Here is a 57,671-nt window from a genome sequence, read left to right as displayed (position 1 = left end):
CGGGCCGTCGGTCGGGCTGGTCAGCGCCTGAATCATGATCTTCAGGCCGCCGTCCAGCTCGACGACCTCCTCGTTGCGGGTCTTCAGGAACTTCGTGAAGCCCAGCGCGCGGAACTCGTCCTCCATCTCCGAGGTGGGGAACTCGGGCAGCAGCACGGTCGCGGACTTCGACACGTACCGCTTCAGGTGGGCCGCGTCGAAGTGGTCCCGGTGCAGGTGGGAGACGTACAGGTAGTCGACGTCGCCGAGGCTCTCCCAGTCGAGCTGGGAATTGTCCGGGAACGGGAACCAGGAGGCGAAGTAGGCCGGATTGACCCACGGGTCGCACAGGATGCTGCCCGCAGCAGTGTCGATCCGCATGCTCGCGTGCCCGGTACCGGTCACTCGCACCGCAGTTCCCCCTCAAGAAGACAAATCACGACGTACGCAAGAACGCTACCGGAGGCAGTGTGCTCACCGTCCCGCGACGCCGGTAGTCCCGTCCGGCCCGGCGAAGACAGGCCAGACGGCCCGGGTCCTCGGCCCTCGACCGGGCGACCAGCCGACCCGACGTGCCGGTGTCCCGCGTCTCGGGCCCGCTCTTCGGCGGGACACGATCGTCGCCGCCGGACATCGGTCGTCCTTTATCGGTCGGGCCCTGCGCCAGGGCCGACGCGGGGCGTGCCAGACTAACCGGAGATCCGATCGCGAGGGAAGGACCGACCAGTGGCAGGAAGCGAGCCGGTAACGTCGCCAGACCAGCACAAGCCTGGGCACCGCAAGGCCGGGCGGATCGGCGCGGTCGTCACCGCGTTCGCGCTGCTGGCGATGCTCTGCGGCAACCACGAGGGCAGGGTCGAGGACATCTGGCTGATCGGCCTGGCCGCGCTTCTGCTGCTCATCGTCCTCGGTGACGTGGTGCTGCGCCGCAACGGTCTGCGTTCCTGACCCAGCCGCCACGGCGCCAACCGCTCGCGTAGCAAGCGGTGTGGCGAACCCGGTCGTGTGGTACGGCGACAGGGGGACGTGCGAGCCCGTCCCGGCAACACGAGTGGGGCCCGCCTCCGGCATCGGAGGCGGGCCCCACTCGTCGGCGCCGGTCAGCGACCGAAAAGAATGTCCTGCACGTTCTTCAGCGCGGCGTCGACCTCGGCCTCGAAGTAGCCGCCCTGCACCAGCCCGAAGCGCAGCGTGTCCAGGTCCTTCGGATTCACCGGCATCTGGTTGCGCCCGGCCATCCCGCCGAGCAGGCTCTCGAAGAAGCGGTCCACCTGGTCGGGGTCGTATCCACTGCCGAAGCGGCGCACCTGGAAACTGCGCCGAATCTGATCCACCCGGTAGAGATCGCTGCCGGGCGGTCCGGCCATCGGCGGCCCGCCCATCGAGGGCCCGGCCATCGCCGGTGGCCCCGCCATCGGCGGGCCACCGAGTGCCTGCTGCGGCACGGCGGGCGGGCCGGCGGGGCCGCGACGCGGGTCACGATCCGGCATCCGGATCTCCGCAGTCATGTCGGTACGGGCGCGTCGACCCGCCTCGAAGCCGTCAAACCGCTGCTCCTCGGGGGGGCCGTAGCCACCCGGGCCGTCGGGGGGACCATAGCCGCCCGGCCCGTCCGGAGGACCGTAACCACCGGGCCCGTCCGGAGGGCCGTAGCCACCCGGGCCGTCCGGAGGACCGTAACCACCCGGCCCATCCGGGGGGCCATAGCCACCCGGGCCGTCCGGAGGACCGTAACCGCCCGGCCCGGCGGGCAGACCGCGCGGCGGGGCGCCATGACCCATCGGGCCGCCGGGGGGACCCATCGGACCACCCGGACCCATCGGACCACGCGGTGCCTCGTATCCGCTGCGGGGAGCGTCGTACCCGCCGGCGAAGGCACCGGTCGGCTCGTCGTAGCGGCCGTACGGCGGGCCTGCCTGCGCCGGCATCGGTCGGGGCGGCATCGGCGGCTGCGGCATCGGGGTCATCCCCCGCTCCTCGCGCATCGGCGGGCCCATCCGGTCCGGCGGGCCCATCCGGCCCTCGCCACCGGCCCGGCCAGCGCCACGCTCCTCCAACTCGGCCAGCTGCCGTTCGACCCGGTCGAGGTGCAGGTCGACCTGCCACTCGTCGTAGCCGTTGAAGCGAACCCGGAAGACGACGTCGTGGACTTCCTGCGAGGCCACCGGAGCACCTACCGGCTGGCCGGCGAGGGTCGCCTCGACCCGGTCCAGGAAGGCGTCCACCTCGTCAACCTTGTATCCCCGGCGGAGCGCCTTACGCCGGAAACGCTGACCCTGACTCGCCACTATGTCTCCTGGTCTCGTTCGCCACGCCCGGTCACGCCGACAAGTTCCCGGCCGGGTCGGTGCCCCTGTCCTCAGCGGCGGCCAGCTGCCCACACGCCCCGTCGATCTCGCGACCCCGGGTGTCCCGCACCGTGGTGGACACCCCGGCGTCGCGCAACCGCCGGACGAACTCCCGCTCCACCGGCTTCGGGCTCGCGTCCCAGCGACTGCCCGGAGTCGGATTGAGCGGAATCAAGTTCACATGGGCCAGCTTGCCGGCCAGCAGCCGCCCGAGCAGATCGGCTCGCCACGGCTGGTCGTTCACGTCCTTGATCATCGCGTACTCGATCGACACACGACGCCCCGTGCGAGCCGCGTAGGCCCAGGCGGCGTCCAGCACCTCGGACACCTTCCAGCGCTGGTTGACCGGCACGAGTTCGTCGCGCAGCTCATCATCGGGGGCGTGCAGCGACAACGCAAGGGTCACCGAGAGGTCTTCGCTGGCCAGTCGGTGGATGGCAGGCACCAGGCCGACCGTGGAAACGGTGATGTGCCGCTGGGACAGGCCGAGGCCCTCCGGCGCCGGCGTGACCAGCCGACGGATCGCGGCCACCACCCGGTTGTAGTTCGCCAGCGGCTCGCCCATGCCCATGAAGACGACGTGCGACAACCTCGGCGGCGACCCCGCCACCGCCCCGGAGGCGGCCACCCCGGCCAGGTAGACCGCCTGGTCGACGATCTCGGCGGTGGAGAGGTTGCGGGTCAGGCCCGCCTGCCCGGTGGCGCAGAACGGACACGCCATCCCGCACCCGGCCTGGCTGGAGATGCAGACGGTGACCCGGTCCGGGTAGCCCATCAGCACGCTCTCCACCAGCGAGCCGTCGTGCAGGCGCCAGAGCGCCTTGCGGGTCGCCCCGTCGTCACACGCCATCTCGCGGACCGGGTTGAGCAGCCGGGGCAGCAGCTGGTCGGCCAGCCGGTCACGGGAAGCCGCCGGCAGGTCGGTCATCTGCGCCGGGTCACGTACCAGCCGACCGAAGTAGTGGGTGGAGATCTGCCGGGCCCGGAAGGCCGGCTCACCCAGCCCGGTGACCAGGGCCTTGCGGCCCGCGAGGTCGAGGTCGGCGAGATGTTGCGGTGGCATCGACGCCCGGCGCGCACCGGGCGCGTCCGGGTCCGCCGGAATCAGGGGCAGGCTCGTCATGGCCCGTCCAGTCTGGCACGCCCGGATCGGAACGCACCCGTCCGGAGGGCGCGGATCGCCTCCGGCCACCCGTACGACCGGGCTGTGCCGGCGTGATCCATGCCTCAGTTCACCGCCGGAACAAGAACCACGAGCAGCAGGTACGCGGTCGGCACCGCGAACAGCACCGAGTCCAGCCGGTCCATCAGGCCACCGTGCCCGGGCAGCAGGTTGCTCATGTCCTTCACGCCGAGATCCCGCTTGATCATGGATTCGGCGAGGTCACCAAGGACGGCGGCGCCCGACACCGCCACCCCGAACACGGCACCCCACCACGGGGCCACGTCGAACAGCAGCCAGAGCAGCAGGGCACTGCCCAGCGCGGCCGCCCCGACCGACCCGGCGAAACCCTCCCAGGACTTCTTGGGGCTGATCGTCGGCGCCATCGGATGTTTACCGAAGTTGGCGCCAGCGGCGTACCCGCCGGTGTCGGAGAGCACCACGGCGACCAGGGTCACCAGCACCCGCAGCGCCCCGTCGTCGGGGGACGACGCGAGCAGGGCGGCGAAGCCGCCGAGGAAGGGCACGTACACCGCGATCAGGATGGCCGCGGTCATGTCCCGCCGGAAGTTGGCCGTACCGTCGCCGAGCCGCCAGACGAGCGTGCCCGCGATCGTGACCAGCAGCCCCAGCAGCAGCGCGTCCAACCCGCCGAACCAGCCGATGGTGACCGTCAGCACCCCACCGACGATCAGTGGGACCAGCGGCACCTGGGCACGGGCACGCCGTACCGCGCGGGACATCTCCCAGATGCCCACACCGAACGCGGCGGCGAGCACCAGCAGGAAGGAAGGCGTGTAGAGGAAGAGCGGAAGCAGGACCGCAGCACCCAGGCAGACGCCCACCGAGATCGCCGCCGGCAGGTTCCGGCCGGCCCGACTCGGCGCCGGCTGCGGGCCTGCGTTCGACCCCGACTGCGGGCCGGCTGGCCGAGCGGCACCGGCGCGGCGCCGGCCCCGGTGGCGCTTGCCCGCCGGCGGCTCGTCGGGGTCCGGGTCGTCGCTGGCGGGCACCGGGGCGAACTGGGCGGTCGGCGCGTCGTCATGATCGAGGCCCGGGCCGCCGCGTACCGGCTCGATCTGGGCGGTGGGGGCGTCCTCGTGGCCGAGGTCGAGGCGCCGGCCGACGCCGTTCGGGGCCGGGTCACGCCGGTCGCGCTCGCCGTCGTACCGGTCACCGCCATAGGGGTCACCGTCGTACCGGTCACCGTGGCCGCCGAAGCCGGCGCCGGGTGCGGCGCCCCGGTCGGCGGGGGGAGCACCGAACGGGTCGCCGGGCAGGCCGCCGAGGTCGTCAGGCTGCCGGGCGTACGGACGATCGGCAGCCGGACGGGACCGGGTACGCGGCTCCGCGTACAGTTCGGCGGCGGCGGCGGCGTGCGGGTCGCGGGCCCAGGGGCCGGGATCGACGTCCGGGTCGGGCCAGGGTAGCTGGGCGGGCCGATCCTGCCGTTCCCAGCCACGGGCCTCGGCGCCACCGTAGGGGTCGAGGTGGGACATCACGCACCGGACGAGGGCGCCGCGAAATCCACCACTTGACGCACAGCCACTACCATCCCCTACCCGCGCGAGGCGCTCCGTCTGATTTTGCCGGCCGGTCGGCTGACCGATTCCCACCCTTCACCACCGGGTCACCGGGAATCGTGCCGAGCCTACTGCACCTGTCCGCCCCACAGCCCGCACCAGTATCCACCCGTACCCTCGACCCCCACCGCGTCGATCACGAAGTTGTCGCCGCGACGCACCGCTGGCGACGACAACTTCCCGATCGATGTGGCGGGGCTGGGGTGGGCGGCAGGCGGGCGGGTCAGACCTCCAGGAGCTCGGCTTCCTTGTGCTTGACCAGCTCGTCGACGTGCGCGACGTAGCGCTGGGTGAGGTCGTCCAGTTCCTTCTCCGCGCGACGGCCGTCGTCCTCGCCGACCTCGCCGTCCTTGACGAGCCGGTCCAGCTCTTCCTTGCCCTTACGGCGGATGTTACGGATGGCGACCTTGGCTTCCTCGCCCTTGTGCCGGGCGACCTTGATCATGTCGCGGCGGCGCTCCTCGGTCATCTGCGGGAGCAGGATGCGCAGCTGGTTGCCCTCGTTGTTCGGGTTGACCCCGAGGTCCGAGTCGCGGATCGCCTTCTCCATGGCGTTGATCTGCGAGTTGTCGTACGGCTTGATGATGGCCATCCGCGGCTCGGGGATGCCCACCGACGCCATCTGGGTCAGCGGAGTCGGGCTGCCGTAGTAGTCAATGATGATCTTGGAGAACATGGCCGGAGTGGCGCGACCGGTGCGGATGGCACCGAACTCCTCCTTGGCGTGCTCGACCGCACGCTCCATCTTCTCCTCGGCCTCGAGGAGGGTGTCGTCGATCACCGCTCTCCTCGCCTCCTTCTTGTGCTCGTCATGGGGCTTGTCGGGTCACCGGGACCGTCAGGGTCGGATCGACGGTCGGTTCAGGTGGTGATCAGCGTGCCGATCTTCTCGCCGCCCACCGCCCGGACGATGGTGTCGTCGCCCTGTGCGCCGAAGACCAGCATCGGCAGGCCGTTCTCCATGCACAGGCTGAAGGCGGCGGCGTCGGCGACCCGCAGGTTGCGGCGCAGCACCTCGGAGAAGGTGATCGAGTCGAACTTGCTGGCGGTCGGGTCGATCCGCGGATCGGCGGTGTAGACCCCGTCGACGCCGTTCTTGCTCATCAGCACCACGTCCGCGTGGATCTCCAACGCCCGCTGGGCGGCCACCGTGTCCGTGGAGAAGTACGGCATGCCCGCCCCGGCGCCGAAGATGACGACCCGGCCCTTCTCCAGGTGCCGGATCGCGCGCAGCGGAATGTACGGCTCGGCGACCTGGGCCATCGTGATGGCACTCTGCACCCGGGTCTCGATGCCTTCCTTCTCCAGGAAGTCCTGCAACGCGAGGCAGTTCATCACGGTGCCGAGCATGCCCATGTAGTCCGCCCGGGCCCGGTCCATGCCCCGCTTCTGCAACTCCGCGCCACGGAAGAAGTTGCCGCCACCGACCACCACGGAAACCTGCACCCCGCGACGCACCACCGTGGCGATCTGCCGGGCGATGGCCTGCACCACATCCGGGTCGACGCCGATCGCGCCGCCGCCGAACACCTCGCCGGAGAGCTTCAACACGACCCGCCGGGACCGGCCGGGCGGCGGTGCCGTCGGGTCGTCCGCCGCCAGCGGTCGGTCACTCACAACCTGCGTCATCCGCCCGTCCTTCCCCCACCGGTGCACCGGGTGCGTACCTGCCCTTGCCGACCTTATGGGACGAGGAGGCCGCGGTGTGCATCGCGTACACCGGCGGCCTCCTCGTCATGTCGTTGCTCAGCCCACGGGCGCGCCGCGCCCGGCGGCGGCTCAGGCCTGGCCGACCTCGAACCGCACGAAGCGGGTGACCTCGATGCCGGCCTCGGCCAGCACCTGCTTCACCGACTTCTTGTTGTCGGTGACCGACGACTGCTCCAGCAGGACGAAGTCCTTGAAGAAGGCGTTGACCCGACCCTCGACGATCTTCGGCAGCGCCGCCTCGGGCTTGTTCTCCTCGCGGGCGGTCTGCTCGGCGATGCGCCGCTCGGACTCGACGACCTCGGCCGGCACCTCGTCCCGGGTGAGGTACTGCGGACGCATCGCGGCGATCTGCATGGCCGCACCACGGGCGTCGGCATCGCCGGCCTCGTCGGTCTTGCCGGCGTACTGCACCAGCACGCCGACCGCCGGGGGCAGGTCCTGGGCCTTGCGGTGCAGGTAGACCGCGACCGTGCCGTCGAGCTTGGCGAAGCGGTTCAGCACCAGCTTCTCGCCGATCTTGGCGGACTGCTCCTGGACCAGGTCGGCGACCGTACGGCCGTCGATCTCGCTGGCCAGCAACTCCTCGGCGTTGCTCACGCCGGAGCGCTCGCCGTGCTCCACCAACTGCTGGGCCAGCGCGATGAAGGCGTCGTTCTTGGCGACGAAGTCGGTCTCACAGTTGAGCTCGAGCAGGGCCTGGCCGGCGTGGGCGATGAGGCCGTTCGCGGCGGTCCGACCGGCCCGCTTGCCGACGTCCTTCGCGCCCTTGACGCGCAGGATCTCGACGGCCTTGTCGAAGTCGCCCTCGGCCTCGGTCAGGGCCTTCTTGCTGTCCATCATGCCGGCGCCGGTCAGGTCGCGGAGCTTCTTGACGTCCGCGGCGGTGATCTGGGACATGGCTCTCTCTTCGGTGTTGAGATTGCGATGGGATGGTCTGAGGTGCCGGTTACCCGGATCCGGGAGGTTCCTGCCGGCCTGGTCGCCGCCGGTCACCGTCAGCGCAGCCGACGGTGACCAGACGGCGGCGCGGTCACTGCCCGGAAACGGCCGCCGGCTGCTCGGCCGGCTGCTGCTCGGCTGCCGGCTGCTCGGCTGCCGGCTGCTCAGCTGCCGGCTGCTCGTCGGCCTTCTTGGGCTCCTCGAGCAGCTCGCGCTCCCACTCGGCCAGCGGCTCGTCGGTGGCGACACCCGCCTCCGGCTTCTCGTCGCCACCACGGCGACGGCCGGAACGGGCGATCAGACCGTCGGCGACGGCGGCCGCGACGACCCTGGTCAGCAGCTCGGCCGAACGGATCGCGTCGTCGTTACCCGGGATCGGGAAGTCGACCTCGTCCGGGTCGCAGTTGGTGTCGAGCACGGCGATCACCGGGATGCCCAGCTTGCGGGCCTCGTCGACGGCGATGTGCTCCTTCTTGGTGTCGACGATCCAGACCGCCGCCGGCAGCTTCTGCATGTCCCGCAGACCACCGAGGGTCTTGGTGAGCTTGATCTTCTCGCGGGAGAGCTGCAGGGTCTCCTTCTTGGTGTAGCCGGCGGCGGTGCCGCTGAGGTCACCGAGGGCCTCCAGCTCCTTCATCCGCTGCAGCCGCTTGTACACCGTCTGGAAGTTGGTCAGCATGCCACCGAGCCAGCGGTGGTTGACGTACGGCTGGCCGACCCGGGTCGCCTGCTCGGCGATCGCCTCCTGGGCCTGCTTCTTGGTGCCGACGAACAGGATGCTGCCGCCCTCGGCCACCGTGTTGCGCACGAACTCGTACGCCTTCTCGATGTAGTCGAGGGTCTGGCGCAGGTCGATGATGTAGATGCCGTTGCGCTCGGTGAAGATGAAGCGCTTCATCTTCGGGTTCCAGCGCCGGGTCTGGTGCCCGAAGTGAACACCGCTCTCCAGCAACTGACGCATGGTCACGACGGCCATGGTTTGCACTCCTTGCGATCCCTGGTTGTCCCGCCCGGCCGGCGGCCGGGCGTCCTGGTGCCCAGTGGTCGGCCATGATGGGCCCGACAGGGTCGGGACCAGGGAGGCCGCCGCCACACGACGATTCGTGAGGAGGGCACGCGAGGTCGACCGCGCGAGGCGGTCGCCAGTCGACCAGTGTACGCCCCTCCCCCACCGCCCCACCCCCGGGTGCAAGGAAGGGCACCCTATTAACGCCTCGTGTCGAGGAAGGGCCCCCTGTTAACAGCTGCCGAGCGCCGTCGAGGGCGGGCGCCCGCCCTCGACGGCCGACAGCTCAGCCGACAGCTCAGCCGACAGCTCAGCCGGCGGCGAGGGCCGCAGCGAAGAAGAGCGCGAGCCCGACGGTCAGGTACGCCGTCGGCGGCCGCAGCCAACCGCGCGCCCCGTCGGTCAGCGAGAACCCGGTGGTCCGCAGCCCGTACAGGCCGGCCGCGAAGATCGGCAGGCCGACCACCAGGAAGGTGCCCACCAGCACGTCGGCGGCGGAGACGGGATCCCCGATCGCCCCGTGCAGCAACACCCTCAGCGCCGGCACCTCGAAGATCACCACCAGCGCGGCGAACAGCACGGCGAGCACCGGCCGCCGGGTCCGGTAGACGCCGTCGCCCGGCAACCCCGACGGTACGCCCGGCGCCTGGAAGCCGGCCTCCCCAGCGGTCTGCTGGAAGCCGGGCTCCCCCGCCGGCAGGTCACCCCGCGGCGCCACCGGCGGCATCGGCCCGGTCGGCTGCTCCAGCGGGTTCACCGCCTCCGCCCCCCGCTTCGCCTCGACGATCGGGTATCCGGCCAGCGACGCGGACCGGGCCGGGTCGCTCACCAGCGGTGCGGCCCGCGTCGGGTCACTGCGCAGCGGATCCCCGGCGGCCTGCGGGCTCGCCTCCCGGGCGGCGCGGCGGCCCGCACGCTCGGTGGGCAACTCGCCGGAGATCTCCGGATCGGCCGATTCGGCCCGCCGGGCGCGCGAGGCCCGGTACCGCTCGGTCTCGGCCGGGGCGTCGGCGAGCGGATCCGCGCCGCCGAAGCGCCGCGCCGAGATGTTGTACGAGTCCTCGTCGTCGGCCCGCTGCTCGGGAGTCGCCCGCGGCTCGTCGTCCCGGTACCGCGCCTCCGCTGCGCCACGCCAATCCGGGTCGCTGTAACCACGGTCGCGTTCACCCGGGTACCAGCGCGACTCCTGATCATCGGCAAAGCTACGTCGTCCGTCCACGCCGGCACCGTATGCGACCGACCAGCCGGCCGCCATTCTGCCCCGCGCCTGGCCAGCGATGGGGTAGGGCAATTCGACCAGGTACGCAGAGTAAGGAGCTGATTCGTCACCCGCTGCCCCTAGCACACCGAGGGCATGATCGTCCGGCCGTCCACAACACCTCCGGTCGTCCACAGGCCGCACCGGCGGGGTCACCTCGACGCGCTCCCGGCGGGCAGGGTGCCGGCCATGACCAAGCGGAACCAGGCGGTCGGCGGGTACGGGGAACGATGCGCCGTCCGACACCTGATCGAGGCAGGGCTGCGCCCGGTGGCCCAGAACTGGCGCTGCCCCGCCGGAGAGATCGACATCATCGCCTGGGACGGGCCGGTGCTCGTCATCTGCGAGGTGAAGACGCGCCGCAACCAGGACTTCGGCACCCCTGCCGAGGCGGTGGTGGCAGAGAAGGCCCGTCGCCTGCGTCGACTCGCCGCCGCGTGGCTGGCGGCCACCGCCACCACCGCCGACGAGATCCGCTTCGACGTCATCTCGGTCCTGCTGCCGTACGCCGGTCGGGCGCAGGTCGAGCACCTCAAGGGGGCCTTCTGATGAGTTACGCCCGGGTGCTCTGCGTCGGGCTGGTCGGCGTCACCGGCCACCTGGTGGAGGTGGAGGCGGACCTGGCACCCGGCCTGCCCGGGCTGGTCATCTCCGGGCTACCGGACACCGCGCTGCACGAGGCGCGGGACCGGGTCCGGGCCGCAGTGGTCAACTCGGGCCAGCGCTGGCCGAACCGCCGGATCACCCTCAACCTGTTGCCGGCCACCCTGCCCAAGTTCGGCTCCGCGTTCGACGTGGCGATAGCGGTGGCCCTGCTCGGTGGCTCCGGCGAACTGCCACTGGCGCCGCTGGACGGCGTGGTGATCCTCGGCGAACTGGGCCTGGACGGCACGGTCCGGCCGGTGCGGGGCGTACTGCCGATGGTCGCCGCGGCGGCAAGGGCCGGCGTCCAGCGGGTGATCGTTCCGGTCGCCAACACCGCCGAGGCCGCGGTCGTGCCCGGGCTACGGGTACGCGGCGTGGACACCCTGCACCGGTTGGTCGCGTTCGTCCGCGACGGCGCGCCGCTGATCGAACCGCCCCGTCACGTCCCGCCGCCGGCCGCGTCCGGTCCCGACCTGGCCGAGGTGGCCGGGCAGGGGCTCGGCCGGCGGGCCCTGGAGGTGGCCGCCGCCGGCGGTCACCACCTGGCGCTGATCGGGCCACCGGGCGCCGGCAAGACCATGCTCGCCGAGCGCCTGCCGTCGATCCTGCCGGCGCTGGACGACGCCGCCGCGCTGGAGGTGACCGCGCTGCACTCGATCGCCGGGCTGCTGCCGGCCGACGGCGGGCTGCTCCGCCGCCCGCCGTTCCAGGCCCCACACCACACCGCGACCATTCCCTCGATCGTGGGCGGCGGGGCCGGTCTGGCCAGGCCCGGAGCGATCTCGCTCGCCCACCGTGGGGTCCTCTTTCTCGACGAGGCTCCGGAATTCAGCCGAGCCGCCCTGGAGGCGCTGCGCCAGCCACTGGAGCATGGCCGGGTGCTGTTGGCCCGCAGCCGGGGCGGCGCCGAATACCCCGCCCAGGCCCAGCTGGTGCTCGCGGCCAACCCGTGCCCGTGCGCCAACCCGGCCGGCGACGAGCGCTGCGAGTGTCCCCCGCAGGCCCGCCGCCGCTACCTCAGTCGGCTCTCCGGCCCGCTACTCGACCGGATCGACCTGCAGGTACGACTGCTGCCGATGCGCGCCGCCGAACTGATGGCGCCGGACGCGCACGAGTCCTCCGCGATGGTGGCGGCCCGGGTGGTCGCCGCCCGCGCGGCAGCGGCGAGCCGCTGGTCAGCGTTGGGCCGCCGGCTCAACGCCGAAGTACCCGGCACCTATCTGCGCCGACCGCCGTGGCAGTTGCCGGCTTCGGACACCGCCGACCTACGGGCCCGGCTCGACTCGGGGTCGCTGTCCGCCCGCGGCTTCGACCGGGTCATCCGGCTCGCCTGGACGATCGCCGATCTCGACGGGCGGGCCCGCCCGGATCGGCACGACGTCGGCGAGGCCATCCAGCTCAGGACGGGAGAAGGAACGTGAGCACGTACGACGAGAAGGTACTGGCCCGGGTGGCACTGACCTGGCTCGCCGAGCCGGGTACCCGCTCGGTGCACGGGCTGGTCGACGAACTCGGCCCGGTGGCCGCCCTGGAGCTGCTGCTGGACGGTGGGGCGCCGCAGGAAGGACTACGCGACAGCGTGGCGGCGCGCAGCCGGGCCGGGGACGCCCGGGCGATCGGCGCCGAGGCGCTCGACCGTGCCGACCGGCTCGGCGCCCGCGTCGTCGTACCCGGCGACGACGAGTGGCCCGAAACGGTCGAGCAGCTACGCGATCTTCGGCTGCCGGACGTCCGCCGCCGGGTCGACGTGGAGACCGCCCCACCGCTCTGCTTCTGGGTACGCGGGGCGTGGCCGCTGGCCGAGGCGCTGGACCGGTCCGTGGCAGTGGTGGGTGCGCGGGCCGCCACGCCGTACGGCCTCCACGTCGCCAGGGACCTGGGCTACGGTCTGGCGGACCGGGACTGGACGGTCGTCTCCGGCGGGGCGTTCGGCATCGACGCCGCCGCGCACCGGGGCGCGCTGAGCGCGGGTGGCCGGACCGTAGCGGTGCTCGCCTGCGGGGTGGACCGCCCCTATCCGATGGGCAACGCGGCGTTGTTCGACCGGATCGCCGACTCCGGGCTGTTGGTGAGCGAGTGGCCGCCGGGTGCCGAACCACTTCGCCCCCGCTTCCTGATCCGCAACCGGGTGATCGCGGCCGGCACCAAGGGCACCGTACTGGTGGAGGCGGCGGCGCGCAGCGGCGCGACCCAGACCACCAGACGGGCCCTCGCCCTGGACCGGCCGGCGATGGTGGTACCCGGTCCGGTCACCTCGGCGATGTCCGTCGGCGCCCACGAGATCCTGCGCGAGCAGCCGCAGGCCCGGCTGGTGACCGGTCTCGCCCAGGTGCTGGAGGAGGTGGGCCGGATCGGTGAGCTGGCCCCGGTGCCACGCGGCCCGGACCACCCCACCGACGTGCTCGACGACGACGCGCGGGCGATCGTGGAGGCGATGCCCCGACGCGGCACGGTCGGCGTGGACGACCTCGCCACGCGGGCCGGCCTGGCCGTACGCACGGTGCTACGCAAGCTGTCCCTGCTGGAGGAGTTGGCTCTGGTGGTACGCCGCGACGACGGCTACGCCCTGGCCGTGCCGGCACGGCCAGGGCCCCGCGATTCCCGGTGAGCCGCGGTCTTGAGCTGCTGGTTCGCGGACGGCGCCGCCCGGTCTTACGCTGGAGCCCGTGCGGGGTACGGAAAGCCGGGACGCCCGCGGCACCCAGGCCGTACACGCGGCGCTGCCGGAGCCGCTGCGGGACGCGGTGGACGAGTTCGCCCGTCACCTCGCCTCGGTCCGCAACCGCTCGCCGCACACCGTGCGGGCGTACGTCGCCGACCTCGTGTCCCTGTTGGACCACGCGCACCGAATGGGCTGCGCCGACCTGGCTGGACTGAGCCTCGACACGGTACGCAGCTGGCTGGCGAAGCAGCGGACGATGGGAGCGGCCCGGGCATCACTGGCCCGGCGCGCGGCGGCGGCGCGCACGTTCAGTGCCTGGGCCCACCGTGGCGGACTGCTGCCCAGCGACGTGGCCGCCACACTGGCCAGTCCCCGCCCGCAGCGCACGCTGCCCACCGTGCTCCGCGCCGACCAGGCCGTACTCCTCGTCGAGGCACCGACCCGCCCCGGAACCAAGGCAGCAAACCAAACCGAGGCAGCGGACCCGACCGGGGCACAGGTCCGAGCCGAGGCAGCGAACGGGACCGGGGCAGAGGCAAGGACCGAGACAACGAACAGGACCGAATCAGCGGCCGGGACCCAGGTAGCGGACAGGACCGAGGCAGCGGACCGGACCAGGGCTCAGGGCGGGACCGGGGCTGACGGCGGGACCAGGGCTGACGGCGGGATCGGGGCTGAGGGCGGGACCAGGGCTGAGGGCGGGATCGGGGCGGGCGACGGCGACGGGGTGGGTGGCAGCGCGACTGGTCGACGCCGGGTCGGCGATGGGCCGGCCGACCGGGTGGCCGAGGCGGTGTTGTTGCGGGATCGGGCGCTGCTGGAGTTGCTCTACGGCACCGGGGTACGGGTCAGCGAAGCGTGCGGCATCGACATCGCCGACGTCGATCATGGCCGGCGGGTGGTCCGGGTACGGGGCAAGGGTGGACGGGAACGGGCCGTGCCGTACGGCCTGCCGGCCCAACGGGCCCTCGACGAGTGGTTGCGGCAGGGACGGCCGGTGCTCGCGGTCCCGAGTTCCCGCGACGCGCTGCTGCTCGGCTCACGGGGCGGTCGGTTGAACCCGACGAGCGCCCGTCGGATCGTCGGTGGCTACGCGCAGGCCGCCGGCCTGCCCCGGATCAGCCCGCACGCGCTGCGCCACTCGGCCGCCACGCACCTGCTGGAGGGCGGCGCGGACCTGCGCGCGGTGCAGGAGTTGTTGGGACACTCCTCGCTGGCCAGTACGCAGGTCTACACCCACGTCTCCGTCGACCGGCTACGCAACGCATACCGTCAGGCCCACCCCCGCGCCTGACCCACCTCGCGCGCAATCTTGGTATGAAAGCGCCTCTGGAAGGGCGGCTTCGCACCAAGATCCATTGCGTGCGGGGGTATTGGGGGCGGGGGCGGCGTTACGATCATGTGGTGAGCGTTCCGCCGCCGCCTGAGCCGATCACGGGCGCCCGCCTGCTCTTCTCCCTCGATCCGGCGGTCAGCCACCTCAACCACGGCTCGTTCGGCGCGGTGCCCATCATCGCGCAGCGGGCCCAGCAGCGGTTGCGCGACGAGATGGAGGCCGATCCGCTGCGCTTCTTCACCCAGGGCCTGGCCGACCGGATCACGCACGCCCGCCGGCACCTGGCCGGGTTTCTCGGTGCCGACCCGGACGGCACCGCGCTGACCATGAACGCGACCACCGGCGTGGCGGTGGTGCTCCAGTCCCTTTGCCTGCGCCCCGGCGACGAGGTGCTCACCACCGACCACGGCTACGGTGCGGTCGACCTCTCGGTCTTCCGGGAATGTCGCCGCACCGGGGCGACACATCGGGTGCTGCGGGTGCCGCTGTCCGCCACCAACGAGGAGATCGTGCAGATCGTCCGGTCCGGGCTGCGCCCGGGCCGCACCCGACTGCTCGTGGTCGACCAGCTCACCTCGGCCACGGCACGGCTGTTCCCGGTCGCCGCCATCGTCGGGGTGGCCCGGGAACACGGAATCTCGGTGTTGGTCGACGCCGCGCACGCGCCCGGGATGTTGCCCGCGACGGTGCAGAGCATCGGCGCCGACTTCTGGGTCGGCAATCTGCACAAGTGGGGGTACGCGCCACGAGGCACGGCGGTGCTGACCGTCGCCCCGCAGTGGCAGGAGCGGATCGAGCCGCTGGTGGTCTCCTGGGAACAGGCGGCCGGCTTTCCGGGCCGGATGGAGTGGCAGGCGACGGCGGACTACACCGCCTGGCTGAGCGCCCCGGCGGGGCTCTACACGCTGCGTACGCTGGGCGTCGATCGGGTGCGTGCGCACAACGCGGCGCTGGCGGCGTACGGCCAGCGGGTGGTGGGGGACGCGCTCGGGGTGCCGCCGGCCGACCTGCCCGACCCCGGCGGACCAACGGTCGCCATGCGGATCATCCCGTTGCCGGCGGGGCTCGCCACCACCATCGAGGCCGCGCGGGCGCTGCGGGCCCGGATCGCCGAGCGGCTCGCCACCCAGGTCGCGGTCATGAGCTGGGACGGACGCGGCTGGCTGCGACTCTGCGGCCAGGTGTACAACTCGCCTGACGAGTACGACCGGCTGGCCGTCCGGCTGCCCACCCTGCTCGCCCAGGGGTGACGGGCTCCTCGGCGAGCGGCAGTAGCCGGGACCGGCCGAGGCCGAGCAGGGCCAACGGGTCGAGATAGTCGTTGCCCTGGCGCAGCCCCCAGTGCAGGCAGGCGGCCTCCGGACAACCCGGGTGTCCGGGCTCCAGGACGCCCAGGACGGTGCCCGCCGGTACCAGCGTGCCGACCGTGACCATCGGCTCCACCGGCTCGTAGGTGGTCCGCAGCCCGTCGGCGTGGTCCACCGAGATCACCGGGCGGCCGGCAACCATGCCGGCGTACCGGACCGTGCCGGCGCCGGCCGCACGGATCGTCGCACCGGCCGGAGCCAGCAGGTCGACGCCACGATGGCCGGGCAACCAGGGTCGGGGCGGCGGATCGAACCGGCGGGCTGGCCGCGGCTGGCCGTCGACCGGCCACCGATACCGCCCGCCGAACGAAGCCGCGGACGACGACGGCGAGGACAACGACGCGGACACGGACAACGCCGACGGAGCCGACGCGGACGCGGACAACGCCGACGCGGACGCAAAGGCCGACGACGGCGACGCACAGGCGGTCAACGCCGACGCCGCTGGCGGGTACGCGGCGAGCGGGACGAGGAGGAGAGCGGTGAGCGCACGGGAGCGGGTCGGCATGCCGGTGAGCCTGCCGGGCTCCGCGCAGGTTCGCCGACCGGCCGGGGTCGCCTGTGGACGACGAAGCACGCTGTGGACAGCCCACGCCGAAGGAGATGATCTGCTATGGCCGTCTAGCGGCCGATCCGCCAGTGTGGACCGTTCGCGGCGGGTGGGGGTCCGCCGGGATCCGACCGGGGTTCAGCCGCCGAAGCCGGAGTCGGCGGGGAGGGAGATGTCGGGCTTTTCCAGCTCCTCGACGTTGACGTCCTTGAACGTCATCACCCGGACGTTCTTGACGAACCGCGCGGGGCGGTACATGTCCCACACCCAGGCGTCGTGCATCTCGACCTCGAAGTAGACCTCGCCGTCGGAGTTGCGCACGTGCAGGTCGACCTGGTTGGCCAGGTAGAACCGCCGCTCGGTCTCCACCACGTAGGAGAACTGACGGACGATGTCGCGGTACTCCCGGTAGAGCTGTAGCTCCATCTCGGTCTCGTACTTTTCGAGATCTTCCGCGCTCATTCCACTCCGCCTTCCATGACCACATCTTCCCCCACCGGCGCCGGACGCTGAGGCTGCTCGCCCAACGCCACGCCGACGGTACCCCCTGCGGAGCCCGAGCGCTCCATCGGCTCGTCCCGGCTTGCGCCCAGCGGTCGACGCGAGCGGGGCGGACGGCCGTCGAGGCCGGAGACGGTGGCGACGTTGACGTACGAGAACCGATGCTCCCGGCACGGACCGTGCTCGCGCAGCGCCGCCGTGTGATCGGCGGTGATGTACCCCTTGTGCTCGGCGAAGCCGTAGCCGGGATGTGTCGCGTCCAACTCGACCATGATCCGGTCCCGGGTCACCTTGGCCAGTACGCTCGCCGCCGCCACGCAGGCCGCCACCCGATCGCCCTTCCACACGGCAAGCCCGGGCACGTCCAGGCCGTCGACGCCGAACCCGTCGGTCAGTACGTACTCGGGCCGCACGGTCAGCGAGGCCAGTGCCCGGCGCATCGCCGCCAGGTTGCACACGTGCAGCCCTCGGGCGTCGACCTCCTCGGCGGGGATGATCACCACGGCGTACGCCAGGGCACGCGCGACGACCTCGTCGTACACCCGCTCCCGGCTCGCCGGGGTGAGCAGCTTGGAGTCGGCCAACCCGTCGATCTCGCCGCGCCGCCCCTCGGGCAGTACCGCGGCGGCGGCCACCAGCGGCCCGGCGCAGGCGCCCCGGCCGGCCTCGTCGGCGCCGGCGACGTACCGGAACCCGCGCCGTTGCAACGCCCGCTCCAGCGCGTAGAGCCCGGCCTCCCGACGCACCACCGTGCGCGGCGGGGTCAGCATGCCGCACCGCCGGTCGCGGTCGTGACGCCGGTCAACGCACGGGTCAGGATCGCCGCCACGTCCACCGGGTAGCACCGCTCGGTGGTGCTGCTCAACTCCGGCACCGACCACCACCGGTAGCCGTCGACGCTGCCCCGCTCGACCTCGCTGAAGCCGGTCGTGTCGACCTCGTGTGCGGCCACCCGGACCAGGAAGAACCGCTGCTCCTGCCGATACCACACCCCGTCGAAGGAGAACTCGGTCAGGTCGGCGTGGACCGGCTCACCGAACTCCGCCACGGCCAGCCGCAACCCGGTCTCCTCCGCCAGTTCGCGGGCCGCGCCGTCGGCGTACGTCTCCCCTGGGTCGAGACCGCCGCCCGGGGTGAACCACCAACGTCCGCCCTCCGGACGGGCCGGATCGGAGCCGCGGAAGAGCAGCAGTCGATCAGCCCCGTCGACCAGGAGCACCCGGGCGGCGCGCCTCGGGGTGTAGTCCGTCACCGCACCAGACTGCCAGACGCCGCCGACAACGCCCACGTCCCCGTCCCACCTGCCGCACCCAGGCTCTGTCGGCGCACCGCGCCCGCGCCGTCAGGATCCGGGGATCGCCTCGAACTGCTCGGGCACCGTGAGCAGGGTGGCCCGGCTGAACGGCCAGAAGATGGTGAAGGCCCGGCCCACGACATCCTTCTCCGGGATGGTGGCCGAGGTGATGTTCTCCCCGGACTGCTGGTAGTGCTCCAGCGAGTCGCCGGAGGCGGAGCGGTGGTCGCCCATCACCCAGAGCCGACCCTCCGGCACGACCACGTCGAACTCCTGGTCCGCCGGCTTGTCCCGGTGACCGTCGAACGAGAAGATGTACGGCTCGTCCAGCGACACCCCGTTGAGCACCAGGCGGTCCTGGTCGTCGCAGCAGACCACCCGGTCACCGCCGACGCCGATCACCCGCTTGATGAAGTCCTCGCCAGCGGGGTTGCCGCTCCACTCGACGGGCGCCTTGAAGACGATCACCTCGCCGCGGTGCGGCGACCGGAAGTTGTACACCAGCTTGTTGACCAGCACCCGATCATCGATCTTGAGGGTGTTCTCCATGGACGGCGAGGGGATGAAGAAGGTCTGCAGTACGAAGGCCCGCACCAATACCGCGACCACGATCGCCACCCCGAGAAGGATGGGCAGTTCCTTCCAAAAGGAATGGCTCGACTTGTCGGTCTGCTCGTCAATCACGGAAGGAGCCTACGTTGCCCGGATCGGCGCCACCGCGCGGAACGCGCGAGAACGGATAGCGTGGCCGCGATCGGAAGGACCAGCACGACACCTCCGTCGGTCGTGGGCCGTACCGGTGGAGCGGCGCCTCCGGTTGCCGTCGATGGTGGGGCCACGGTGGCGAACGTCTCGGGCACCGGCAGGGAATGCCAGCGGCTGGACGGCCAGACCACCGCGAAGGCCCGTCCCACCACGTTGTCGATCGGCACCGTGCCCTGGCATCGGGCGTCCTGCGAGACGAGCCGGTGGTCGCCGAGCACGAACATCTGGCCCGGCGGCACCACGATCTCCTCGAACCGCCGCGACCGGCACTCCTGCGGGTTCGGGGGCAGATCCAGCGGCGAGTCACGCAGCACGTACGCCGACTCGTCCAGCGCGGTGCCGTTGACCAGCACCCGCCCCTGTTCGTCACAGCAGCTCACCCGGTCACCCGGCAGCCCGATGACGCGCTTGATGAAGTCCTTCTCCCCGGGGCGACCGACGCCGACCAGATCGCCGACGGTGCGGCCGAACCGGTCGGCGAAACCGTCCGGCGGCTCCACGTCGACCTGCGGCACCCACTGGTCGGTGCCCCGGAAGACCACCACCTCGCCGCGCTGCGGATCCCGAACGTTGTAGACGACCTTGTTGACCAGCACGCGGTCACCGACGAGCAGGGTGTCCTCCATCGACCCGGAGGGGATGAAGAACGCCTGGAGCAGGAACGTGCGGATCAGCACCGCGAGACAGAAGGCGACGACGAGCAGCAGCGGCAGCTCCTGCCAGAGCGGCATCTGCGGTTTGCTGCGTCGGGCACGTCGTCGCCACGGATCAACCGAGCCGCTGTCGTCAAGCGCCTGTACCACGCCCACTCCCCGGTCCGCAGAAACGACTACCGCCCGGGAGTCTCGTCGAGACTCCCCGGGCGGTAGTGGAGGTCACCCGCCGCGCAGGGCGGGTCGCCGCGCCGCTGCGCCCGTACCGACCAGGGTAGTGCGACCTGGCCCGTACGACATACGCGCAGCTTAGGCGGCGTGGCGCAGTGCGAGGTCAGCTCGGCTGCTTCTCGCGCAGCTCCTTGATCTTGGCCTTCTTGCCCCGCAGCTCCCGCAGGTAGTAGAGCTTGGCCCGACGCACGTCACCACGGGTCACGACCTCGATCCGGTCGATCGCCGGGCTGTTGATCGGGTAGGTCCGCTCGACACCGACGCCGAAGCTGAGCTTACGGACGGTGAAGGTCTCCCGCAGTCCGTCACCCTGGCGGCGGATGACGACGCCCTGGAAGATCTGAACCCGGGACCGGTTACCCTCGACCACCCGGGCGTGCACCTTGACAGTGTCACCGGCACGGAAGTCGGGAAGGTCGGTGCGCTTCGACGCGGCGTCAAGGGCGTCCAGGATGTTCATCGCGATGTCCTCGTGAGGCTCACGGCGCACCGTCACTCGGCGCGCGGATGGGTGATACTGATCCCCGGATGGTGGTCGGCGAGAACCGGCCCCGGTCGAGGACCCTCGCAGCCGTCCACGGCGCAGACGACTGCGGCAACCCCTCTACTTTGCCACATCCGGTCCGGGCACCTGAAATCCGGCCCGGTCGAGCGCCGCTGCGTCCCGTTTGTCCAGCTGCTGCGGGTCGAGCGCGGCGAGCATGTCCGGCCGGCGCCGGCCGGTACGGGCCAACGCCTCGTCCCGGCGCCACCGGGCGATCCGGCCGTGGTCGCCGGAACGGAGCACCTCCGGCACGTCCAGTCCCCGCCAGGTCGCCGGCTTGGTGTACATCGGCGCCTCCAGCAGCCCGTGCGCGTGGGACTCCTCGGTCAGCGAGCCGGCGTTGCCGAGCACCCCGGGCAGCAGCCGGGTCACCGCCTCCAGGATCACCAGCACCGCGACCTCACCGCCGAAGAGCACGTAGTCGCCGAGGCTGACCTCGGTGACCGGCATCCGGGTGGCCGCGTGGTCGAGTACCCGCTGGTCGATGCCCTCGTACCGGCCGCAGGCGAAGAGCAGGTGCGGCTCGGCGGCCAGCTCGTACGCCAGTGCCTGGGTGAACGGCACGCCGGCCGGGGAGGGCACCAGCAGCCGGGGTGGGGCCGACTCCGCGGGGGCCAGGGCGTCCAGCGCCGCGCCCCACGGCTCGGGCCGCATCACCATGCCGGGCCCGCCGCCGTACGGGGTGTCGTCGACCGTGCGGTGTACGTCGTGGGTCCAGTCCCGCAGATCGTGTACGGCCAGCCGCAGCGTGCCGTTGGCCCGCGCCCTGCCGATCAGCGACAGGTCCAGCGGGGCGAAGTACTCCGGGAAGATCGACACGATGTCGACGCGCATCAGGGGTGCTCCGCGGGGATCAGAGGTCGAGCAGGCCGCCGGGCGGGTCGACCACGACGCGACCACCGGCGAGATCGACCTCGGGGACGATCGCCTTGACGAACGGAATCAGCGCGGTACGCCCCTCGGGACGGCGCAGCACCAGCAGATCGGAGGCGGGAGCGTGGTCGATCCGGGCCACCTCGCCGAGATGCTCGCCGGTCGGGGTGACCACGGCCAGCCCCACCAACTGGTGGTCGAGGAACTCCTCCGGGTCCTCCGGCGCGGCCACGTCGGCGCTGTCGACGGTGAGCAGGGTACCCCGCAACGCCTCCGCGACGTCCCGGTCCAGCGACCCTTCGAAGGCGACCAGCAGCCGACCCTGGTGCCAGCGAGCAGCCTCTACGGTCAGCTCGTAGGGCACTCCGGGGCTGGCGGCCGGCTCCTGGCCGCCCCGGGTGACCGCCCCCGGCATGGTGCGCAACACCGTGCCGGGGGCGAACCGCGTCTCGGGCTCGTCAGTACGCACCTCCACGGTGACCTCACCGCGGATGCCGTGCGGCTTGCCGATCCTGCCGACGATGAGCAGCATCAGTACGAGTCGACGATGTCGACGCGTACGCCGCGCCCACCGATGGAGCCGATCACCTGGCGCAGTGCCTTGGCGGTCCGACCGGACCGCCCGATCACGGTGCCCAGGTCCTCGGGGTGCACGCGGACTTCGAGCCGCTTGCCCCGACGGGAGTCGACCATCCGGACGCGTACGTCATCGGGGTGATCGACGATGCCCTTGACCAGGTGCTCCAACGCCGGCCGCAGTGCCATGTCAGGCCTGCTCGCCGGAGTCCGCAGCGGCCGGCGCCTCGGCCTTCGGCGCCTCGGCCTCGGCGGCCTTGGCGGCCTTCTTGGCCGGCTTGGCCGGGGTGTCGGCCACGCCAGCGGCGGCCTTCGCCTCGGCCTCGTAGGCGGCCTTGCGGTCGGCCCGCTCGGCGGCGACCTTCAGCGGCGGCGGAGCCGGCAGGCCCTTGAACTTCTGCCAGTCACCAGTCAGCTCCAGCAGCCGCTGCACCGCCTCGCTCGGCTGGGCGCCGACGGACAGCCAGTACTGGACCCGCTCCGACTTGACCTCGATCACCGAAGGGTCTTCCTTCGGCTGGTAGATGCCGACGAACTCGATCGCCCGGCCGTCGCGCTTGGTGCGCGAGTCGGCGATGACGATGCGGTACTGCGGGTTGCGGATCTTGCCCATCCGCAGGAGCCGGATCTTTACGGCCACGGTTGTTTCGCTCCTGTTGCGATCTCACCGGCCCAGGGCGGGCGGTGTGCACGGGTGAGCGCCAACGGCACAGTGGGGTTGGGCCGGAGACCACTCGGGTGGACTGGCGACGTGCTCGGGTTAGAGGGCGCCGGGCACGCGCCGGATACCAGCCAGCCATTCTGCCAGATCCGCCCGGGATCCCTCACATCGGACCGGTGTGGGTCACCCAACCCGACCCAGATGTGACCGATGCCACACCCCTTTGCGGGGCAATGTCTGGCCGGCTCGGGCCTCAACACGCGGGTGGACGGTCCCAACCGGCGGGCAGCCGCTCGGGGACGGTCCACTCCGCCGGCGGGCTGAACTCGCACCAGGTGCCGTCGAAGGGGAACTCGCCGGCCTCCGCGAGGGCGATCACCCGCTTGCCCTCGGCCCGCACGGCCGCCTCGTCGCTCACCCAGTAGTGCTCGGGGAAGGCCAGCCGCTCGACGAACTCGTCCTCGTCCTTCCACTCCCAGGCCCGGTCCGGGCGGACCCACACGTCGAGATCCTGATCGATGATGTCGACCCCGGCCAGCTCACCGTCGTCCCACCGGACGCCGGTCTCCTCCAGGTTGACGTACCAGCCGGCGAAGCCACCCTGCGCGTCGCGGAACCACCAGACGGAGTGGGTCGCGCCGGTGGGCAGGAACTCCAGCAGCGGCGGGCCGGTCCAGCGGCCCTGCGCCACGCGGTAACTGCTCGCCACCCACTCGGCGAACGGCATCGCGCGCATGCCCAGCCCCGCCTCGGTCACCTCACCGGCCACCGGCGAGCCCTCGGCCAACCAGAGCAGCAGCCCTCGCTCGTCGTCGCTGACCACCCGGACCGGCCGGACCCACCCGATCCGCCCACGCCGCACGTTGCGGTGGACGATCAAACGACCTGGCTCGAACGTCACGCACCGCAGCCTATCGGTCGGCGACCACGGGCCTCGGTACGCGCGCCGGGGCCACCGGCCGGATCGCTGGCGATGATCGGGCCGCGCCGACGAAGGGTGCTGTTGCGATGTTCCGGGCAAGGTTCGCCCGTCCCGCCCAACGGCATCCGCCCGCCGCCGGAGTGTTAGGAAGGGGCCCCTCCTCTACCGGAGGCGTTAACAAGGGGCCCTTCCTTACACCTCAGTAGGCGCGGGCGAGGATGGCGGTGAGGTCCGGCTCGTCCTCGGAGTCGGGGACGGAACCGTCGGCGCGTACCAGGCAGCGGACGGTGACGCCCTGCCCGTTGGCCTTGGCCTCGCCCTCGACGCCGACCGCCGACCACGGCACCTGGGCCCAGCCGTTGGCCGCCGCCTCGATCGCCTCGTCCAGGGTCGCCACCGCGACGGTGCGCGACTGGCGGAAGGCCAGCGCCTGGTCGTGCAGCGCCTGCTGGTCGGCGTCCAGCGCGGCGAGCACCGCGCCGACCACGTCGGCCACCGGGGTGGGGGCCTTCGAGCCGTCGGTACGCCGGACCACCACCGCGTTGCCGGCGGCCAGGTCACGCGGGCCGACCTCGACGCGTACCGGGTAGCCGCGCAGCTCGGCGTCGACGGCCCGGCGGCCGAACGGGGTGTCGGTGCGGTCGTCGAGCGTCACCCGGACCCCGGCGTCGCGCAGCGCGTCGCGCAGCTTGGCCGCGGCCTCGCCGACGCCGTCGCCGTCCTTCACCACCATCACGTACGCCTGCACCGGCGCCAGCTTCGGCGGCACCCGCAGCCCGTTGTCGTCGCCGTGGCACATGATCAGGCCGCCGAGCATCCGGGTCGAGGTGCCCCAGGAGGTGGTCCAGGCGAGTTCCCGGCTGCCCTCGGCCGAGGAGTAGCTGATGTCGAACGCCTTGGCGAAGTTCTGCCCGAGCTCGTGGCTGGTGCCGAGCTGCAGCGCCTTGCCGTCACCCATCATGCCTTCGCAGGTGTACGTGGCGGTCGCCCCGGCGAAGCGCTCCCGGGTGGTCTTGAGCCCGACCACCACCGGGATGCCGAGCACGCTCACCATCAGGTCCTCGTACGCCTCGTGCAGGATCTTGCGGGCGTAGGCGCGGGCGTCCTCCCGCGTGGCGTGCGCGGTGTGCCCCTCCTGCCAGAGGAACTCGCTGGTGCGCAGGAAGATACGCGGGCGCAGCTCCCAGCGGACCACGTTGGCCCACTGGTTGAGCAGCAGCGGCAGGTCCCGGTACGAGTCGATCCACTTGGCCATGAACTCGCCGATGACCGTCTCGCTGGTCGGGCGGACCACGACCGGCTCGGCCAACTGCTTGCCACCACCGTGGGTGACCACCGCGAGTTCCGGCGAGAAGCCCTCGACGTGCTCGGCCTCGCGCTTGAGGTAGCTCTCCGGAATGAAGAGCGGGAAGTACGCGTTCTCCGCGCCGGCCGCCTTGATCCGGTCGTCCATCTCGGCCTGCATCCGCTCCCAGATGGCATAGCCGGCCGGTCGGATCACCATGGTCCCCCGCACCGGCCCGTTGTCGGCCAGCTTCGCCTTGGCGATGAGGTCCTGGTACCAGCGAGGAAAGTCCTCAGCCCGGGGAGTAAGCACGCGCGCCATGACCGCACATCCTATGCCCACCCCCACCCACCCCTCCCTCCCATCCCTCCCCTCCCCGCCCCCGCCCCCTCCCCCGCCTTCCCCCGCCTTCCCCCGCCTTCCTCGGTTGATCAAGGAGTTTGGGTCACCGATGAGGCCGGTTCCTGACCCAAACTTCTTGATCAACCGAGCGGGGGCGGCGGGCGGGGTGGTCAGGCAGGGGTTGCCGCAGGCGGGCGGGGAGGGGCGGGCGGGGTGGTCAGGGGAGGGGGGTGCCGCGGAGGATCAGGTGGGTGGGGGTGCGGAGGGCGTTGAGGTCCTGGCGGGGGTCTTCCGGGTAGATGGCCAGGTCGGCTGGGGCGCCCTCGACCAGGGCGGGGAGGCCGAGCCACTCCCGGGCGCGCCAGGAGGCGGCGGCGAGGACGTCCAGGGTGGACATGCCGGCCTGTTCGTGCAGCAGGAGCATCTCCTCGACGGCCAGGCCGTGGTCGATGCCACCGCCCGCGTCGGTGCCGACATAGATCGGCACCCCGGCCTCGTACGCGGCCCGCACCACCTGCGGAAAGCGGTCGCGCAGGGCGAGCATGTGGTCGGCGTACCCGGGGAACTTGGGCCGGGCCTGGTCGGCGATGTGACCGAAGGTACGGATGTTGATCATCGTGGGGACCAGCGCGGTGCCCTGCCGGGCCATCAGGTCGATCAGGTCCAGGCTCAACCCGGTGCCATGCTCGACGGAGTCCACCCCGGCCCGCACCATGATCTCCACGGCCGATTCGCTGAACGTGTGTACGGCGGCGCGTACCCCGGCGGCGTGTGCGGCGGCCACGGCGGCGGTCATCGTGTCGGCGTCCCAGGCCGGCGCCAGGTCACCGACCCCCCGATCGATCCAGTCACCGACCAGCTTGACCCAGCCGTTGCCGGCCGCGGCCTGCTCGGCCACGGTCGCCGCGACCTCGGCCGCACCGACCTCCACACCGATGTCACGCAGGTAGCGCTTCGGCGGCGCCACGTGCCGCCCGGCCCGGATCAGACGCGGCAGGTCGGGCTCGTCGTCCAGTTCGGGGTACGGAAAGGGCGAACCGGCGTCCCGAATCGCCAACACCCCGGCGTCCCGATCGGTACGCGCCAACGCACGCGCCTGGTCCAGCGAGGTGACCGGGGCGCCGCCCCGGGCGATGCCGATGTGACAGTGCGCGTCCACCAGCCCGGGCAGGATGAACCCCCGGTCGGCGATCGTCTCGGCGCCGGGCACCGGATCGAAGGTCACCCGGTCGCCCACCAGCCACAGATCCCGGACCTCGTCGTCGGGGAGAAGCACACCGCGCACATGCAGAGCCATGCGCACAGTCCTACCGGATCACTCTCCGTCGCGGACGAGGAGCCCCGCGCGTCGGACGGTCAGCGCCGGCAGATCGACCGACACCTTCCACGGCCGTTCGGTGACGAACAGGTCCTCGGTGTGGGCGGCCACCTCGTACTCACCGGAGGCACTCAGCACGTATTCGGTCAGGGTGATCTTGTCGTGCAGCGGATCGACCACCCAGTACGTGCGCACACCGGCACGGGCATAGACCCGGGCCTTGTCGTAGAGGTCGCGGAAGGTCGACGAGGGCGAGACGACCTCGACGGCCAACAGCGCGTCCTCGACCGGCACCGGCGAACGGTCGGCGTGCTCGCGGCGGATGGCGACCACGTCGGGCCGAGGCTCGTTGCGGCGGTCGACCCGCATCGACAGGTCGATGCTGACCAGGTATTCCACCGGGCAGTTGACTTCGAGAGCGAGCAGCAGCCGGACACAGAGATCTTGGTGCAGTGCGGTGGGGGACGGCACGATCAACCTTCCGTTGATCAGTTCGTACGGAAGGTCCTTCGGCAGGTCGCCGAGGTCGTCAACCGTCCACTCCGACCGCTCGGGCAGGATGGGCGCCACGGTCATGACTCCTCCTTCCAGGGGCGGCATCACCCTAAGCGCTGGCAACGCCACCCGCCGTCATCGACACGCTCAGCGGGGCGGCTTACCGCCCTTGCCGAGCTTGTTGAAGTCGATCTTCGGAAGCTTGAAGCCCGGCGGCAGACCCTGACCGGCGGCCAGGTCGTCCGGGCTCATGCCCGGCGGAAGCTGCGGCATGCCACCCGGGAAGCCACCCGGCATCCCGGCGCCGGTACGCGGCCGGCCGCCGCCCTTCGTACCCTTGCGCTTGTTCTTGGGGCTCTTGGTGGCCTTGCGCCGTCCGCCCGGCAGACCCATCATGCCGCCCATCTGCTTCATCATCTTCTGCGCGTCGGTGAAGCGGTTGAGCAGCTGGTTGACGTCCATCACGGTGACGCCGGAGCCGTTGGCGATCCGGGCCCGCCGGGAGCCGTTGATGATCTTCGGGTTGGTGCGCTCGGCCGGGGTCATCGACCGGATGATCGCGGTGATCCGATCGAAGTGCTTGTCGTCCAGCTCGGCGAGCTGGTCCTTGACCTGCCCCATGCCCGGCATCATGGCCAGCACGTTGGCGATCGGCCCCATCCGGCGAACCGCGATGAGCTGGTCGAGGAAGTCCTCCAGGGTGAACTGCTCGCCGCCCATCAGCTTGGCGGTCATCTTCTCCTTCTGATCGGTGTCGAAGGCCGCCTCGGCCTGCTCGATCAGAGTGAGGACGTCGCCCATGCCGAGGATCCGGCTGGCCATCCGGTCGGGGTGGAAGACGTCGAAGTCCTCCAGCTTCTCGCCGGTGGAGGCGAACAGGATCGGCTGCCCGGTCACCTCACGCACCGACAGCGCGGCGCCACCCCGGGCGTCGCCGTCGAGCTTGGAGAGCACCACGCCGGTGATGCCGACGCCGTCGCGGAACGCCTCGGCGGTACGCACCGCGTCCTGGCCGACCATCGCGTCGATGACGAAGATGACCTCGTCGGGGTCGACCGCGTCGCGGATGTCGGCGGCCTGCTGCATCATCTCGGCGTCGATGCCGAGCCGGCCGGCCGTGTCGACGATGACCACGTCGCGGGCGGCACGGCGGGCGTGTTCGAGAGAGGCCTTCGCCACCTGCACCGGGTCACCGACGCCGTTGCCGGGTTCCGGGGCGTACACCTCGACACCGGCGCGGCCACCGAGCACCTGAAGCTGCCCGACGGCGTTGGGCCGCTGGAGGTCGGCGGCGACCAGCAGCGGCTGGTGGCCCTGGGTCTTGAGCCAGCGGGCCAGCTTGCCGGCGAGCGTCGTCTTACCGGAGCCCTGGAGGCCGGCGAGCATGATCACGGTCGGTGGCTGCTTGGCGAACTGGAGCCGGCGCCCCTCGCCACCGAGAACCGCGACCAGTTCCTCGTTGACGATCTTGACGATCTGCTGGGCCGGGTTGAGCGCCTGGGAGACCTCCGCCCCCCGGGCCCGTTCCTTGACGTTCGTGATGAAGCCCTTGACGACCGGCAGCGCGACGTCGGCCTCCAGCAGCGCGAGGCGGATCTCGCGCGCCGTCGCGTCGATGTCGGCGTCGGTGAGGCGTCCCTTGCCGCGGAGTTTGGTGAAGATCCCGGAGAGGCGGTCACTCAAGGTGTCAAACACGCGAACATCCCGTTTGTCGTCTTCGGCGGGCACAGTGCGGACGCGCGGGTGTCGTCCAGCCCACCGCTAGCCTAGCCCGCCCCCGCAGTCCGGGGCCCGCCCAGCCGGGCCCTCGGCGCAACCGGCCGCACCCATCCACAGTCCGGACCGGTCCCCGGCGGGTTCGGTACGTACCGATGGCGGGTTGTTAACCAGGGGCCCTTCCTCTACCGGAGGCGTTAACAAGGTGCCCTTCCTTACACCGCGGTGAGCACGGCGGACTCCAGCCGGTCGCGTTCGGCGTCGGACGGCCAGGAGCCGACCAGGTAGAACACGTCCACCACGTCCCCGCCCAGCGTGGCGATCCGGGCCGCCCGGACCTGGGCGCCGGCCGTGTCCAGGGCGCTGGTCACCCGGTACAGCAGGCCGGCGGCGTCGGCGGCGCGCAACTCCAGCAGCACCGCGTCGGTGGCCGCGTCCCGATGCCAGACCACCCGCGGTTCGGCTCCGGCGTTGCGGGCGGCCAACGCCCGACCGCGCAGCCGCTGGGTCACCGAGACGTCGCCGCCGACCGCGCGACGCAGGTCCGAGCTGAGCGCCACCGGATCCGGTGGCAGGCCGTAGCGGGGCTGCACCCGGCACTCGACCAGGGCCCGGCCGTCCACCGTCGAGGCGTCGGCGGCGAGCACCTCCAGGCGGTGCAGGGCCAGGCAACCGGCCACCGTCGCGAGCAGGCCGCGCCGGTCGGCGGCGGCCACCGCCACCCGGTCCCCGGTCAGGTGTACGACCGGCAGCGGCCCCGCCACCAGCGCCGGATCCGGTGCGGGCGGTTCGGGGACGGTCCCGGTGTCGAGCATGGTGCGGACCCGGGCGACCAACTCGGCGATCAGCCGGCCCTTCCAGTCCGACCAGGCGGCCGGCCCGGTGGCGGCGGCGTCCGCGCGGGCCAGCGCGTACAGCAGGTCGAGGGTGGTGGCGTCACCGACCGCCTCGGCCACCCCGGCGATGGTGACCGGATCGGCGAGGTCGCGGCGGGTGGCCACCTCCGGCAGCAGCAGATGCAACCGGACGAGCGTGCCGATCAGCTCCGCCTCCGCCGCCGGCAGACCGATCCGGGCGGCTATCGCCGTCGCGATCGGCGCCCCGACCGTGGAGTGGTCACTGCCGGCGGCCTGGTGGGTGCCGGGCCGCTCGGCGGCACCTTCGCCGGGCAGGCCCTTGCCGATGTCGTGCAGGAAGGCGCCGAGCAGCAGCAGGTCGGGACGGTCCACGTCGCGGGTGTGCCGGCTGGCCTCGAAGGCGGTCTGCACCAGGTGCCGGTCGAGGGTGAACCGGTGTACCGGATTGTGCTGGGGCAGGCTCCGCAGCCGGGTCCACTCCGGCAACCAGCCGTCGATCAGCCCGTACCGGTCGCAGGTCTCCCAGGCGGGCAGCAGTCCCGCGCCGGCGCCCAGCAGCGTGGTCAGCGCGGCTCGCGCCTCCGGCGGCCAGGGCGTGGGCAGGGGCGGGCAGTACGCGGCCAGCCACTCGCAGGTGGCGCGGGCGATCGGCAGCCCGGTGACCGCCGCGGCGGCGGCGACCCGCAGCGAGAGGTTGGGGTCGGGGCGGGCCCCGATGGCGGTGCGGGCCAGCACCAGTTCACCGTCGTGCTCGACCACGTCCCGGGCGACGGGCCGGCGGACCGGCCGCCCGTCGGCGCCCCGGCGGCGACCGGAACGCAGCCGGTCGGCGGCGCGGAACGCGTCGTCCAGCGCGTGGCTGACGGTCCGGGCGTCGCCGGCCACCCGGCGCAGCAACGTGTCACCGTCACCGTCCGGCCCGCGTGGCGCCGGCACAGCCGGCTGCCCGGAGGGCCCGGTATCCGACCGCGACCCGTGCGACGAGCGGTCCGGGCCCGACAGCGACCCGTCCGGCTCGGCGGAGTGCGGTTCGGATCGAGCGGGTGCGGCCTGCCGGAGACCGAGCAGCGCGGCCACTCCGGCGCGTTCCTGGGCGAGCAGCCGATCGACCCGCCGGCCGACCTGCTGGTGCAGCGCGTCGCGGGTGTCCAACAGGCGTAGGTGCGCGGCGTGCACGGCGGGACGCAGCGCGTCGGTGATCCCGGCCAGGGCGATGGCCCGCAGGATGCCCACGTCGCGCAGACCGCCGGCGGCCTCCTTGAGGTCACCCTCCAGCAGGAAGGCCAGCTCACCGTGGGCCTGCCAGCGGGCGGCCGTGCTCTCCCGCAGCGGGGCCAGTTGGCGTACGGCGGTACGCCGCCAGTGGTCGGTGGCGCTGCGGGCCAGCGTGTCGGCCAGTTCGGGGTCGCCGGCGACGAGCCGGGCGTCGAGCAGGCCGAGGGCCACCTTGACGTCGTCCTGGGCGACCGACAGTGCCTCGGCGACGGTGCGTACCGAGTGGTCCAGCCGCAGCCCGGCGTCCCAGATCGGGTACCACAGTTCGGCGGCCAACTCGTCGATCCCGGGCACCCCGGCGTGCACCAGCACCAGGTCGAGGTCGCCGTAGGGGGCGCACTGCCGCCGGCCCAGGCCGCCGACCGCGAGCAGCGCGATGCCCGGCCGGTCCGGCAGCAGCCGGGCCAGCCAGGCGTCGTACGCGTCCGCCCGGGCTCGACGCGCCGTCGCGCCGATCCCGGCCGGTACGCCGACGACCTCGTTGACCTTTGGTTCCGCCGCGCGGCCCGAAGCCGAGGCGTCCCGAGAGGTCAACGAGGTCATCGAGGTGATTCCTACAGGGCGTCCAGGCCGCGTTCGCCGGTACGGACCCGGACGACCTCCTCGACTCCGGTCACCCAGACCTTGCCGTCGCCGATCTTGCCGGTCCGGGCGGCACCGACGACAGCGTCGACGATCTTCTCGACGTCGATCTCGTCGGTGAGTACCTCCACCCGGATCTTGGGCAGGAACTCGACGGTGTACTCGGCACCCCGGTAGACCTCGGTGTGCCCCTTCTGTCGCCCGTAACCCTGGACCTCGCTCACGGTCAACCCGGCCACGCCCAGCGCGTGCAGGGCCTCCTTGACGGCGTCCAACTGGTGCGGCTTGATGACCGCGGTCACCAGCTTCATGTCCAACCCCTCCATCTCAGCAACGCTAGCCGGCGACCTTTTCGCTTACCGGTTCGGTGGGCTCCGTCTTCGGCGCGGCCGTGGGAGCGATGCCCGCGGCGGCGAAGGCACCGCCGCCACCCGTGGAGCTGAACTCGTACGCGCTCTCCGCGTGCTCGGCGTTGTCGATGCCCTCGACCTCGGCCTCGGCGCTGGCCCGGAAGCCGATGGTCTTCTCGATCGCGAAGCCGATGATGTACGCGACCACGAACGAGTAGACCAGCACCGCGATCACACCGACCGCTTGGAGACCCAGCAGCTTGATGCCGCCGCCGTAGAGCAGACCGTTGTTGCCCTCGCCGGCCAGCACCTCGATGGCCAGGAAGCCGATGAGCAGCGAGCCGATGATGCCGCCGACCATGTGCACGGCGACCACGTCGAGCGAGTCGTCGTACTTGAACCGGTACTTCAGGCCGACCGCGAGCGCGCAGACCGCACCGGCGATGAGGCCGAGGGCGATCGCACCCAGCGGCTCCAGGAACGCGCAGGCGGGGGTGATGCCGACCAGGCCGGCGACCGCGCCGGAGGCCGCACCGAGGGTGGTCGGCTTGCCGTCACGGAGCCACTCCACCACGATCCAGCCGAGCACCGCGGCGGCCGTGGCGACCTGCGTGTTGATCAGCGAGACGGCGGCGGCACCGTTGGCGGCACCGGCCGAGCCGGCGTTGAAGCCGAACCAGCCGAACCAGAGCAGGCCCGCGCCGAGCAGCACCATCGGCAGGTTGTGCGGCTTGAACTTGTCCTTGGGCCAACCGACCCGCTTGCCGAGTACCAACGCCAGGGCGAGCGCCGCGGCACCGGCGTTGATGTGCACCGCAGTGCCACCGGCGAAGTCGAGCACGCCCAACTCGTAGATCCAGCCGCCACCCCACACCCAGTGCGCGACCGGGAAGTAGACCAGGGTGGCCCAGAGGCCGGCGAAGAGCAGCCACGGGCCGAACTTGGCCCGGTCGGCGATCGCGCCGCTGATCAGGGCGACGGTGATCACCGCGAACATCAACTGGAAACCGGCGAACAGCAGGTCGGGGATGCCGCCCTCGGTGCCGCTCTCCAGCATGCCGCGCAGGCCGGCGGCGGAGAGATCACCGGTGATCCCGCCGATGTCGTCACCAAAGGCGATGCTGTAGCCGTAGAACACCCACAACAGGCTGACCAGGCCGATCGCACCGAAACTCATCATCATCATGTTGAGTACGGACTTGGATCGCGTCATGCCGCCGTAGAACAGCGCCAGGCCGGGCGTCATGAGCAACACCAGCGCGGCAGAAGTCAAAATCCAGGCGGTGGCACCAGAATCTAGCTCCGGCACGCTGCCTCCTCTCGGGTCGTTTTCCCTCCCTCCCGGCATCGCGCAGCATCGCCCGTACGCCGGTTGCGCGGAAGCCTGATTGTCGGCTGTTTCACCGAGGGTCCCCGACTGGTTTCCGGACCGTGACGGCTTGTTTCGTACGTGTGAAGAAAGTCGCACACCTCGGCGATATGGCGGGGGCGGATCGGCCATTTGGTGCGGGTCGATCCCCCAACGGCTCACCGCAGGGCGTACTCCAGGGCATGCCGCTCGTAGTCGAGCAGTCGAAGATCCCGCATCGGCCGGCGCAGGTGGCCCTTGTGCACGATCCGGACGAACGCCGGCTCCCCCGCCGCGGCCATCCGACGGATGCCCTCCACGTGGTCGACGATCCGTTTGCGGATGGTCCGGATCAGCCGGTGCCGGTCCCGGGGGATCAGCCCGTACGCGTCGGCGAAGAGCCGCAACCGGCGCGGCCGGTCCGGGTGCTTCCAGCCGAGGGTGATCGAGTCCCGGTCGGAGAAGATCGGCACCCAGGTCCAGGCCGCGTACGCCACGTCGTAGATCCGGGCACCGGGCGAGGCGAGGTCGAAGTCGATCAGGCCCAGGGTGCCGTCCGGCCGCCAGATCACGTTGTGCGGCGCGGCGTCGTGGTGGCAGATGACCTCGGTGTCCGGCGGGGGCGGGCCGAACGAGCGCCACACCGCCTGCGGGGGCGGGGCGAAGCCGTACTGCGCGTCGTGGAACATCCGCAGCATGGTGGCGACGGTGACCAGCGCCTCGTCGGTGACCCAGTGCGGGGCCAGCGGGTACTCCCCGCACTCCCCCTCCAGGTACGACAGCACCTCCCGGTTGCGCTCGTCCATGCCCAGCGCACGGGGGGCACCGGTGAACCCGACGTACTCCAGGTGGCGTAGCAGGGCGTGCACCGACGGGGTCCACGGCCCGGCGTTGCGCCGGACGGTGTCCCCCACCCGCACCACGGTGCTGACGTTCCCGCCATGCAGGGGGATCTCCTGCGAAGTCACGTACGGTCTCCCGAGGCGCTGCGACGGGTGGCCCGGGTCACGCCAGCCCGCGTACGCGCGATCGTCTCTGGTCACCCGAGGTTACGCGGTCGGCCCGGGGGCGTCGGTGCCCAGCAGCGCGTCGACGAACTGCGCCGGGTCGAACGGCGCCAGGTCGTCCGGACCCTCGCCGAGGCCGACCAGCTTCACCGGGATGCCGAGCTTGCGCTGCACGGCGATCACGATGCCGCCCTTGGCGGTGCCGTCGAGCTTGGTGAGCACCACCCCGGTCACGTTCACCACCTCGGTGAAGACGCGGGCCTGCTCCAGACCGTTCTGGCCGGTGGTGGCGTCGAGGATGAGCAGGGTCTCGTCGATCGGGCCGTGCTTTTCCACCACCCGCTTGACCTTGCCCAACTCGTCCATCAGGCCGACCTTGTTCTGAAGTCGGCCGGCGGTGTCCACGAGCACGGTGTCCACGCCAGTGTCGATGCCGCGCTTGACCGCGTCGAAGGCGACGCTGGCCGGATCGGCGCCCTCCGGGCCGCGGACGGTCTCCGCGCCGACCCGCCCGGCCCAGGTCTGCAACTGGTCGGCGGCGGCGGCCCGGAAGGTGTCGGCCGCGCCGAGCAGCACGCTGCGGCCGTCGGCGATGAGTACCCGGGCGATCTTGCCGCAGGTGGTGGTCTTGCCGGCGCCGTTGACCCCGACCACCAGCAGCACCGCCGGCACCCCCTCCTTCGGGGCGGTACGCAGCGAACGGTCCAGCCCCGGATCGAGCGCGTTGACCAGCTCGGCGGCGAGCAGGGCGCGCAGCTCGGCGGCGGTGCGGGTGCCCAGCACCCGGGTCCGCTCCCGCAGCCGGTCGACGATCTCGCGGGTGGCGTCGATCCCGACGTCGGCGGTGATCAGGTTGTCCTCGATCTCCTCCCAGACGTCCTCGTCCAGCCGGTCCCGGCTGAGCAGTCCGAGCAGGCCCTTACCGAAGACGGTCTGCGACCGCGACAGCCGGGACCGCAGCCGGACCAGCCGGCCGGCGGTCGGCTCCGGTACCTCGACGGCCGGGGGCGCCACCACCGGCGGGGGCTCGACCAGGACACCGGTGGACAGCTCGGCCTCCGGTGCCTGCACCGGCGGACCGGCGAGGCCCTCCTCCGCCCGGGTGTCGACCTCGGTACGCGGCAGCGGCGGTTCCGGCCGCCGGCGCAGCCTCGGCACGACCAGCCCGATGCCGCCGAGGATCAGCACGCCGAGCAGGGCGAGAGCGATGAGGAGGTATTCCTTCATGCCGAAATCCTGTCAGATGCCGACGACCGCGTCTCAGCCACCGCTGCCCGTACGGGTCGGGAAAGCGGCGGTAGTCTCGGCCACAGCCAGCAGTGGTGCGACCGCGGGCCGGGTAATAAGAGGATGAAGCACTCTCATCTGGAGGTCCCGAATGCCCGCCGAGCTGCTCATCGGCCCTCTGCTGCGCCGGGTCGTCGGCACCCGGGCCACCGTGTGGGTCGAGACCACGGCGCCAGCGATGGTGACGGTCCGCACGGCCGGCGGCGCCACCGGCACGGCAGCCACCTTCTCCGCGTACGACCACCACTACGCGCTGGTGGTGGTGGAGGGGCTCACCCCGGACAGCACCACCACCTACCAGGTGCTGATCGACGACGAGCCGGCCTGGCCACTGCCCGACGGCCGCTACCCGCCCAGCGTGATCCGCACCCGCGCCGCACCGGACCGGGACCAGCCGGTACGGCTGCTCTTCGGGTCCTGCCGGGAAACCACCCAGCACGCCACCACCCGCAAGCTGCCCCCGGACGCGCTCGACGCGTACGCCCGGCGGGTCCTGGCCGACCTCGACCCGGCGGCCCTGCCGGACCTGCTGGTGCTGCTCGGCGACCAGGTGTACGCCGACGAGACGTCACCGACGATGAAGCGGCTGCTGCGCCGACGGCGACGGCGCCCGGCGGGTGCCCCCAGCGACCAGGTGGTCAGCTTCGACGAGTACACCAAGCTCTACCTGGAATCGTGGAGCGACCCGGAGATCCGCTGGCTGTTCTCCACCGTGCCGAGCGTGATGATCTTCGACGACCACGAGATCATCGACGACTGGAACACCTCGGCGTCCTGGCGCCGGGAAATGCGCGAACAGCCCTGGTGGGCCGAACGGATCATCAGCGGCCTTGCCTCCTACTGGGTGTACCAGCACCTGGGCAACCTCTCGCCCGACGAGATCGCCGCCGACCCGGTCTTCGCCAAGGTGACCACGGCCGGGGACGCCACAGCCGTGCTGCGCGAATTCGGCGAGCGGGTGGACACCGAGGCCGACCTGGCGCACGACACCGAGCGGTGGCGCGAGGTGCAGTACCAGTGGAGCTACTCGCTCGACCTGGGCCGTACCCGCCTGGTGATGCTGGACACCCGGTGCAGTCGGGTGTTGCAGCCGGGCCGACGGGCGATGCTGCCGGCCGGCGAGTGGTCCTGGTTCGTCGACCGGGTCCACGGCGACTACGACCACCTGGTGGTCGGCTCGTCCCTGCCCTGGCTGCTGCCACCCGGCATCCACCACGTCGAGACGTGGAACGAGAAGCTGGCCGACTCGCCCCGCCCCTGGGTCGCCGCACTGGCCGAGCGGCTGCGCCGCGGGCTCGACCTGGAACACTGGGGCGCCTTCCGCCGCTCGTTCGACGCCCTCGGCGCGCTGTTCGCCCGCGTCGGCGGCGGCACACCCGGTGCGCCCGACGACCGCAAGGGGGCCGGGCCGGCGTACCCGCCCCCGGCGTCGATCAACGTGCTCTCCGGCGACGTGCACCACTCGTACGTGGCCCGGGTCCGGTTCGCCGACCCCGGCGTACGCACCCCGGTACACCAGCTCACCTGCTCACCGATCCACAACCAGGTGCCGGCCGGGATGCGCCCGCTGATGCGGCTCGGCTGGGCCCGTGGACCCGCCCAGGCGACCCGGGCGCTGGCCCGGACCGCCGGAGTGCCCCGACCGCTGGTCAAGTGGCGCAAACTGGCCGGCCCGTACTTCGGCAACGCGGTGGCCACGCTGACCCACGCCAACCGGACCGCCGAGGTGGTCATCGAGGGCACCACCAGCGACGGCCACCTCCGCCAAGTCGCCCACCACCACCTGACCGCGTGAAAGGAAGGGCCCCTTGTTAACGCCTAGCGTGGTAAAGGGGCCCCCGCTTAACACCGGAACCACAAATTCGCTCGCCACCGTCGTACCCGGGTCGCACGATGACCGGCATGACGTGGACCGCACCCGAGATCGACCGCCGGCACGAGCCCTACCTTGGCGACGAGCGCGCCATGCTTGAGGGCTGGCTCAACCACCACCGCGACACGCTGCTGGACAAGTGCGCGGGGCTGACCGTCGAGCAGCTCCGGATCGCGAGCGTGCCACCGTCCCCGCTCACCCTGCTCGGTCTGGTCCGGCACATGACGGTGGTCGAGCGGCACTGGTTCCGCGAGCGCTTCGGCGGCGAGAACCTGCCCGACCTGTACGACTTCCACGCCGACCCGGACGCCGAGTTCAACACCGTCGACACCGCGGACGCAGAGGCCGACTTCGCGGCGTTCCGCGCCGAGGTCGCCGCCGCCGACGCGGTCGCCGCCGGCCGTGACCTGGACGATGTCTTCACGACGCGACGCCGCGACGGCGGCACCCACCAGATCAACCTGCGCTGGGTCTACGTCCACATGATCGAGGAGTACGCCCGCCACAACGGCCACGCCGACCTGATCCGCGAACGCATCGACGGCGTCACTGACAGCTGACGCGGGAGGGCGCCACGGAATGCTGCGGCGGGCGACGTCACGGAACGCTGACGCGGGCGGCGTCAGCCCGCCAGGGCGGCCCGAAGGTAGCGCAGATCGGCCGGGCCGTTCCAGCGGTACGCGGACATCCCCGCCGCCCGGGCGCCACTTATCGCGCGGTCCTCGTCGTCGACGAAGAGCACCCGGCCCGGCGGGGTCTCCAGCGCCGCGCAGGCGGCCTGGAAATACTCCGGAGCGGGCTTGTGGATGCCGATGACCGACGAGTTGACCACCACGTCCAGTTCGCCGGTGAGGTCCAGCGCGGCCAGGTCGGCGTCGAGCAGGTCGGTGGCGTTGGTGCCCAGCCCGACCCGGATGCCGGCGGCCCGCACCTCGCGGATGAACGCCAGCACCTGCGGGTCGACCTCACCCCGGTACCGCTGCCACTGCTCCACCGCGGCCCGGGCCCGGCCCGGGTCGCCCACCGACGGGGTCAGTGCGTCGGCGACGCTCGACACCCACTCGGCGTGGTTGACCTGCCCGGTGAGCACCGGTTGGAGCATCCCCCAGGACTCGGCGATCTCGCCGAGCACGCCCGAGGAGAGGCCGTACTCCTGCTCCACCCTGGCGGCGACCGCCGGGTCGAAGCGGCGCAGTACGCCGTCGAAATCCACCAGGAGCGCCGTCGCGCGTTCCCGAGCCACTACCCGTTCTCCTCGCCGCGGCCCCGCCGCTCGTCCTCGTCGGCCCGGTTGAGCCGCTGACTGATCACCTGGGTGACTCCACCACGCATGGTCACCCCGTACAGCGCGTCGGCGATCTCCATGGTGCGTTTCTGGTGCGTGATGACGATGAGCTGGCTCTTCTCCCGCAACTGGGCCATCAGGGTGATCAACCGGCCCAGGTTCACGTCGTCGAGCGCCGCCTCGACCTCGTCCATGATGTAGAACGGGCTGGGCCGGGCGCGGAAGATGGCCACCAGCATCGCCACCGCGGTCAGCGACCGCTCGCCACCGGAGAGCAGCGACAGTCGCTTGATCTTCTTGCCGGGTGGGCGGGCCTCGACCTCGACGCCGGTGGTCAGCAGGTCGTCGGGGTCGGTGAGCACCAGCCGACCCTCGCCGCCGGGGAAGAGAACGGTGAAGACCTGCTCGAACTCCCGGGCGGTGTCGGCGAAGGCGCTGGCGAAGACCTCCAGGATCCGCTCGTCGACGTCCTTGACCACGGTGAGCAGGTCACGCCGGGTCGCCTTGAGGTCCTCCAACTGCTCGGAGAGGAACTTGAACCGCTCCTCCAGCGCGGCGAACTCCTCCAGCGCGAGCGGGTTGACCTTGCCGAGCAGGGCCAGTTCACGTTCGGACTTGGCGGCCCGTTTCTCCTGCACCGGCCGCTCGTAGCGGACCGGTTCGGGCACCGGCAGACCGTCGCGTTCGGCGGCCGCCACCTCGGCCTCGGTGGGCGGCACCGGCTGGCTCGGGCCGTACTCGGCGATCAGGGTCTCCACGGTGAGCCCGAAGTCCTCGGCGGCCTTGGCCTCCAACTGCTCGATGCGTAGCCGCTGCTCGGCGCGGGCGACCTCGTCGCGGTGCACCTGGCTGGTCAGCCGCTCCAGTTCCGCACCGAATCGTTTCGCGGCGGCCCGCACCTCCTGGAGTTCCGCCTCGCGGGTGGCCCGCGAGCGGGCCACCTCGTCGCGGTGCTCCTCCGCCTGGGCGATGCTGGTGGCCAGCCGGGTCAGCGCCTCCCGGGCACCACCGGCGACGGCGCGGGCGATGCCCGCACCACGGACCCGCGCCGCCCGCCGCGCCGCGGCCCGTTCCCGGGCGGCCCGTTCGGCGGCGGCCTGCCGGCGCAGCGAGTCGGCCCGCCCGGCGATGGAGGCCACCCGTTCCTCGGCGGTACGCACCGCGAGCCGGACCTCCATCTCGTTCTGCCGGGCCTGCGGCACCATCGCGGCGAGTTGGTCACGTTCCTCGGTGGACGGTTCGGCGTCGATCGGGGTCGCCTCGGCCAGCCGCAGCCGCTCCTCCAGTTCGGCCAGGGCGGTCAGGTCCCGTTCCCGGGCCGCCTCGGCGCGGGCCCGCGACTCGCCCAGCCGGTCGGTTTCGGCCTTGGCGGACCGGGCGGCGGCGCCCAGCTCGGCCAGCCGGCGGGCGGCGGCGTTGCGGTGGCTCTCCGCCTCGCGCTTCGCGGCTGCGGCGTGTTGCACCCGCTCCTTCGCCTCGGCCACGGCGGCCCGGGCCTCGACCAGCTGTTCGCGCAGTTCCGCGCTGGTCCGTTCGGCGGTGAGCCGGTTGGTCCGGGCTTCCTCGACGGCCGCCTGCACCTCGATGTAGCTGGGCGCCTTCGCCGACCCGCCGGCCGCCGCGTACGCCCCGACCACGTCGCCCTCGCGGGTGACCGCCCGCAGCTCAGGGTTACCGGCGACCACCTCGGCGGCGGCCGCGAGATCGTCGACCAGCACCACGTCGCGCAGCGCCCGGTGCACCGCCGGGCGGATCTGCGCGTCACAGTCGACCAGGTCGGGGGCCCACTGCGCACGATCGGGCAGCTTGGGACGCAACGCGTCGGCGGAGCCGGACATCCCCGGCCCGGCGGCGCTGCCGACCAGCAGTCCGGCGCGGCCGGCATCGGAGATCTTCAGCAGCCGCATCGCCTCGACCGCCTCGTCCACACCGGTGACCGCGACCGCGTCGGCGAGCCCGCCGAGCGCGGCGGCGAGCGCCGCCTCGTGCCCGGGAGCGACGGTGAGCAGGCCGGCCAGGCTGCCCAGCAGGCCGGGTACCTGGTCGGCGCGGGCCAGCAGGGCACCGGCACCGTCCTTGCGGCGCAGGCCGAGGGCGAGTGCCTCCTCGCGGGCCTTCCAGGTGGCGGCGTCCTTCTCGGCGGCCCGCTCGGCGTCGGACAACGAACGGACCGTCGCCTGTGCCTGCTCCTGGGCGGTCACCGCCTCGGCGTGCCGCGCGTCCAGGTCTGCGTTGTCGCGGTCGGCCTCGGTGGACTGCTCGGCGACCGCGTCCAGGTCGGCCTGGGCCCGCTCGGCGCGGGCCATCGCGTCGGCGTGTGCGGTGGCGAGCCGCTCGATCTCCTCACCGGCGCTGGTGGTACGGGCCCCGGCCGAGTTGACCTGGCCGGTCAGCCGGGCCAGCCCCTCCCGCCGGTCGGCGATCGCCTTCGCGGCGGCGACCAGTTCCCGTTCGGCCGCGGCGAGCTGCCGTTCGAGTTCCTGGCGGTGTTCCACCGCCTCGGCGAGGCGGATCTGGTCGTCGGTGAGCGCTGCGCGCAGTTCCTCCTCCTGCTCGCGGACCCGTTCGGCCTCGGCCTCCAGCTGGTCCGGGTCCCGGCCCGGGCGCTCGTCGTCCGGCGTGCCGCTCAGGTGCCGCAGCCGCTCGACCGCGAGCTGCTCGATCGAACGGAACCGCTCCTGCAACGCGGAGAGCTTGTACCAGGTGTCCTGGGCGGCGGCCAGCAGTGGCGCGTCCGCGGCCAGCGCCTCCTCCAGCTCGCCGAGACGGCCCTGCACCTCGGTGTGCTCGGCCTCCACCTGCTCGCGCCGGTGTCGCAGCGCGGTCTCGTCGGCGATCTCCTTGTCCAGGGTGGTACGCAGGGTGGCCAGGTCGTCGGCGAGCAGCCGCAGTCGGGCGTCGCGCAGGCTCGCCTGGATCACCGCGGCCCGGCGGGCCACCTCGGCCTGTCGGCCGAGGGGCTTGAGCTGGCGGCGCAGCTCTGCGGTGAGGTCGGTGAGCCGGTTCAGGTTGGTCTGCATCGCGTCGAGCTTGCGCAGCGCCTTTTCCTTGCGCTTGCGGTGCTTGAGGACGCCGGCCGCCTCCTCGATGAACGACCGCCGGTCCTCCGGCTTGGCGTGCAGCATGCCGTCGAGCCGGCCCTGCCCGACGATGATGTGCATCTCCCGGCCGATGCCGGAGTCCGAGAGCAGTTCCTGGATGTCGAGCAGCCGGCAGGAGTCGCCGTTGATCTCGTACTCGCTCTCGCCGGAGCGGAACATCCGGCGGGTGATGGAGACCTCGGTGTATTCGATCGGCAACGCGCCGTCGGTGTTGTCGATGGTTAGGGTCACCTCGGCCCGACCCAGCGGGGCCCGACCGGCGGTGCCGGCGAAGATGACGTCCTCCATCTTGCCGCCACGCAGCGCCTTCGCGCCCTGCTCGCCGAGCACCCAGGCGATGGCGTCGACGACGTTGGACTTGCCGGAGCCGTTCGGGCCCACCACGCAGGTGATCCCCGGCTCCAGCTTCAGCGTCGTCGCGGAGGCGAAGGATTTGAAGCCCTTCACCGTCAGGCTCTTGAGATGCACCTTCTCGATCCTCGTCGGGTGGCCGCCGTACCCTCCCCGGCTGCGCGGCCCCTGGTAAACCCGCAGACTAACCCGGCACCGGGTGGGCCGCGCGACTCGACCCGCCTGCCGGTGACCGCCCGCCGTCCGGCTGCCATCCGCGCACCGAACGGTCAGGCCGATCGGTTACGCACAGAATTGCGCGCCGGCACTTCGTGTCGGCGCGCTTCGTGCGGTGGTGCTATTCGGTTGTTGCGAACCAGGTGGGTCAGGTCAGCGCGGGCTCGGCAAGACGGAGCAGATCGTCCGCCTCCGCCGCAGCTGCCGCGAGCCGATCGTTCTCGGCACGCAGCCGCGTGATCTCGAACTCCAGTGACTGAACCCTGGAACGCAGTCGGGTGACCTCGTCGAGCAGGCGCCGGTCGGGCGCCGCACCTACGTGGCCGAAGAGGGCCTTCGCCATGTTGACTCCTTGATTTGCGCTGCCGGAGAAGCCGGCCAACGCGCGCCCTTGGGTACGCGACTACCATTCCCACGAATTCTGGGCACGGCCGGGCGCGACTGGCGACATCTCCATATTGAGCCGACAGCCCCTACTTCGTCAAGTTCTCGCAGGCCGTAGATCATCTCGATGCCGACCTGACCCGTCGCGGGAGGCTGCCACACGGCGCGGACACACTCTGTCCGGACACCCCGACTCTACGCACCGAATCGCCGGAATACCTCACCCAGACGTACAGGGTCCTCTTAACTCTTCCTTAGCCACGTTGCTGCTGCTCAAACCGACCACGTAGCGTCACCCCGGCCCGTAACCGACCCGTGGAGGCGACAGGCGTGCACGGCTGGAACGACCCGCTCGACCCGGACGGCAGCCGGCGACCGGACCCATCGACCGACGACCCGGCCTGGTTGACCGATCGCCCGGCGCCACGGTCCTCGTACCTGTTCGGTGACGAACCGGAGGGTTCGGCCGACCGGTGGTACCACGACCAGCCCACCGAACAGTGGCGCCCACAAGATCCACACCAGCCCGCCGAGTCGCCACACCCCGGACCGGCCCACCACCACGACGCCGGCCACCACCACAGCGCCGACCACCAGCACGATGCCGGCTTCGAGCCCGGTGTCGGCGGGCCGCATGGGGACCCGGCCTGGCCCGCTGACGGGCAGCACAGCGCCGTCGACGCGGGCCGTGGCCAGCACCGCGACGGTTGGCGCATGGACGAGCCGACCGCGCAGGTCAGCGGTTGGGCCGACCAGTACGGCGGCGACCAGCCCGCGCGGCACGCCGCCCCCGAACCCGACTGGTACGACCAGACCGTCCAGCACCACGCCGGCCAGCCGTACGCCGACAGCCCCCAGCAGCACGCCGGCCCCCAGCAGCACTACGACGGCCAGCGGTACGCCGACGGCCAGCAGCACTACGACGGCCAGCGGTACGCCGACGGCCAGTGGTACGGGCAGCCGCACGGCTCCTACGGCGTACCGGGAGATGATCACCTCGACGCGGCCCGGACGCAGGCCCAGGAGCCCGTGGCGGACGTCCGCCCGTCCCGCCGCCGGCTGTCGCGTCCCCTGGTGATGGGCGGCGCCGCCGCGGCGGCCACCCTGGTGGTGAGCATCGGCGTCGCGGCCCTCGCGCTGCCCGGGGACGACACGCCGACCGGTACCACTGCGGGCGAGCCCCCGGTGGCCACCGCGCCCGCGCTGCCCGAGGAGGAGGAACCGGTCGTCACCCTCGACACGCTCGACTCCCCGAGCCCCAGCCCGAGCGTCTCGCCCAGCACCGCCGCACCCTCCCCGTCGCCCAGCCGAACCGTCAAGCCGACGCCCGCGCCGTCGCGCAGCACCGCGCCCTCCCGGCAGGGTGTCGAGCGTCAGGGCAGCCCGAGCCGCGCGGCCACGGCCAGTACCTCGCCCTCCACCGGGGCGGGCGCCTCGCAGGCCGCGCAGGTCGTCGAGCTGGTGAACGCGGAACGGGCGAAGGCCGGCTGCGACGCACTGAGCACCGACGACAAGCTGATGACCGCGGCCCAGCGACACAGCCAGGACCAGGCCGAGCACCAGAACATGTCGCACACCGGCAGCGACGGCAGCGACCCGGGCGAACGGATCGACCGGGTCGAGTACGCCTGGCGCACGTACGGCGAGAACGTCGCCTGGAACCAGCCGACGCCCGCTGCGGTGATGGACGCCTGGATGAACAGCCCTGGGCACCGGGCGAACATCCTGAACTGCGCCTTCACCGAGATCGGCGTCGGCGTGGCGAGCAGCAACGGACCGTACTGGACCCAGGTTTTCGCCGCGCCACGCTGAGCCGGCGCGGCGCTGGAACTCGTCGCGTTCCGGCGCCGCGCCGCATCAACCGCGAGTCCTTGTCGGGTCTGCGCTCGTTTGACCGGGTGAGGTGCGCCGACGGCGCACCGGCTCGGGCGGCGCGCCGCCGCCCTGCGACCTGCGGAGCGGCGCGACGCCGCCTCGCGACTTGCGGAGCGGCGCGACGCCGCCCTGCGACCTGCGGAGCGGCGCGACGCCGTCCCGCGACCTGCGGAGCTGGCGATGCGGATCGGGCTGGGCGGGCAACGGGTACGACGGGTGCTGCCCGCCGCCCTGGCGCTCACCGTCCTCGTGTCGCTGGCCGCCTGCCGGCCCGAGCTCGCCGCACCCGGCGCGCCGACCAACTGGCCGAGCGGCTCGTCCGGGCGGTGGCAGTGGCAGTGGCAACTGGACGGCCCGCTGGACCTGACGGTCGAGGCGGAGGTCTTCGTCCTCGATCCGGTCGTCACCACCGCGGCGCAGACCGCCGAGCTGCGGTCCCTCGGCCGCCGGTTGGTCTGCCAGGTGCACGTCGGGTCGGTCCGTCCGCAGGACCCGGACGCGACCAGGTTCCCGCCGCAGGTACGCGGCGCGGTGGCCGCCCACACCGGGCGCAGTTGGCTGGACGTACGCCGATGGGACGCCCTGCGGCCGGTGCTGGCCGACCGGTTCCGGCTCTGCCGGGGCAAGGGCTTCGGCGCGGTGTTGCTCGCCGACGCCGACGGCTACGCCCAGTCCTCCGGTCTCGCTCTGGAGTTCGACGACCAGTTGCAGTTCAATCGCCGGGTCGCGGCGTTGGCCCGCTCGCTGGATCTCTCCCCCGGCCTGCTGGGCAATCTCGGGCAGGTCGCGGCGCTGGCGCCGGACTTCGACTTCGCGGTCGACGAGGAGTGCGTACGGCTGGCGCGGTGCGACAAGCTGCTGCCCTTCGTCGACGCCGGCAAACCGGTGTTCCACGTCGAGTACACCGGCACCCTCACCGAGTTCTGTGTCACCAGCGTCGGCTACGGATTCGCCTCCATCCGCAAGAACCGCACCCTGGACGCCTGGCGACTGCCCTGCCCACTCCCGTGAACCGGCCCGGGCACACTCCGGTCAGCCGCGCAGCATGGCCCGGGGCCGGGGCTGGCAGCGCGGGCAGCTGTACGACGACCGGTTCATGAACGACTCCCGGCGGATCGGTGCCGCGCACTGGCGGCAGGGCTGACCCTCGCGGCCGTAGACGTTCAGCGACCGGTCGAAGTAGCCGCTCTCCCCGTTGACGTTGACGTAGAGGGCGTCGAAGCTGGTCCCGCCCGCCGTGATCGCCTCGCCGAGCACGTCCCGTACGTGGGCGAGCAGCCGCCGGGCGGCCGGGCCGGTCAACGCGTCGGTCGGGCGGGCGCCGTGCAGTCCGGCCCGCCACAGCGCCTCGTCGGCGTAGATGTTGCCCACCCCGGAGATCAACGTCTGGTCGAGCAGGGCCCGCTTGACCTCGGTACGCCTGCGGCGCAGCGCGATCACGAACTCCGCGTCGGAGAACTGCGGATCCAGCGGATCCCGGGCGATGTGCGCGATCTCGGTGGGCAGTGTCGCGCCCCCCTCGCTGACCGACAGCCCGCCGAACGTGCGCTGGTCGACGAAGCGCAGCTCAGGGCCGTCGTCGGCGAAGCGGAAGCGGACCCGCAGGTGCGTCTCGTCGGGTGCGGTGGCCGGTTGCAGGAGCAGTTGCCCGGACATCCCGAGATGCCCGACCACCGCGTCGCCGCTGTCCAACGGCAGCCAGAGATACTTTCCGCGCCGGCACACGTCGAGCACGGTCCGGCCGGCCAGCACGTCGGCGAAGTGGCCACCACCGGCCACGTGCCGGCGTACCGCTCGCGGGTGGCGTACCTCGACCGAGTCGATCCGCCGGCCGATGACCCAGCGGGCCAGCCCCTGCCGGACGGTCTCCACCTCGGGCAGCTCAGGCACGGGGCGCCTGCACCTCGGGCTGGGCCGCGTCCGCGCCGACCCGTCCACCGCCGGCCGCGCCGACCCGACCGTCGCCGGCCGCGACTTCCACCGGATCGGCGACCATCCCGGCAACCGCCGGCTCCGGCTGGTCGGTCCCGACGGTCGTCGGCTCGGTAGCGGAGTCGGCGTCGGCCTGCTCGGTGAGGGTCCGCCAGGCGGACTCCGCCGCCCGCTGCTCGGCCTCCTTCTTGCTGCGTCCGTCGGCGCCGCCGTACCGGTTGCCGGCGACCACCACCCAGGCGGTGAAGGTCTTCAGGTGGTCCGGCCCGGCGCCCTCGATCCGGTACTCCGGCACACCGAGGCCGAGCGCGGCGGTCAACTCCTGCAGGCTGGTCTTCCAGTCCAGCGCGGCGCCCCGGCCGGCCGACTCGGCCATCAGCGGATCGAACAGCCGGTGGATGACGATGGCGGCGGTGTCCAGCCCGTACTGGAGGTAGATCGCGCCGAGCAGCGCCTCCAGGGTGTCGGCGAGGATGCTCGCCTTGTCCCGGCCGCCGGTGGTCTCCTCACCCTTGCCGAGCAGCAGGTACGGCCCGAGCCCGTCCGGGCCCAGACCACGGGCGACGTCGGCGAGCGCACGCATGTTGACCACGCTGGCCCGCAGCTTGGCGAGCTGCCCCTCGGGCAGGTCCGGGTGGTTGTGGAAGAGCGCGGTGGTGATCACCACGCCGAGTACCGAGTCGCCGAGGAACTCCAGGCGTTCGTTGGTGGGCAGGCCACCGTTCTCGTACGCGTACGAACGGTGGGTGAGCGCCCGCTCCAACAGGTCCGGATCGAGTGACACGCCGAAGGCTGCCTCAAGATGGCCGATGGAGGGCCGCCGTCGCTTGTCATTGCTCATGATGTGCGTACCTCGGTGTCGGTCGTGCGATCGGTGCGGTCCCCGGCGAGCAGCGCGGCGACCCGGTCGGTGGCGGCCCGCCGCCAGAGGTGGGCGGCCAGTGCGATGCCGGAGGCGATGTCGCCGGGCCGGGCCGCGCCGTGGCACACCACCACCGTGCCAGCCACCCCCAGCAGGGCGGCCGCCCGGGGCGCTCCCCCGTCGGGCGCGGGCCCGCCGGCCATGGTGTACGCGCCCTCGACCGCCTTGAGCAGCACGTTACCGGTGAACCCGTCGGTGACCACCACATCGGCGCGCGTGCCGAGGCAGACGTCGTACCCCTCCACCAGACCGACGTACCGAGCGTCACCGGGCAGTTCCGTAGCGCGGATCGCCGGGTCGGCCAGCCGACGGGCCCGGTCGCCCTTGCCGGGCTCGGTGCCCACCGAGAGCAGACCCACCCGGGGCGTGCTGAGGCCGTGTGCGATGGCGGCGTACGCGGCACCGAGCACGGCGTGCCGGCTCAGGGTCGCCGCACTCGGCTCCAGCGAGCCGCCGACGTCGAGCAGCACGACCGGCCCGGAGACGCCGGGCAGGGTGGCGGCCAGTGCCGGGCGGCGGACCCCGGGCCAGCGGCCGAGGCCGAGAGCGGCAGCGGTGACGGTGGCGCCGGTGGACCCGGCGGAGACCATCGCGTCGGCCTGGCCGGCACGGATCGCGGCGACGGCCGCCCGGACCGTGGTGTCGGCGCGGGCCGAGGTGAGATCGTCGGCCATGTCGGCGGCGGTGCGCGCTGGTCTTAGCGTGATCCGGACGCGTTCGGCCGGTTCGAGGGCGTCGATCAGCGCGCCGGCTGCCCTGGTGGGGCCGACGAGCAGCAGATGCAGATCGGGGTCGGCGCGCACCGCCCGTAGAGCGCCGTCCACCACGACGGCGGGAGCGTCGTCCCCGCCGAGGAGGTCAACGGCGATCCGTGCGGTGCCCGGCTCCGTTGCGACGCCGGCCGGAGCGAGCCGGCCGGCGTCGGCGGGAGCAGCGGGCGATCGCCGGGGTGTGCGCGTCGCCCGACCCGTGGTCGGAGACGTCACTCGGCGTCCAGGTCAGACCTCGAGGACCTGGCGGCCGTTGTAGGTGCCGCAGACGGAGCAGGCGGCGTGCGGCAGCTTGGCGGACTTGCACTGCGGGCAGGCCACGGTCGCGACCGCCGCGGCCTTCCAGTTCGCCCGGCGGGACCGGGTGTTGCTGCGCGACATCTTGCGCTTGGGGACGGCCACGGTTCTTACTCCTCTGTACGGGTCAGTTGCGACAGGCCCGCCCAACGCGGGTCGATCTGCTGGTGGCTGTGGTCGGCCGGCAGATCGTCCCACTGCACCCCGCAGTCGGGGCACAAGCCGGGGCAGTCCTCCCGGCACAGCGGGTTGGTCGGCAGCGCGAGCACCACCGCGTCCCGCAGCGTCGGTTCCAGGTCGATCAGGTCTCCCTGCATTCGACCGACCTCATCTTCCTCGGTGGTGACATCCGTGGTGCTGTTCTCGTACGCGTACAGCTCCTGGATCGTCACCGTCACCGAGTCGTTGATCTCGCGCAGGCAGCGACCGCACTCACCCCGGATCGGACCAGTGACGGTCCCCGAGACGAGTACGCCCTCGGACACCGACTCCATCCGCAGATCGAGATCGAGGTCCGCGCCCTCCGGCACGCCGATCAACTCCACGCCGAGGTCCGACGGTGCCGGAACCACCCGTTTTACGGCACGCAACGCACCAGGCCGGCGCGGGAGTTCCCTCGTGTCGAGGACCAGCGGCGACCTGGGGTCGAGTGAAGTGGGTGAGTGCTTGGGCATAGTCAGGCTCCGGCCGGTGAGAGGCCGACAAACGAGGTTACCTGGACAGGCACTCGAACGTCGAACCGGGGGCGGCCCCGGGCTGGTGGCGGGGCCGGTAAGGATGCTGGCGCCGGTTGCGTCGGCGCGACTTGGCGGGGCGAATGTCGGCTTCGCGCGGGTGCCGCTCAGAACGGCAGCGGTCGCTCCGCCTCCTCGCCGCCAAAGGTACCGATCTCCCGCAGCGCGTGCATCTTGTCCCGCCCACGCTCGATGGAGGCCAACGCCCGGGTGAGGAACTGCTCGAAGTTGGCCAGCGCGGTGTCGACGTAGTCGTCGACCTCCTCGCGCAGGCGCTGCGCCTCGGCCCGGGCCTCGGCGATGATCCGGGCGCCCTCGTGTTCGGCGGAGACGGTGATCTCGTTCACCGAGACCAGCCGGGCGTGTTCCGCCTCACCCTCGCTGATGATCCGGTCGGCCTCCCGCTTGCCGGCCTCCATGATCTTGTCGCGCTCTTCCAGCAGAGCGGCGGCCCGACGCAGGTCGGCCGGCAACTCGACGCGCAACTCGTCGAGAGCGGCGATCATCTCGCCCCGATCGACCATGCAGTTGTTGCGCGACATCGGGACGGAGCGCGCCTGCTCCACGATGGCGATCAGTTCCTCGATGCGGTCGAGCGGGTCCACCGGCACCCTCACTCCTGTCGTTGGTCGGGCCGACCTACATCATGCGGGCTAAGGCCAGCTTCCCGCTTCACCCAATAATGTCGTCCCCTACCCCACCCACCCCCCACCCCCTCCCCCGGCGAGTCGCCACCCCCACCCCGCAGCACTCGCCGATCTTGCACTTTCTGCCTCTACAAAAGCCGCATAACGGCAGAAATAGGCGGCCGAAACTGCAAGATCGACGCGAAGGAGGGTGGGGTTTAGGAGGGTGGGGTGGGGCGGGATTTCAGGGCTTCGCGGACCACGTCGGGGACGTGGGGGGTCACGTCGCCGCCCCACTTGGCCACGTCCTTGACGAGGCTGGAGGAGAGGAAGGAGTAGAGCGGGTTGGTGGGCATGAACAACGTCTCCACGCCGGCCAGGCCGATGTTCATCTGGGCCATCTGCAACTCGTAGTCGAAGTCGCTGACCGCCCGGATGCCCTTGATCAGTACGGTCGCCCGCTGCGCTCGGCAGAAGTCCACCAGCAGCCCGCGGAACGACTCCACCCGGACGTTGTCATATGAGGCGGTCACCTCGCGGAGCATGGCTATCCGCTCCTCGACGGTGAACAGGCCGACCTTCGACTGGTTGATCAGCACGCCGACGATCACCTCGTCGAACAGCCGGCTGGCCCGACCGATGATGTCGAGGTGACCATTGGTGACCGGGTCGAACGAGCCGGGGCACACCGCACGTCTCATGATCGGCGACCGTACCAAAGGGTGGTCTCGCCGTACCGGCGACTGCGCTGGCCAGTGATTCCTTCCACCCAGTCGACCGGTCCGGTGCGACTGGACCGCTCCACGACCACCATCGCGTCCGGGGCCAGCCAGCCACCGTCGACGAGCGCGGCGAGCACGGCGCTGACCCCATCGTCCGCCAGCGCGTACGGCGGGTCGGCGAAGACCACGTCGTACGGGTCGCCGTCCGGGCCGGCCGCCAGCACCGTGCTGACCTTTCCGCTGACCAGCCGAGCGGCCGGCGCCGCCCGCAGGGTCGCCATGTTCTCCCGGATCACCCGGGCCGCGCGGGCATCGGATTCGACCAGCAGCACGTGCCCGGCCCCCCGGGACAGCGCCTCCAGGCCGACCGCGCCCGAACCCGCGTACAGGTCGGCGAAGCGCGCCCCGGTCAGGTCGAGCTCCGCCTGGACGGAACTGAAGAGCGCCTCGCGTACCCGGTCGGAGGTGGGCCGGGTGCCGGCACCCGGCGGCGCGGCGATCCGCCGGCCACCGAGGGTGCCGGCCACGATCCGGGTCATCGCCCACTCCCGCTCGTACCGCCGAGCCTGCTTCTGCTCATGTCGCCGACGCTACGCGACCGCAGGCCGACCACCGCGACGAACCACACCGTCCGAAAGCGACCCAGATCGATCCTCTCCGATGCTCGGCGCCCCGGAACCGTCACTCGACGTAGATAAATGATCTCATGTTCATAACATCATTCTTAGCCACCGCTGAAGGCTGTATCGGCACTGACGATCTCGCTAGGGTCTGCCGGTGCCGGCTCATCGATGGCCGGCCCCACGGCACGGGTGGCACCCTCTCCGGCGTGGCACAGCTCCGCCAGCGCCGTCCGTCCCGCCCGCGCCGTCCCTGACGCTTTCTTCACCCCGGGAGTACGCGTGTTCCGACCCAAGCTGTCGCTACGGCGACCGCTGGCTGTGCTGGCAGCCGCCCTCATCGGCTCGACCGGCGCCGCGATCGTGGCCACCCCGGCCAGCGCACACCACACCACCATCTCCGGCACCGTCGTCTGTGACCAGCTCACCGGCGAGCGCGTGATCACCTGGACGGTGGTCAACAGCGAGAGCCGCAAGACCGCCACCATCACGAACGTCACGGCCGACCCGGCGACCCCGGTCCTGCTCGTGGCCGAGGGTGCCGACGGCGCCGAACTCAAGGGCACGGCGATCCCGAAGGATGGCTCCGTCCAGGGTGTGCAGCGGGTGCCCGGCGACACCCAGAGCGCGACGCTGGTCGTGGACGCCGCCTGGTTCCAGAAGGGCGACTCGCAGCGCAAGAAGCCTCCGACGTCGCAGGACAAGAAGACCATCGAACTCGGCGCCGACGGCGCCTGCACCCCGGCGCCGAAGTGTGTCGACGCCAGCCAGGCCAAGTACAGCCACACCTTCGACGGCCCGGGGGGCAAGGCGACGGTCAAGCTGGCGGGCGACCTGCCGCTGTGCAGCGACGAGAAGCAGTACTTCACCCTGGTGTCGTACTTCGCTCCGCGCCCGCAGTTCTCCACCCCGCAGTACGTGTACGGCACCCCGGCCAGCGACTACCTCGGTAACGGCCAGACCGAGATCGAGCTGAACGTCGACGTTCCGGAGTGCTACACCCAGGTCGACCTGATCTGGGGCGGCGTCGACGAGGTCATCGACCCGATCGTCGAGAACGGCCCGCGCTACGGCAACAAGAAGCTCGGCGACCGGGGCGCCCCCGGCAACCGTTCGGCCGGCCCGCCCGGCTGGTACAACGGCGGTGACAAGAACTGCACCACCCCGGCGTCCACCTTCGCCTCCGCCTGCGACGGCACCGTGACCGTCTCGCTGAGCAACGACGGCTCGATCTCCCGGTACGCGGTCGAGTTCGAGGTCCGGGGCGAGAACGGCTGGTCCAAGAAGGTCACCGTCGAGCCGGGCAAGGCCAACAACGAGACCGTGGTGCCCGCCGAGAACGCCGGCAAGATCGAGGTACTGGTCGACGGCAAGGTGATCGAGAACGGCACCTACGAGTGGACGCGTCCGGAGGACTGCCCGCTGCCGACGGTGACCACCGACGCCAACTGCGAGACCTTCGCGCTGACCGCGTCGAACCCCGAGGGTGGGCTGCCGGTCAAGGTGGACTTCACCTACGGCGACAAGACCGAGAGCCGTACCGTCGAGCCGGGCTCGTCGGAGACGGTCACCTTCCCGGCCGGCGACGACGAGGCCGCGCTGGTCGTGCTGCCGGAGCTGGGCCTGGAGCTTGAGGTCGTCTACGCGCCCGAGGGCTGCGGCGGAGGCGGCGGCGGCGAGGAGCCCGGCCTGCCGGTGACCGGTGCCGCGGTCGGCGGCATCGCCGCTGGCGCCATCGCCCTGCTGGCGGTGGGCGCGGTGCTGTTCGTCATGGCCCGGCGGCGGCGGATCCACTTCACCGCCTGAGCCGACCGAGGGTGCCCTCCCGCCACCGTGGAGGGCGCCCCACCCGGCCTGACCCGTAGGGGCGTCGACCAGTTGGTCGACGCCCCTACGGCGTATCGCACGAGGTGCGGGCTGGTCTGGGCGAGGCGCTCGATACCGGGCCGCCACCCGAGCACGAGGCACCGGCGCCTGGATCGAGCGATCATCGAGGTGCGCGGGGTCAGCCCTTTTCGAGGTACTCGGCGCGATCGGCGTCGACCAGGGCCGCCACCGAGGCGGCCAACGCCGGCTGCCGGGTCAGCTCGGGATCCTCCTCGACCAGTGCGATCGCCTCCGTTCGAGCGTCGCGGATCAGGTCGGCGTCGCGCAGCAGCGACAGCAGCCGCAGGTGGGAACGGCGCCCGGACTGGGTGGCGCCCAGCACGTCGCCCTCGCGCCGCTGTTCCAGGTCCAGCTCGGCAAGCTTGAAACCGTCGGTGGTGGAGGCCACCGCGTCCAATCGTTCCCGAGCGCTGCTGCCCTCGGTCGCCTCGGTCACCAGCAGGCAGAGCCCGGGGGCGCTGCCCCGACCCACCCGACCCCGCAGCTGGTGCAGCTGGGAGACGCCGAACCGGTCGGCGTCCAGCACCACCATCATGGTCGCGTTCGGCACGTCCACGCCGACCTCGACCACCGTGGTGGCCACCAGCACGTCCAGCTCACCGCCGGCGAAGGACCGCATCACCGCGTCCTTCTCGTCGGCCGGCAGCCGACCGTGCAGCACGCCGATCCGCAGACCGTGCAGTGGCCCCTCGGCCAGCAGCGGCGCGACCTCGGTCACCGCCAACGGCGGGCGCCGACCGGTGTCGTCCACCGCCGGTGGTTCCTCGTCGGAAGCGGCGGTGGAGTCGCCGATCCGCGGGCAGACCACGTACGCCTGGTGGCCGGCGGTGACCTCCTCGCGCAACCGCCGCCAGGCCCGATCCAGGAAGGCCGGCTTCTCGGCGGCCGGTACCACGTGCGAGGCGATCGGGGAGCGGCCCCGGGGCAGCTGGGACAGGGTGGAGGTCTCCAGGTCGCCGTAGACCGTCATGGCCACCGTACGCGGGATCGGGGTGGCGGTCATGACCAGCACGTGCGGAGGTTGCGCCGCCTTGGCGCGCAGCGCGTCGCGCTGCTCCACCCCGAACCGGTGCTGCTCGTCGACCACCACCAGCCCCAGGTCGGCGAAGTCGACGCCCTCGTACAGCAGGGCGTGGGTACCCAGCACGATGCCGGCGGCACCGCTGGCGACCTCGGCCAACGCCCGCCGCCGGGCCGCCGCGCCGAGCGAGCCGGTGACCAGTTCGACCCGGGTGGCGTGCTCGGCGCCGCCCAGCTCGCCGGCCTGGGCGAGCGGACCGAGCAGGTCGAGCATGCCCCGGTAGTGCTGGGCGGCCAGCACCTCGGTCGGGGCGAGCAGGGCGGCCTGGCCGCCCGCGTCGACCACCTGGAGCATGGCGCGCAGGGCCACCACGGTCTTGCCGGAGCCGACCTCGCCCTGCAACAGCCGGTGCATCGGATGCCCGGTGGCCAGGTCGGCCGCGACCTCGGCGCCGACGTCGCGTTGGCCGCCGGTCAGCTCGTACGGCAGCCGGGCGTCGAACGCGTCCAGCAGGCCACCGGTGCGAGCCGGCCGGGCCCGGGCGGGCGAGGCAGCCGCCTGGTGCTTACGCCGGACCAGGGTCACCTGCACGGCGAACGCCTCGTCCCACTTCAACCGCCGCCGGGCGCGGTACAGCTCCTCCCGGCTGGACGGCCGGTGGATCTCCCGCAACGCGCTGCCCAGGCCGACCAGGTTCCGGCTGGCCCGCACCGTGGCGGGCAGCGGGTCCTCCGGCGGTGCCACGGTGTCCAGCACCACCCGTACGCAGCGGGCGATCACCCAGGTCGGTACGGCCGCGGCGGCCGGGTAGACCGGGATCAGCGCCCCGGCGAACTCCTCGATCTGCTCGCTGGCCGCGGCCTCACCGTCGGTCTGCTCGCCGAGCAGGACGTACTCCGGTCCGTTGAGCTGCCGTTTGCCCCGGAAGTCGGTGACCTTGCCGGCGAACAGTCCCCACCGGCCGGGCCGCAGTTCCCGCTCGCGCCACGCCTGGTTACCGAAGAAGGTGAGGGTGAGGGTGCCGCCGCTACCGTCGCCGACGGTCACCTCCAGCAGGTTGCCCCGGCGCTGGCGCATCGGGCGTACGGCGGTGCGCTGCACCTGCGCCAGTACGGTCACCTGCTCGCCGACGTCGAGGGCCCGGATGTCGGTGTGTTCGCCACGCTCGTCGTAGCGGCGCGGGAAGTGGTACATCAGGTCACCGGCGGTGTGCAGGTCGAGGTGGCTGGCGAGCGCCTTGGCGGTCTTCTCGCCGACCAACTTCTTCAACGGGGTGTCCAGGGTGGACGCCTCTGCGGTCATTCGACACCTACCAGCAACGGATAGCGTGGCTGCCCACCCGGGTACGCCTGCACCTCGACGAACGGCCAGCGTCGCGCGATGTGCGTGTGCACCGCGTCGGCCAGCCCGTCCGGCGCGTCGGCCCCGACGAGCAGGGTGACCAGTTCGCCGCCACCGCCCAGCAGCCGGTCCACCAGGGCGACGCAGGTATCGGTCAGGTCGGCGCCGATCAGGTGCACCTCCCCCTCGACCAGGGCGAGCACGTCGCCGGCGTGGCAGGGACCGGCGACGGTGAGCGCGTCCCGCCCGGCGTGGCAGACCTCGGCGTACCGGCAGGCACCGGCGGCCTCGGCCATCGCGATCACGTCGTCCTCGAAGTGGCGGCGCGCATCGCGGACGGCGAGCGCGGCCAGCGCCTGCACCGGGGAGCGGGTGGGTACCACGCTGACCTTCACACCCAGTCGGTACGCCTCCTCGGCGACCTGGTTCGCCACCGCCTGCGCGTTCGGGTCGTTGGGCAGCACCACCACCTGGGCCGCGCCGGTGGCCCGGACCGCGTCCAGCAGTTCCCCGGTCGAGGGGCTGCCGGGGACCACGACCGCGCCCTCACCGGCGAGCAGCTCGGCGATCCCGGCGCCGGCGGCGACCACCACGGCGGCCCGACCGTCGGGCGCCGGGCGGGGCGCCGCCGCGCGCTGGTCGGCGAAACGGGTCACCGAGATCTGGTACGGCCGGCCGGCCACCACGCCCGCCTCGATCGCCGCGCCGACGTCGTTGACGTGCACGTGCACCTGCCAGGTGTCGCCGTCACCCACGACCACCAGGGAATCACCGAGCGCGCCCAGCGTGTCGCGCATCCGGCGAACCGCCTCGGGCTCGGCGTCGAGCAGGAACTGCACCTCGTAGGCGTACTCGGCGGAGCCGGTCTCCCGGACGGCGCTGGCCGGCGGCGGCACGATCCGGGCAGCGGGCGCGGGATGTTCCGGGTGCTCTCCGGTGATCACCTCGACCAGGGCGTCCAGCAGCAGACACAACCCCTGCCCACCGGCGTCGACCACGCCGGCGCGGGCCAACGCCGGCAACTGCTCCGGGGTACGCGCCAGGGCCTGCGCGGCGGCGCCGGACGCTGCCCGGGCGACCGCTGCCAACTGCTCGCCGTCGACCTGCTCGGCCGCTTCGGCGGCGGCGGAGACCACGGTGAGCAGGGTGCCCTCCACCGGCCGGGCGACGGCCGCGTACGCCGCGGTGGTCGCGGCCCGCAGGGCGGCGGCCAACTCCGGGCCGCGTACCGCTGCGGTGGTGGCCAGCGCGTCGGCCAGGCCCCGCAGGATCTGCGACAGGATGACGCCGGAGTTGCCCCGGGCGCCGAGCAGCGCCCCCCGGGCCATCAGCCGCAGCGCGTGCCCGTGCGCGGTCGACGTGCCGTCGGCGACGGTGTCGAGGTCCATCGCCAGCGCCTGCTGCGCCGAGGTGAGGGTGAGCACCAGGTTGGTGCCGGTGTCGCCGTCGGGCACCGGGTAGACGTTGAGGTCGTCGATCTCTCCCTGGTGCCGCTTCAACGCGTCCAGCCCGCTGGCACACCAGCGGCGCACGGCGGCGGCATCGAGGGTGTCCAGCACGCTGGGAAGCCTACTGGCGTACGCTGACAGTCGCCGGAGGGCCGGGCGTGTCCCGCCTCGTCCGATTCTCCGTACCCCGGACCGTGGAAGCTGAGCCCGGTTGGGCGGGGGCCTGCACCATCGGGTAACCTGACCAGGTTGCCCGGGCTGCGCCTGGCGGCGACCTCATGAACGTTTCAATCCCAGGAGTATCCCGTGGCTAGCGTGTGCGACGTCTGTGGCAAGGGACCGGGCTTCGGCCACAACGTGTCCCACTCGCACCGGCGGACCAACCGCCGCTGGAACCCGAACATCCAGTCGGTGCGTACCCCGGCCGGTGGCGGCACGACCAAGAAGCTGAAGGTCTGCACGTCCTGCATCAAGGCGGGCAAGGTCGCCCGCGCCTGACGCGGTAGCACCGGTACCCACGATCTGACTGCCGGCGGGCCCAGTGGCCCGCCGGCATCGTCGTGTCCACCGTCCGCCGACCGCCAACCGCCGACCGCCGCCGTCCGCGCCGCCGCCTTCCGCGCCGCCGCCTTCCCCGCCGCCTTCCGCAGCTTCCGCGCCGCCGCCTTCGATGCCGCTGCCGTCCGCCGGCTCCGCGTCGCGTCGCGCGGGATGTTATTGACCCGAAGGCCAAACATGTGATGGTCAGCCAGCGGCGTAGCGGACCTCTGGCTTGCCGAACAACGCTTTCACGACCTCGGGCTGGTTTTGGCGGCGGCGTAGATGCGCGGCGGCTGCTG

At 72.0% G+C, this 57,671-nt stretch carries 54 protein-coding genes and 1 pseudogene (1 of these 55 running past the window's edge); 12 read left to right on the top strand and 43 right to left on the bottom strand.

Annotation, left to right across the window (positions count from 1 at the left end):
- Positions 1–390 carry the 5' portion of a Rieske 2Fe-2S domain-containing protein gene (locus E0H26_RS16290; protein ID WP_131304505.1) on the bottom strand. It extends 1,197 nt beyond the left edge of the window, so the window shows 390 of its 1,587 coding nt (coding positions 1–390); its start codon is at positions 388–390; the stop codon falls past the left edge of the window.
- A 315-nt stretch (positions 391–705) separates the two neighbouring features.
- On the opposite strand from E0H26_RS16290, the gene E0H26_RS16285 reads away from it, so the two are divergent.
- A complete protein-coding gene (locus E0H26_RS16285; RefSeq protein ID WP_131304504.1) occupies positions 706–927 on the top strand; it encodes a DUF2631 domain-containing protein in 222 nt (73 codons plus the stop codon).
- A gap of 152 nt (positions 928–1,079) precedes the next feature.
- Here E0H26_RS16285 and E0H26_RS16280 read toward each other — a convergent pair whose 3' ends face one another.
- The 8 genes from E0H26_RS16280 to E0H26_RS16245 all read right to left on the bottom strand — a co-directional run bounded on the left by E0H26_RS16280 (position 1,080) and on the right by E0H26_RS16245 (position 9,982).
- The gene (locus E0H26_RS16280) at positions 1,080–2,267 is read right to left on the bottom strand and encodes a DivIVA domain-containing protein (RefSeq protein ID WP_131304503.1); all 1,188 of its coding nucleotides are present in this window, start codon (positions 2,265–2,267) and stop codon (positions 1,080–1,082) included.
- Between the two features lie 31 nt (positions 2,268–2,298).
- Complete coding sequence (rlmN, locus tag E0H26_RS16275) at positions 2,299–3,450, bottom strand: dual-specificity RNA methyltransferase RlmN (RefSeq protein ID WP_131304502.1); 1,152 nt, start codon at positions 3,448–3,450, stop codon at positions 2,299–2,301.
- A 104-nt stretch (positions 3,451–3,554) separates the two neighbouring features.
- Complete coding sequence (locus E0H26_RS16270) at positions 3,555–4,988, bottom strand: phosphatidate cytidylyltransferase (protein WP_131304501.1); 1,434 nt, start codon at positions 4,986–4,988, stop codon at positions 3,555–3,557.
- 307 nt (positions 4,989–5,295) lie between these two features.
- Positions 5,296–5,853 (bottom strand): ribosome recycling factor, encoded by a 558-nt coding sequence (frr, locus tag E0H26_RS16265; RefSeq protein ID WP_131304500.1) that lies wholly within the window; start codon positions 5,851–5,853, stop codon positions 5,296–5,298.
- An 80-nt stretch (positions 5,854–5,933) separates the two neighbouring features.
- Positions 5,934–6,701 carry a UMP kinase gene (pyrH, locus tag E0H26_RS16260; protein WP_131304499.1) on the bottom strand — a complete coding sequence of 256 codons (768 nt, stop codon included), beginning with the start codon at positions 6,699–6,701 and terminating at the stop codon, positions 5,934–5,936.
- Between the two features lie 150 nt (positions 6,702–6,851).
- A complete protein-coding gene (gene tsf, locus E0H26_RS16255; RefSeq protein ID WP_131304498.1) occupies positions 6,852–7,679 on the bottom strand; it encodes a translation elongation factor Ts in 828 nt (275 codons plus the stop codon).
- A gap of 133 nt (positions 7,680–7,812) precedes the next feature.
- Positions 7,813–8,697 carry a 30S ribosomal protein S2 gene (rpsB, locus tag E0H26_RS16250; RefSeq protein ID WP_131304497.1) on the bottom strand — a complete coding sequence of 295 codons (885 nt, stop codon included), beginning with the start codon at positions 8,695–8,697 and terminating at the stop codon, positions 7,813–7,815.
- A 340-nt stretch (positions 8,698–9,037) separates the two neighbouring features.
- Complete coding sequence (locus tag E0H26_RS16245) at positions 9,038–9,982, bottom strand: hypothetical protein (RefSeq protein WP_131304496.1); 945 nt, start codon at positions 9,980–9,982, stop codon at positions 9,038–9,040.
- A gap of 192 nt (positions 9,983–10,174) precedes the next feature.
- On the opposite strand from E0H26_RS16245, the gene E0H26_RS16240 reads away from it, so the two are divergent.
- The 5 genes from E0H26_RS16240 (at position 10,175) to E0H26_RS16220 (ending at position 15,878) form a co-directional block, all read left to right on the top strand.
- Positions 10,175–10,534 (top strand): YraN family protein, encoded by a 360-nt coding sequence (locus E0H26_RS16240; RefSeq protein WP_131304495.1) that lies wholly within the window; start codon positions 10,175–10,177, stop codon positions 10,532–10,534.
- A complete protein-coding gene (locus E0H26_RS16235; RefSeq protein ID WP_131304494.1) occupies positions 10,534–12,051 on the top strand; it encodes a YifB family Mg chelatase-like AAA ATPase in 1,518 nt (505 codons plus the stop codon). The genes E0H26_RS16240 and E0H26_RS16235 overlap by 1 nt, the downstream gene beginning before the upstream one ends.
- The gene (dprA, locus tag E0H26_RS16230) at positions 12,048–13,238 is read left to right on the top strand and encodes a DNA-processing protein DprA (RefSeq protein WP_131304493.1); all 1,191 of its coding nucleotides are present in this window, start codon (positions 12,048–12,050) and stop codon (positions 13,236–13,238) included. Before E0H26_RS16235 ends, dprA begins: the two co-directional genes overlap by 4 nt.
- 58 nt (positions 13,239–13,296) lie before the next feature.
- Entirely contained in the window at positions 13,297–14,586 is a 1,290-nt protein-coding gene (locus tag E0H26_RS16225; protein ID WP_206025170.1) for a tyrosine-type recombinase/integrase, read from the top strand.
- A 110-nt stretch (positions 14,587–14,696) separates the two neighbouring features.
- Positions 14,697–15,878 carry an aminotransferase class V-fold PLP-dependent enzyme gene (locus E0H26_RS16220; RefSeq protein WP_131304492.1) on the top strand — a complete coding sequence of 394 codons (1,182 nt, stop codon included), beginning with the start codon at positions 14,697–14,699 and terminating at the stop codon, positions 15,876–15,878.
- Here the strand turns inward: E0H26_RS16220 and E0H26_RS16215 are convergent.
- From E0H26_RS16215 to ftsY, 21 genes and pseudogenes are all read right to left on the bottom strand, one after another.
- A complete protein-coding gene (locus E0H26_RS16215) occupies positions 15,766–16,503 on the bottom strand; it encodes a murein hydrolase activator EnvC family protein (protein WP_420812853.1) in 738 nt (245 codons plus the stop codon). The genes E0H26_RS16220 and E0H26_RS16215 overlap by 113 nt on opposite strands.
- A 180-nt stretch (positions 16,504–16,683) precedes the next feature.
- Entirely contained in the window at positions 16,684–17,007 is a 324-nt protein-coding gene (locus tag E0H26_RS16210; protein WP_007075222.1) for a DUF2469 domain-containing protein, read from the bottom strand.
- Positions 17,004–17,816 carry a ribonuclease HII gene (locus tag E0H26_RS16205; protein ID WP_131304491.1) on the bottom strand — a complete coding sequence of 271 codons (813 nt, stop codon included), beginning with the start codon at positions 17,814–17,816 and terminating at the stop codon, positions 17,004–17,006. Before E0H26_RS16205 ends, E0H26_RS16210 begins: the two co-directional genes overlap by 4 nt.
- Positions 17,810–18,298: an NUDIX hydrolase gene (locus E0H26_RS16200; protein ID WP_131304490.1), complete on the bottom strand. Its 489-nt coding sequence runs from the start codon at positions 18,296–18,298 to the stop codon at positions 17,810–17,812. The genes E0H26_RS16205 and E0H26_RS16200 overlap by 7 nt, the downstream gene beginning before the upstream one ends.
- A gap of 90 nt (positions 18,299–18,388) precedes the next feature.
- The gene (gene lepB / locus E0H26_RS16195; RefSeq protein WP_131304489.1) at positions 18,389–19,024 is read right to left on the bottom strand and encodes a signal peptidase I; all 636 of its coding nucleotides are present in this window, start codon (positions 19,022–19,024) and stop codon (positions 18,389–18,391) included.
- 9 nt (positions 19,025–19,033) lie between these two features.
- Positions 19,034–19,908 (bottom strand): annotated as a pseudogene (gene lepB, locus E0H26_RS16190) (signal peptidase I).
- 184 nt (positions 19,909–20,092) lie between these two features.
- Entirely contained in the window at positions 20,093–20,449 is a 357-nt protein-coding gene (rplS, locus tag E0H26_RS16185; RefSeq protein WP_131304487.1) for a 50S ribosomal protein L19, read from the bottom strand.
- Positions 20,450–20,593: 144 nt separating this feature from the next.
- A complete protein-coding gene (gene trmD / locus E0H26_RS16180; RefSeq protein WP_131304486.1) occupies positions 20,594–21,367 on the bottom strand; it encodes a tRNA (guanosine(37)-N1)-methyltransferase TrmD in 774 nt (257 codons plus the stop codon).
- 19 nt (positions 21,368–21,386) lie between these two features.
- Complete coding sequence (gene rimM, locus E0H26_RS16175) at positions 21,387–21,935, bottom strand: ribosome maturation factor RimM (protein WP_206025189.1); 549 nt, start codon at positions 21,933–21,935, stop codon at positions 21,387–21,389.
- Between the two features lie 2 nt (positions 21,936–21,937).
- Positions 21,938–22,198: an RNA-binding protein gene (locus E0H26_RS16170; protein ID WP_175440282.1), complete on the bottom strand. Its 261-nt coding sequence runs from the start codon at positions 22,196–22,198 to the stop codon at positions 21,938–21,940.
- The gene (gene rpsP, locus E0H26_RS16165; RefSeq protein WP_131304484.1) at positions 22,173–22,622 is read right to left on the bottom strand and encodes a 30S ribosomal protein S16; all 450 of its coding nucleotides are present in this window, start codon (positions 22,620–22,622) and stop codon (positions 22,173–22,175) included. The genes E0H26_RS16170 and rpsP overlap by 26 nt, the downstream gene beginning before the upstream one ends.
- A 274-nt stretch (positions 22,623–22,896) precedes the next feature.
- On the bottom strand, positions 22,897–23,544 hold the full coding sequence (locus E0H26_RS16160; RefSeq protein ID WP_131304483.1) for a ribonuclease FAU-1 family protein: 648 nt from the start codon (positions 23,542–23,544) through the stop codon (positions 22,897–22,899).
- A 220-nt stretch (positions 23,545–23,764) separates the two neighbouring features.
- Positions 23,765–25,171, bottom strand: coding sequence for a proline--tRNA ligase (proS, locus tag E0H26_RS16155; RefSeq protein WP_131304482.1), 1,407 nt, complete (start codon positions 25,169–25,171; stop codon positions 23,765–23,767).
- A 238-nt stretch (positions 25,172–25,409) separates the two neighbouring features.
- Positions 25,410–26,489 (bottom strand): amidohydrolase family protein, encoded by a 1,080-nt coding sequence (locus E0H26_RS16150; protein ID WP_131304481.1) that lies wholly within the window; start codon positions 26,487–26,489, stop codon positions 25,410–25,412.
- Positions 26,490–26,507: 18 nt separating this feature from the next.
- Positions 26,508–27,086, bottom strand: coding sequence for a Uma2 family endonuclease (locus E0H26_RS16145; protein WP_131304480.1), 579 nt, complete (start codon positions 27,084–27,086; stop codon positions 26,508–26,510).
- Positions 27,087–27,152: 66 nt separating this feature from the next.
- A complete protein-coding gene (gene ffh, locus E0H26_RS16140; RefSeq protein ID WP_131304479.1) occupies positions 27,153–28,700 on the bottom strand; it encodes a signal recognition particle protein in 1,548 nt (515 codons plus the stop codon).
- 236 nt (positions 28,701–28,936) lie between these two features.
- Positions 28,937–31,396: a bifunctional uridylyltransferase/uridylyl-removing enzyme gene (locus E0H26_RS30620; protein ID WP_131304478.1), complete on the bottom strand. Its 2,460-nt coding sequence runs from the start codon at positions 31,394–31,396 to the stop codon at positions 28,937–28,939.
- Between the two features lie 11 nt (positions 31,397–31,407).
- Complete coding sequence (locus E0H26_RS16130; protein WP_165521895.1) at positions 31,408–31,746, bottom strand: P-II family nitrogen regulator; 339 nt, start codon at positions 31,744–31,746, stop codon at positions 31,408–31,410.
- 25 nt (positions 31,747–31,771) lie between these two features.
- Positions 31,772–33,133, bottom strand: a complete 1,362-nt coding sequence (locus E0H26_RS16125) for an ammonium transporter (RefSeq protein ID WP_131304477.1) — start codon at positions 33,131–33,133, stop codon at positions 31,772–31,774.
- A gap of 179 nt (positions 33,134–33,312) precedes the next feature.
- A complete protein-coding gene (locus E0H26_RS16120; protein WP_206025168.1) occupies positions 33,313–34,176 on the bottom strand; it encodes a phosphotransferase in 864 nt (287 codons plus the stop codon).
- A 6-nt stretch (positions 34,177–34,182) separates the two neighbouring features.
- Entirely contained in the window at positions 34,183–35,367 is a 1,185-nt protein-coding gene (ftsY, locus tag E0H26_RS16115; protein ID WP_131304475.1) for a signal recognition particle-docking protein FtsY, read from the bottom strand.
- Positions 35,368–35,518: 151 nt separating this feature from the next.
- Between ftsY and E0H26_RS16110 the strand changes: the two genes are divergently transcribed.
- The gene (locus E0H26_RS16110) at positions 35,519–37,222 is read left to right on the top strand and encodes an alkaline phosphatase D family protein (RefSeq protein WP_131304474.1); all 1,704 of its coding nucleotides are present in this window, start codon (positions 35,519–35,521) and stop codon (positions 37,220–37,222) included.
- A 107-nt stretch (positions 37,223–37,329) separates the two neighbouring features.
- Entirely contained in the window at positions 37,330–37,860 is a 531-nt protein-coding gene (locus tag E0H26_RS16105; protein WP_131304473.1) for a DinB family protein, read from the top strand.
- A 62-nt stretch (positions 37,861–37,922) separates the two neighbouring features.
- On the opposite strand, the gene E0H26_RS16100 is transcribed toward E0H26_RS16105, so the two are convergent.
- The 3 genes from E0H26_RS16100 to E0H26_RS16090 all read right to left on the bottom strand — a co-directional run bounded on the left by E0H26_RS16100 (position 37,923) and on the right by E0H26_RS16090 (position 42,596).
- The gene (locus tag E0H26_RS16100; RefSeq protein ID WP_131304472.1) at positions 37,923–38,543 is read right to left on the bottom strand and encodes an HAD-IA family hydrolase; all 621 of its coding nucleotides are present in this window, start codon (positions 38,541–38,543) and stop codon (positions 37,923–37,925) included.
- Positions 38,543–42,154, bottom strand: a complete 3,612-nt coding sequence (smc, locus tag E0H26_RS16095; protein ID WP_131304471.1) for a chromosome segregation protein SMC — start codon at positions 42,152–42,154, stop codon at positions 38,543–38,545. The genes E0H26_RS16100 and smc overlap by 1 nt, the downstream gene beginning before the upstream one ends.
- A gap of 247 nt (positions 42,155–42,401) precedes the next feature.
- Entirely contained in the window at positions 42,402–42,596 is a 195-nt protein-coding gene (locus E0H26_RS16090) for a hypothetical protein (RefSeq protein ID WP_131304470.1), read from the bottom strand.
- A 371-nt stretch (positions 42,597–42,967) separates the two neighbouring features.
- On the opposite strand from E0H26_RS16090, the gene E0H26_RS16085 reads away from it, so the two are divergent.
- Complete coding sequence (locus tag E0H26_RS16085) at positions 42,968–44,449, top strand: CAP domain-containing protein (protein WP_206025166.1); 1,482 nt, start codon at positions 42,968–42,970, stop codon at positions 44,447–44,449.
- Between the two features lie 243 nt (positions 44,450–44,692).
- Positions 44,693–45,523 carry an endo alpha-1,4 polygalactosaminidase gene (locus E0H26_RS16080; RefSeq protein WP_131304469.1) on the top strand — a complete coding sequence of 277 codons (831 nt, stop codon included), beginning with the start codon at positions 44,693–44,695 and terminating at the stop codon, positions 45,521–45,523.
- A 21-nt stretch (positions 45,524–45,544) separates the two neighbouring features.
- On the opposite strand, the gene mutM is transcribed toward E0H26_RS16080, so the two are convergent.
- From mutM to rsmD, 8 genes are all read right to left on the bottom strand, one after another.
- On the bottom strand, positions 45,545–46,402 hold the full coding sequence (gene mutM, locus E0H26_RS16075; protein WP_131304468.1) for a bifunctional DNA-formamidopyrimidine glycosylase/DNA-(apurinic or apyrimidinic site) lyase: 858 nt from the start codon (positions 46,400–46,402) through the stop codon (positions 45,545–45,547).
- Positions 46,395–47,285: a ribonuclease III gene (gene rnc, locus E0H26_RS16070; RefSeq protein ID WP_240742210.1), complete on the bottom strand. Its 891-nt coding sequence runs from the start codon at positions 47,283–47,285 to the stop codon at positions 46,395–46,397. The genes mutM and rnc overlap by 8 nt, the downstream gene beginning before the upstream one ends.
- Complete coding sequence (locus E0H26_RS16065) at positions 47,282–48,235, bottom strand: phosphate acyltransferase PlsX (RefSeq protein WP_131304643.1); 954 nt, start codon at positions 48,233–48,235, stop codon at positions 47,282–47,284. The genes rnc and E0H26_RS16065 overlap by 4 nt, the downstream gene beginning before the upstream one ends.
- A gap of 129 nt (positions 48,236–48,364) precedes the next feature.
- Positions 48,365–48,538 carry a 50S ribosomal protein L32 gene (gene rpmF, locus E0H26_RS16060; RefSeq protein ID WP_091435485.1) on the bottom strand — a complete coding sequence of 58 codons (174 nt, stop codon included), beginning with the start codon at positions 48,536–48,538 and terminating at the stop codon, positions 48,365–48,367.
- Between the two features lie 5 nt (positions 48,539–48,543).
- A complete protein-coding gene (locus E0H26_RS16055) occupies positions 48,544–49,107 on the bottom strand; it encodes a YceD family protein (protein ID WP_131304467.1) in 564 nt (187 codons plus the stop codon).
- A 167-nt stretch (positions 49,108–49,274) separates the two neighbouring features.
- Positions 49,275–49,772 (bottom strand): hypothetical protein, encoded by a 498-nt coding sequence (locus E0H26_RS16050; protein WP_131304641.1) that lies wholly within the window; start codon positions 49,770–49,772, stop codon positions 49,275–49,277.
- Positions 49,773–50,011: 239 nt separating this feature from the next.
- Complete coding sequence (gene coaD / locus E0H26_RS16045; protein ID WP_131304466.1) at positions 50,012–50,494, bottom strand: pantetheine-phosphate adenylyltransferase; 483 nt, start codon at positions 50,492–50,494, stop codon at positions 50,012–50,014.
- Positions 50,491–51,054, bottom strand: coding sequence for a 16S rRNA (guanine(966)-N(2))-methyltransferase RsmD (gene rsmD, locus E0H26_RS16040; protein ID WP_131304465.1), 564 nt, complete (start codon positions 51,052–51,054; stop codon positions 50,491–50,493). Before rsmD ends, coaD begins: the two co-directional genes overlap by 4 nt.
- A 363-nt stretch (positions 51,055–51,417) precedes the next feature.
- Here rsmD and E0H26_RS16035 point away from each other — a divergent pair, with 363 nt between their 5' ends.
- The gene (locus tag E0H26_RS16035; RefSeq protein ID WP_131304464.1) at positions 51,418–52,941 is read left to right on the top strand and encodes a cell wall anchor protein; all 1,524 of its coding nucleotides are present in this window, start codon (positions 51,418–51,420) and stop codon (positions 52,939–52,941) included.
- 199 nt (positions 52,942–53,140) lie between these two features.
- Here the strand turns inward: E0H26_RS16035 and recG are convergent, their stop codons facing one another.
- The gene (gene recG, locus E0H26_RS16030) at positions 53,141–55,345 is read right to left on the bottom strand and encodes an ATP-dependent DNA helicase RecG (RefSeq protein ID WP_131304463.1); all 2,205 of its coding nucleotides are present in this window, start codon (positions 55,343–55,345) and stop codon (positions 53,141–53,143) included.
- A complete protein-coding gene (locus E0H26_RS16025; RefSeq protein WP_131304462.1) occupies positions 55,342–56,943 on the bottom strand; it encodes a DAK2 domain-containing protein in 1,602 nt (533 codons plus the stop codon). The genes recG and E0H26_RS16025 overlap by 4 nt, the downstream gene beginning before the upstream one ends.
- Before the next feature lie 195 nt (positions 56,944–57,138).
- Between E0H26_RS16025 and rpmB the strand changes: the two genes are divergently transcribed.
- Positions 57,139–57,330, top strand: a complete 192-nt coding sequence (gene rpmB / locus E0H26_RS16020; protein ID WP_093401721.1) for a 50S ribosomal protein L28 — start codon at positions 57,139–57,141, stop codon at positions 57,328–57,330.
- The last annotated feature ends 341 nt before the right edge of the window (positions 57,331–57,671 follow it).

The sequence above is a fragment of the Micromonospora zingiberis genome (assembly GCF_004331455.1).
Taxonomy (GTDB): Bacteria; Actinomycetota; Actinomycetes; order Mycobacteriales; family Micromonosporaceae; genus Micromonospora; species Micromonospora zingiberis.
The sequence above is the reverse complement of the archived record's forward strand: the minus strand, read 5'-3'. Positions and strand labels throughout refer to the sequence as shown.

Bases quoted from the DNA above. Each gene is read 5' to 3' on its own strand.
- recG (WP_131304463.1), bottom strand. From the start codon at position 55,345: ATGACCGCAGAGGCGTCCACCCTGGACACCCCGTTGAAGAAGTTGGTC.
- E0H26_RS16125 (WP_131304477.1), bottom strand. From the start codon at position 33,133: ATGCCGGGAGGGAGGGAAAACGACCCGAGAGGAGGCAGCGTGCCGGAG.
- rplS (WP_131304487.1), bottom strand. From the start codon at position 20,449: ATGAACATCCTGGACGCCCTTGACGCCGCGTCGAAGCGCACCGACCTT.
- rpsB (WP_131304497.1), bottom strand. From the start codon at position 8,697: ATGGCCGTCGTGACCATGCGTCAGTTGCTGGAGAGCGGTGTTCACTTC.
- E0H26_RS16245 (WP_131304496.1), bottom strand. From the start codon at position 9,982: ATGGCGGCCGGCTGGTCGGTCGCATACGGTGCCGGCGTGGACGGACGA.
- tsf (WP_131304498.1), bottom strand. From the start codon at position 7,679: ATGTCCCAGATCACCGCCGCGGACGTCAAGAAGCTCCGCGACCTGACC.
- E0H26_RS16150 (WP_131304481.1), bottom strand. From the start codon at position 26,489: ATGGCTCTGCATGTGCGCGGTGTGCTTCTCCCCGACGACGAGGTCCGG.
- ftsY (WP_131304475.1), bottom strand. From the start codon at position 35,367: ATGAAGGAATACCTCCTCATCGCTCTCGCCCTGCTCGGCGTGCTGATC.
- proS (WP_131304482.1), bottom strand. From the start codon at position 25,171: ATGGCGCGCGTGCTTACTCCCCGGGCTGAGGACTTTCCTCGCTGGTAC.
- E0H26_RS16130 (WP_165521895.1), bottom strand. From the start codon at position 31,746: ATGAAGCTGGTGACCGCGGTCATCAAGCCGCACCAGTTGGACGCCGTC.
- E0H26_RS16215 (WP_420812853.1), bottom strand. From the start codon at position 16,503: ATGCCGACCCGCTCCCGTGCGCTCACCGCTCTCCTCCTCGTCCCGCTC.
- E0H26_RS16110 (WP_131304474.1), top strand. From the start codon at position 35,519: ATGCCCGCCGAGCTGCTCATCGGCCCTCTGCTGCGCCGGGTCGTCGGC.
- E0H26_RS16210 (WP_007075222.1), bottom strand. From the start codon at position 17,007: ATGAGCGCGGAAGATCTCGAAAAGTACGAGACCGAGATGGAGCTACAG.
- E0H26_RS16270 (WP_131304501.1), bottom strand. From the start codon at position 4,988: ATGTCCCACCTCGACCCCTACGGTGGCGCCGAGGCCCGTGGCTGGGAA.
- E0H26_RS30620 (WP_131304478.1), bottom strand. From the start codon at position 31,396: ATGACCTCGTTGACCTCTCGGGACGCCTCGGCTTCGGGCCGCGCGGCG.
- pyrH (WP_131304499.1), bottom strand. From the start codon at position 6,701: ATGACGCAGGTTGTGAGTGACCGACCGCTGGCGGCGGACGACCCGACG.
- trmD (WP_131304486.1), bottom strand. From the start codon at position 21,367: ATGCGCGTCGACATCGTGTCGATCTTCCCGGAGTACTTCGCCCCGCTG.
- E0H26_RS16205 (WP_131304491.1), bottom strand. From the start codon at position 17,816: ATGCTGACCCCGCCGCGCACGGTGGTGCGTCGGGAGGCCGGGCTCTAC.
- rlmN (WP_131304502.1), bottom strand. From the start codon at position 3,450: ATGACGAGCCTGCCCCTGATTCCGGCGGACCCGGACGCGCCCGGTGCG.
- E0H26_RS16240 (WP_131304495.1), top strand. From the start codon at position 10,175: ATGACCAAGCGGAACCAGGCGGTCGGCGGGTACGGGGAACGATGCGCC.
- E0H26_RS16080 (WP_131304469.1), top strand. From the start codon at position 44,693: ATGCGGATCGGGCTGGGCGGGCAACGGGTACGACGGGTGCTGCCCGCC.
- rnc (WP_240742210.1), bottom strand. From the start codon at position 47,285: ATGAGCAATGACAAGCGACGGCGGCCCTCCATCGGCCATCTTGAGGCA.
- E0H26_RS16105 (WP_131304473.1), top strand. From the start codon at position 37,330: ATGACGTGGACCGCACCCGAGATCGACCGCCGGCACGAGCCCTACCTT.
- rsmD (WP_131304465.1), bottom strand. From the start codon at position 51,054: ATGACCCGGATCGTGGCCGGCACCCTCGGTGGCCGGCGGATCGCCGCG.
- E0H26_RS16145 (WP_131304480.1), bottom strand. From the start codon at position 27,086: ATGACCGTGGCGCCCATCCTGCCCGAGCGGTCGGAGTGGACGGTTGAC.
- E0H26_RS16235 (WP_131304494.1), top strand. From the start codon at position 10,534: ATGAGTTACGCCCGGGTGCTCTGCGTCGGGCTGGTCGGCGTCACCGGC.
- coaD (WP_131304466.1), bottom strand. From the start codon at position 50,494: ATGAGACGTGCGGTGTGCCCCGGCTCGTTCGACCCGGTCACCAATGGT.
- E0H26_RS16090 (WP_131304470.1), bottom strand. From the start codon at position 42,596: ATGGCGAAGGCCCTCTTCGGCCACGTAGGTGCGGCGCCCGACCGGCGC.
- E0H26_RS16055 (WP_131304467.1), bottom strand. From the start codon at position 49,107: ATGCCCAAGCACTCACCCACTTCACTCGACCCCAGGTCGCCGCTGGTC.